Raw genomic sequence first — 42516 nt, forward strand, 5'->3', positions numbered from 1 at the left:
TAGCATTTTGTGAAATTAGGAACGTTGATATATCAACGTTCCTTTTATTTTGTCTTCAAAAAGAACACATAGGTTCACATAAGTTCACATTTTTTGTTGACACTTTGTTGACACTTGGCCCAAATTTAGGCTGAAAAAGTGTCAAAGTTGACACTTTCTGTTGACACTTTTGTTGACACTTTATTGACAAATCGTTGACACTTTTTATCCTAGCAGAGTATCAAGCATATCAGCAGTTTTCGTGGCCTCTTGAGATTGCAATTCTTGAATAATGTGCAAATAAACCCTAGTAGTGGTGTCAATATTCTTATGACCTAATCTATGAGAGATATAGGCAATAGATATTCCTTTATACAATAAAATGGATGCATGTGTATGACGCAAGCCATGAAAATTGATCTCTGTATCGATACCAGCTTCTTTTACAGTACGATCTAAAACATTATTAATAATTCCATAATCCGGCAATTTATTTTTGTGATTATTAAATACTAAATTATTCTCGTTTTTTTGTCCGGCTAATTGGAATTCAGTATTTTGTTCAAATTTACGTTTTGCCAGTAGGGCACTAAAATCTTTATTGATTTCAATTAATCGTTTTGACGATTCATTCTTTGTAGGTGCCAAAGCTTTGTATTTAATGTTCCATGTTTTTTCAACCCGAATAGTATCATTTTTTAAATCGACGTTATCCCAGGATAATCCTTCGATTTCAGATATTCGCATTCCAGTCATTAAAGCCGTAAGGATCATGAAATAGATTGTGTTATCTGTGCTAGCACTTCGTAATTTAGTTTTGATGTAACTAATTAATTTGACGCTGTCATTATATGATAGATATTTGTGTTCACGGGTATGCGACTTATCATAAACAAGCTGTGTATTAAGTGTGAAGTCTTTGGTAATGATGCCGTCGTTAATGGCGTTCTGGACGCAAGCTTTAAGATGACCATTTATCTTTTCGGCAGTGGCCTTTGCATGTGGTGGGTTAGCATGTGTCCCATCACCTTTTCCATAAAAATTCAAAAAATCTTGATACATAGATGTCGTAATATCAGCAATAGGGGTTGTGCCAAAATAATTCTGTGCAACTCTAATACTATACAGATATTTATCCCTAGTGGCTTCACTGATGTTTGGCTTTCTAAATGTTTGATACCATTTGACAAGGTAATCAACAAAGCTTATATTTTTATTGTTTAAATCTCCACCACGGTTATATTCATATTGCATTTGGTTAGCATAATCTTGGGCATTTTTCTTAGTTGAAAACCCAGATTTTGTTAGCCATTTTTTTCGCCTTGCTTGTTCTTATATAAAATTCTTGTTCTCCATTTACCATTTGGCATCTTAGAAAAACTAGCCATTTAAATCTCCTCCAATTTCATCGTTATGATGCTCACGAAGAACCTTACGCAAATTCTCAAGTTCAGTTTCTTTATCAACTGGATGTTGTTTTCGTTCTTTAGCTTCTATAACAAAGCTTTTAACAAATTCAACAGCATGGTCATATTCTTTTTGGTTATGAGGCACAGGGTAGTCGAACATGAAAAAATCTTTGTTCACACCAACATCACGTTGTAATCCTTCATAAAATTCTCTCAGTGTCATAAAGTCAGTAGCTTTATAAACATCTTCACTAAACATTTCGCTCATATCTATTCTCCTTCAAACGTATGTTCTTTTCGCCTTAAAAATAAAACCCCAGAGGGAATACTCACCGGTGGATTCGAACCATCGTGGAATACCATAATGAGTGAATTTGTTATCTGTAATAACTGTGCCAAAATGTGTTCATTGTTATGTGATGGCGGTTAAAGTAATGTAGTGAATTGCTACCGGCACCTTCAAGATATTGTATTTTGTAGTAATGATTGCCAAGGTATTTCCATCGGTTCACAACATGTGATGAAGTATCTGAGTAACTACCAAAACCGACAATAAAATATTTAGTAATGGTTTCACCAGATTTATTATGACTTCCTTGTGCATACCAGTTACCTCTTAATACCTTAGGCAAGGCACCATAATGCCATGATGAAGCGTCAGCATTACTTTGATTAGCAAGCATTGCACCACCGAAAGAAAGAGCAGCAATACCAGTTAATACATAATTCTTTAATTTCATGATTTTACCCCCTGAGTTCAGCTTTTAAAGTCGTCGGTATTTGGACTAAATTAGGTGATTATTGCATTTTTCGCAATAACCATTTTTGCTATACAACTCAAAAAATATTGAACCAATTTAATTAAATATGATCGTTAATTAATGATCATATTTCTAAATTGTCGAAAAAGTTAATGTATGCAAAAACTAATTTTAGTTCATAAATTTTTAGCAAAAATGGCTATAAATAGTTTTGGCATGCATTTTGCTGTATTTAGTCAACGATAAATCCTTTAAATCTAGTTAATGTTCACATTATGTATACATTAATATCGTTCAATTAACGTTAATGTATACAAAAGTACACAAAGTAAAGTAAAGTAAAGTAAAGTAAATAAAAGAATATATATATATACGCGCGCGTGAGACAGAAAAAACACAAAAATAAAAAATCAAAACCGAATGACAATGACTATACCAATTTTGATTTAATATTTTCGTTTAGTCTCAACAAGACGCCCAGCAATTGTTAAATCATTGATCTCATTTCCAGCAAAAATCCTTGGTTGATACTTTGGATTAGATGCAGTTAAGATAATTGACTTATCAGAACGAGTCACATGCTTTAGAGTTCCTTCTTCGCTATCAACAATCACTGCACAAATATCGCCATTTTCAAAAAGTGGAGTTCGCTGAATTAAGGCGTAGTCACCGTCGTGGATTCCATCACCAGTCATAGAGTCGCCAGATACAATTAACCAGAAATAATCTTGATTAGTTTCAAGATCCCATTTAGAAATAGTTTCAAATCCTTGATGGTCCTCTAATGCTAATCCATTGGGTCCGGCTTTTATTGTCCCAATTATTGGTACATTAACAAAATCATTTTTTTCTACTGGAATACCGTTAGATGGCATATTTTGATGGTTCGTTGGCTTCATTTTACGACCTAATAGATAATCAGCCGTGACTCCTAAAACGTTAGCAATAGCTAATAATTCTGTATCACGGATAGGCCTAGTTCCATTCTCAATTCGATTTAATACAGCACGATTCAAATTTATTTTATTTGCTAAGTCTTTTTGCGATAGTTTTTTTTGTGTTCTTAGTTGCCTAATTCTAGTTCCAATTGCTAATTGGAATTGATTAGTTTGATCAAGCTCTGCCATACTTTCCACCACTTTCTATATTGGCACATCTACCGTACCATTTTTTTCTATATCAGAAAATATTAAGTTCTAAAAAAAGAAATTAAAATGTTTACATTTCTAAAATAGAACTGTATAATGAATTTCGAATAGAGGTTCTAAAACAGAACTTAGATAAGGAGATGACAAATCTATGCAAAATCCTATTTACTTGGAACGTATTAAAAATCGACGTAAGGAATTAAAAATCACACAGCTAGAAATGTCCCAAAAGCTTGGCTTTAAAAGCCCATCGACATATTACAAATACGAAAGTGGCGAATATACTTTGAAAGTCGATACTTTACAACAAATCAGTAAAATTCTGAAAGTCGATTATAGCTATTTTTTTAAACACAAAAGTTCTGAAATAGAACAAAACGCTGAAATCTAATGTACTGATTATTTTCTTAAATTATATTGGTTAATTTCCTGAACAGATTAACCAAAATTCAATAAATGGGGTTGCCTAACATGAAAAACAAAATCAAAACGTCAAAGAATATTGCCGAAGCATTAAGAAGAGCGATTAAGCGAAACCAGATATATCAGGGACTTATGGCTAATGATTTAAAAATGACAAGTTCCAATATATCTAATCAGGAAACAAAGAAGTTTGATACGCCAATTGATTCTGCATTCAAATTTTCAGTTTTATTTTAACGATCCTGTATTTAGTCAGCAGATGGCATCGATTTACTTTGATGCGATAGCAATGTTTAATCCGAAGGAATGGGCAGACCAGTTCAAACAATCACCTTACGCTATTTGGATTAAGCTGCGTCAAATTGAACAAGAGCGTTTAGAAATGGGCAACGACGTATTAGGATTTGCCATGGAAAAACGTGAAAATTGGACGACTAAGCAAACCAAGGAAGCATTTACTTGGATGGTAGGTTTACTGAAGACGATCAGCCTAGCTTCATTAATGGCAAAAGAATTTAGTGATGTAGCTCATTATGATTTGAAGGCTATGGAGCAAGACTTCAATCAACAATTTGGAGACTTGGGTTAGGAGGATTTATATGAGTGATTTATCAACTGAATTAGGGAAAATAACTAATTCGATATTGAGTGACTATGTAAAAAAAGTTGTTGATACACAAGTAGCCAATTTACATCCAGTGACTGTCTCAATCAAAGGATTATCAAAATTGACTGGTATGAGTGAAAGTTGGTTACGTCAGCATGCGGTTGATACACCTGAATTTATCAACATTGAATTTGATTTAGGCTCAAAACGTTTATGGCAAGCTGACAAAGTGAATGATGCTTGGCTAACTTATATCAACCAACACGGAACACCAGCATCAACAAGGTTGCCACAGTCAGTAATTCGAGAACAGAAACGGGGGTTATTAATATGATCACAGATTATTTACAACGTATGAGGGTACTTAATCGCAAAATTTAAAAAGCCAAGCAAGATCATAATGATAAATTACTTGGCGGGTTGTTGATTTTTAGAAACAGGGAAGAATTAAACCACAAGGAAGAGGTTGAAATGCATGTCAAAAATTAAAAGCATAATAAAGCATCTTTTAGAGAGGCAGCTTGCGAAGTGGACTAAACGAGCAGCACGGTTGGTAAGAGTTTCAGATTCACTCGAAGCTAAAGGTGAAGAATTAAAACGAAAAGCTGACGAAATGAAAGGAGATAAATAGGATGCTACAAATCTTAAGCGAATTGCTTTATAGAGTATTTTTATTTTTATTGTATCTAGCAATTTTCGGCGGTATCGCGCTCGTTATTGAACACCGCAAAGAACTTTTCGATTTTCCAAAATTTAAAGATATCTGGGAGGAAATAACAAATGACTTTTTCGGAACAAAAATCAAATGAGCATAAAAAAAGAGCTGAACAGCGGGCACTGTCCAACTCAACGAGTAAAAAACTTGTGAAAATATCTTATGCTTTCGATTATATCCCCAAAAGACGCCGTTTTCAATGGTTAGGAGGTTGGATTCATGGACGAAGATAGATTCTATGATCGTTTAGCAGATGAGTATGAAGAACCACGTCCCACAGCTGATGAATGTAAAGAAAAGTACACAGAAGATTGTGAAGATTCATGGGATAACTAATTGTATGGAGGAATTAATATGCAAACCAGTTTATATGATTTAACTCAAGCGATTAATGATTTGCAAAATAGAGAGGATCTAGATCCTGAAATTATCAAAGATACGTTAGATAGTCTGCAAGATAGCAGAGATAAAAAAATTGAAAACATAGCAACGTGGATTGATAGTCTCCAGGCAAATGTTGATTTTAACAAAAATAAAAAATTGAAAAAATTAAAAAATTCAACAAAAGCAAAAGCAACGTAAAATCGACAGTCTAAAACAGTATATTAAGGATTCTTTGACTGACGCTGGAGTAAGCGAACTGTATACAGAAAATTACCATGTGGAATTTGGTAGGAAATCTGAAAAAGTCATCGTAGATGAAAAGAAATTACCAGTTGATTACATGAGTGAAAAAATTAGTTATACGCCAAATAAAGCAAAAATCAAGGCAGATATCAAGGCCGGCAAAACTATTAACGGAGCGAGTTTAGAAAGTAATCGGGGGTTGAAAATACTATGAGTGAAGAAGAAAAATACCAACCAAGTTTATCCACACTTGAATTAATTAATAACTTGAATACAAACGATATGAGAAATGAGCTAACAGCCATTAATCATTTTCAAGCCATGGTGCAGGAACAACTTACAGAAAACCAAGATTATGGGATTATTCAAGGCACCAACAAGCCAACACTATTAAAACCAGGGGCTGAAAAAATCCTGATGATCATGGGTGTGCAGAGCAAATATGAAATCGTTGATAAGATTGAAGATTATCAAAAAGGATACTTTGACTATACAGTGCAAGCAAAACTGTTAAAAAATGGCATGTTATTAACAGAAGGACTAGGTTCAGCAAATACCAACGAGAAAAAATTCCAACGCAAAATTAAAAATTCGAGCGGAGAAAAAGAAGTTGATCCTAACTCCGGATTTGATATGAAAAACACCGTATTAAAAATGGCAAAGAAGCGAGCACAAATTGACGCTACACTCACTATCGCTTCGTTATCTAATATCTTCACTCAAGATCTAGATGAGTTAAAGGATTTTTCAGATCGAGAAAAGTCAGAAACGATGACTATCGAAATTGCGGAAAATACAAAAATAACTTTTGGCAAACATAAAGGTGAAACGTTAAGCCAGGTCATGAAATCTGATCAAAGCTATATCAGATGGCTTAGTGATAATGCTCGGCAGGCAGACCTTAAGCAGGCTTCTAAAATGCTGTTAAATCCACCAGCCGATGAGAATGGCGAAAAACTTGCAACGAAAGACCAAGTTATTGAATTAAGCGACCTAGGTAAAACTTATGCTGAAAGTCACGGCATAGTTGATGCTAAGAAAACTACTATTGATTTAATTAAGATGGCAGATTCGGATTGGTTAGGTGATCTAACTAAGATTAGTGATAGCACATATCGTCAGGCTAAAAAATATATTCAAGATTTGATGGCATCAGAACATGTGCCTAGTGATCCATTTGCAGGTGATACAGACACAATCGAGATAGACGAACAAGATTAGCACATGTAGATGATTTATGAGGGTGAAATCAAATGGCAAGACCAAAAAAAGATGGGCTGGATTATTTCCCGTTTGATGTTGATTTTCCAACCAATGAAAAACCGAAGCAATTATGGGCGAATTTAAAGAAGCTGGAGTATTAGCAATGGTTTACTTGTTTTCAGCGATTTATCGGCAAGGTTATTTTTGAAATGGGATAAATTATCAAAGATGCAACTTGCTAATCGAGTGAATTCAACACCAGAAGCAGTTGATAAGCTCGTTCATCGGTTAGTTGAGTACGAGACCTTTGATGAAGAATTATTTAAGACCGAGAATGTGCTAACTAGCGTTAGGATCCAAAACACTTATATTGAAGCAACGAAGCGCCGTAAGAATGCACACCACGATGAGTTTTGGTTACTAGATGATGAACCCATGCAAAATCAAGTACAACCAGATCAAAGTGAAGAACCAGTTAAAAAAGATTCAACAGATAATCTAGATGATTCAAAAGCAGAAAAAGCAAAACTATTGCCCAGTGACGAAGCAGAGCAACGGATGAATGATGAATTTATTCAGGGATTTTGGCAAAACTATCCAAAGCGTCAAAAGTACCAAGAGGCGTTGGCTGAATATACGAAAGCCAGAGAATTTGGGGCAACAGAAAAAGAAATAATTGACGGGGTTAAAAATTATTCAAAGTATTTAAAAGCTAAGGGCAAGGGTGATGGTTATACAGCTTTACCAACTACTTGGTTAGCCGGTAAACGTTGGCAAGACGATTATGATCTTACGCCTGAAACTGCTGGAGCAAAACAACGGTCACCAGTTAGCTATGAAAGCTTTGATGATTCGGTTATCCCGTTCTAGGAGATGACGACCATGGAAAGCATGGCAGATTCAATTACAGGAATATTTAAAGAATGGATCGATAGTGGACGAATGCGAGAATGTGGGCCATGTCCACAATGTGGGTCAGAGATGTTGGTCTTTGTTAATATGCAGAACAAACGTGATTTAAGCCTGCCAGCGTGCCAAGCATGTGGTTATAAAGTCACTAAAGGTAAAGCACAAGACCCACATAAAAAGAGCGAGAATGGTCAATGCAAGCCCGCAAAAAGGATGCAATTAATTACTTGGTTAATTCGAGTGTGTTTAGCGATCAGGATGTTATTAATAAGAATTTTGCTAACTTTGATGCTGGTAATCCAAAACAAAAAGAAGCTAAGCAACAAGCCTTAAAAGTCGCACAAGAAATCTTAACTGATCAACCTGTTAATGCTATTTTCACTGGTGGGACTGGACGAGGTAAGACACATTTGGCCATGGCCATTTGTATGAAGTATTACAGAAATCAGACTTCAAAAGAAATGCATGTTCTTGAACTATCGGCAGTTATTAACTCAGATGAGAGCCAGTTTTAATTCTAAGGAAGAGGCTCGCAAATATGATGATTTAGTTACTAATCAAATCAAACAGGCTGATGTAGTTGTGATTGATGATTTAGGTTCTGAAATCGGTGATGACTATGTAAACAATTCAGCCAGTCGATACGATATCGACATTGTCACATCTATCTATGATGCACGGGCATCTAAAGCAACAATCACCACAACCAATCAATCCGGTTCGATATTAAGACAGATTTATGGGAATAGGTTATTAAGTCGTATGATCCAACATTCAACCGGTAACAACTTTATGTTCGATGGTATGACAGATTATAGGACGGTAGAAATGCATGGTTAAGTATCCGACAGGCGTAAAAGCAATAACAGTAAAAGCGAAAGTAGCACAGTCATCAAAACAAAAGCAAAAAAAATATCATAACCGACCAGTAGAATATGATGGCCACCGGTTCGATTCTCAAGTTGAATGTGGTTATTATAAGCAACTTAAAATCTTGAAGCTGGATTGTAGAGTGCATGAAAAATTTGAATTACAGCCAAAATTTGAATGCGGTGGTGTGCATCATCAAAGCATGACTTATAAGCCTGATTTTAGCATTTATGAGCAAGGAAAATTGGTTAGTGTAGTTGATGTCAAAGGCGGTAAAGCAACACAAACAATAGCTAGTACAATGCGTATGAAAATGTTCATGTACAGATACAAAGTTCCTGTGGTAATTGCCACATGGAATAAAGAAACACAAACTTTTGAAGAAAAAATTAAATAGATTGGGGAATTAAACATGGCCACGACAATTTTTAAACCAGTGAACCATATCGAAGTTGAAATAAAAAACGAGGGAAATCAATTTACTCCTCAAATTACAAAAACCGATTATGAAAATAAAGAAATTGCATTTGCAATGCTGACTGAATATGTATTACGAGTGCTCCAAGAGAATGGATATTCGACGGACAAACTAATGAAGGAGCTCGCTTATCATGGATAAGCCAAATAAAGAAGAATTAGATGTTGACGAACAGTTAGCACAAGTGAAAGCACGACTGAAAAAGCTAATTTTCACTGATGGTCAATATTTGGATGAAGATGCACATGAGCAGTCATCTATTGTCATCAGTGGTAAACGTTATTCAAACATCACTATCATCGATCAAGACAGAGAACCAATTGCGATTATAACTCCTGATGAAATTATAGCTTTGCATGGTTATGGAGTGTTGTTTGATGTTGGTGAAGATGAAAACACCAATAACAATTAATGGACTGATCCAAATGAAACAGAGTACAAAAAATATGTATGATCTGTTGATTCCATTAGAGAATAAGTTTGGCAGTATTGCCAATGTTCCAGATGATGATCAAGTGGACAATTCAACAGTTAATATCTTGCAAAGGTTGATGAAAGAATGACTAAAAGCAATTTAGAAAAATTTCATGCTGGTGATGTTGTGACTTTAAGTCAACATGAATATCCGTTATATTCTGATCCAATTTTCATGGAAAGCAAAACTGAAGAAGTAATCACAATCCAAATCGTTAATAAGAAAGTAAGTGCCAAAGATGAGCAAAAAAGTTAAAGTACCAAAATATGTTTATGATAGTTTCGAAGAAATGAAATTCGATGTGATGGATGAAGATGAATTTAAAGTACACGCTATTTTAACCGTAGAAAGTATGTTTAACAATCAAGGCTTATATAATCCAACCTATTTTTAAATTGGATTGGCGGACATCATAAAAAAGCGCTATATGCGATTATAAAAGGCTATGAAGTTGACGATGTTAAATACAATTTGATTTTGGGAAAGGACTTAAATGATGAAGGCGAGATATTTTTTACTGCATACCATAAAACAGAGCCTGGTGAAATATTAGTTACTGATATTGCATATTCATATGAATTAAATGAAGATCGTTATCAATTTACCGAAGATGAAGTTAATGATTTAATCAACAGACTTAACGAGCAAAATGAGCCTAAATTAGCTTCGATCGTTGAAATGAGTAAAGTATTAGTTTCAGAAAATGAGGTGGATGAATAATGGATAAAGTTAAAGTGCCAAAATATTATGAGGACTACCTCAAAGAGAGAGCAGAATACTTACTAGACAAAAATTATTTAAAGTATCTTTTTGAGGCTGATCAAGATAAGAAAAACAATTTAGCATATTCAGATTTGATTAATGGAGTCGATAAAATATTCAGGGATTCCAAAATAGAGCATTCTCCCGTAAATGACTGGATTAAAAATAATTATTCAACCGCAATTGATGCAATCATTCATGGCTATGAAATTAAAGATGCAGAAAGTGAGGTTGAATAATGGATAAAGTTAAAGTACCACAAAAGTATGCTGATTGGTTAGAAGACATGATTGACTATTATTATGCAAGTTTTGATGTTCACGATCATGACAAATTTAGTTTAGTTAAAAAACAAATCGTGCTTCTTAAAGTTCTTGGACAATATGTTGAATTTGCTAATCCATATCGGTTATTAGACAACTGGCTTGTTAACAATTTTGATATAGCTGTTGAGGCCATATTGTTTGGATATGAAAATTCAGAAGCAATTTATGGATATCGCTTACCGAATGGTCAGTATGTAGATGGTTCACGGTCGGATGTACCTATTAAAAATTTAAATTCATTAAATTCGTTACAGTTTGATACTTCTGATGAATTTAGATCCTTAACTAATGAACAAATCGGGATTTTAAGTCTCTATGTAAAAGGCGAAGTTGTGGAGGAAGACGATGACTGACAAAGTTAAAGTTCCTACGGAGTTTCAAAATTGGTTAAATGTGCAACTGAATTTAAACAATGATAGCAACTATATAGTTATGTATTTAACAGGAATTGGAAGTAGTGTTAATTATTCAGTTGTATCTTATCCAGGACTGACAAATTTGAGTGATGACTTGGTGCAGTGGGTTCACGAGCATTGGCAGGATGCGGTTACTGCTGTCATTCATGATTATGAAGTTGTAGATTCTAACAAAGTTTTAGGTTATCAACTATCAAGTGGATCGTATGTGGCTAGCTTTAGCTATGATTCTAAGTATCATGATGGAGTGAATATGACTACATTCACAATCGGAATGTGGGATAAGTTCCAAGGACTTAGCGATTACGAATTAAGAGAAATTGACAAGTGGCTAAAGGGAGACATTGTGGCCAGTTATGAAAAATAAAATAACAGATTTTGGCCATGATGATAAATTTGATATTTCTGATGCCTTCACTGTCATGAACAAAATCTATCGTGAAGAAAATGTTAAGGCGGTTGGTGCGGTAATTTTGGTTGAAAAAGATGGTCAATTATTAGTCAAAACGATTGATGCATACAGCAACGATAATAACAATTATGATAAAAGCTTCGCATTGCTCGGATCCATAGAATATTTAAAAGATCAGGTTAAAGATGATGAATGAACTTATCGGAGGTAATAAATATGCCATTAGTGACAAACAAGAGATTACAGGGAATTACCACAGTTGACGGTACTTCAATTAATTTGGGAATGGATGTTATTAACAGTTCAACACTTACAAGTGATAAATATGAAGCTTATAGTGTGAGTGATAATTTTTTGATAACTTAGCAATTGATCCAAATTTGTTCGGTATTGACTTTGCAAACGAGCTTGAGAGAAACAGTGATGGTGAGTTTTACAACCGTCATGTTATGGGTATTGTGTATGAATTTAAGGGATTTTCAGATGGCATAAACATCTCAATTAAAACCGATATAGGTTACGTTTCATTTTCAGTTCCTAATAGTCAAATCAAATATCGTTGGTACACAGATATGATCGATTGGAAAGAGGAAGAAAATGAAGAAGGCAAAATATAGCAATGATAAATTTGTTAAGAAGTTTAATCATGATCAAAGGAAAAAAGAGCAGCAGTATAAGAATGAATTAACTGAGAAAAAATATGATGCGACAGAAATTATTCTTTCGATAAACGGTCATGATGTGGCTCATTATGTTGGAAATGAAAATTGGGCAAGAATAGATGAAAAATAATAAAGATTGCGTTGATTTTTCAAATGCGACTGTTGCATGCAATCGGTTTGGCAATCCAGTAGATGTCGGCAAAGATGCACAACCATTAGAGATTAAATGACCGGCAAAGTTCAATGATGATATTCGTGATGATTTTAAAGTTTACCTATCAGGATATCTATGTGAGGAATGCACAGAAGAGTTAAGGCAATGGATTAACCGTGGCAAATAAGTTGATGTGAAAGGTATGTAAATGTCAGTCGAAGATTTAGCAATAATCGTTTTTAATTTTTTCATTGTGTATTTTGATTACGTTAATAGTTATGTTAATAGTCATGGCAATACACATGAATAATTAGGAGGTGTTTGGATATCAAAATGCAATATTTAAGTATCGCCATTACCGTGTTTCTGATTATTGAATTAATAGCCAATTTCTTTATGCCGATATTTCCACCGTTATTCTTAGGCATTTGGTTATTGATTTTATATGTACTGTACCTCGCTGAGCGAATTGACGATTTAATCGTTACTCACAAGATAAATAAATTGCGTGAAGTCGCTGAAAAGGAAATTGAAGAACTTGTGCGTGCGTATGGTGAAAAGATTGGCGATGAGGAAAAACATGACCGATCATAAAGACAAAACCAGAATTTATCTAGAGGACGGTAGTAGCGTTTGGGTAAACTCTAACAACAAAGTTTATATTGGTGGCATTTATAAGGGCACGGTTGGAGAAATATTTAACAAACATTATCAAGAAAAAAGAGCATAAAAAAAAGCCACCCCATAAATCATGAGCGGTTGCGACACAACTAGTATATCACACGGTTAGGGGGGTTATTTTGAATTATCACACTAGCATTGATTTTGATGCTACTAAAAACAATACAAACAAATTATTAAATGAATATCGACGGTTAAATATAGATCGTCATAAGTTAAAACTAGTCAGTAATTTATCGGCTATCCAATATGATGGAATGCCTAAAAGCCAAAGCAATCGGAATTCCACCGAGGAAGCTTTAATAAATGATTTAAACGATATCGAAGAAGAACGTAAGTCAATCGAATTTAAGATCGCTTTGATTGATAAGACATTAGTTGAAATGACCAGAATTGATGAATATACGGCCAAATTAGCTAAGTTACTTACTTTAAGATATATTGACCGGTTTAGTGTAACCAAGTGCTGTTTCGAGCTGTCAGAGGCATTTAATTCAGCTATGGAACCTATGAATGGTTTACCAATGTCCAGAAACAAATTCTATGACAAACGTGATGAAGCACTATTGATCTTTGCTGAGGTTTATCCGAAAAAAAGTGACCTTATTGAGTACCAAAAACAATAATCAACACTTTCGGTACATATTCAGTACACAATCAGTACACTTTCAGTACAAAAGTGGGACGTTTTGAGTTAATTACGGTGCTATATTGATATCGTGATAATAATATAAATGACCCGGTCGTAATTGATAGCGAGCCGGTTTGATTCCGGCATACGACTTTATCAGCTAGTGATTCTCCTTATATTTTATTTTGATGAACAAATACCTTTAGTTTTTTATACCACTTTATCTTTGGTCATATCGGTTTATACAAAGTTCTGAATGCCATAACATTAATGATTACCATGTATCGAATTTGTGTTAATTCCCCTAATATATAATTCGTATAACTTCTCTTTCTTTAGCGCAAGTTTTCATATTTCACTAGCTGATAACGACTAACAACGGTATTTCGGTGGTTCGACTCCGCCGGTTAGCCATTGCCCCAAAAAATTCAATAAAGGGATGTGAAATGCCCCTTATTTTTTAAAATTACTAATTAACGACTAATCTTAGTTCTACATCGGGCAAACTTAAAAAGACCTTCGCAAATTCAATGACAGTTTTCGTGGAGGCTTTTTTTGTACTCTAAAACAAGAAGAAGGTGGCTTATGTCTACTGTAGTTGTTGTGACAATCATTATATTAAGTGAACCAACTATTTGGTGGCTAGGCCGCCATTGTGGTTGGTGGAAATAGGAGTGAGTTTGATGAAGCGTAATGAATTTGGTTATGTGAGTGGATTAGAAACCAAAATAGATAGAGAGCTAAACAAGTGGTGTTTAGATAAACAGATTGAGCGTGTTAACCACAAAGATAGTGAGACAACCATTCAAGTAAAAATTAAGCGTAAAAAGCCAAAAAAGTAGCAGTAAAGTTCAGCATTCCTTAGTACAATGGTTCTAAGGAGATGATGAAGTGTTTTCATATACTGAGATTAGACAGATGGTCAAAGATATTTCAGACGCTGCAAAAAAGTCTAAAAATGCTGAATTGCTAAGTCAAACATTTGAGTTGCAAGGAACGTTCTTAGATTTGATGAGTGAAAATCAGGATTTAAAAGACCAAGTCAGAGATTTAAAAGACCAATTGGCTAATCTATCACAACAAAAAGTGGATAGAGACATGCTTGTAAAATTTCATGATATGTTCGTGGATAAAGATATGTTACAAACTATCAAAAGTACCAGTGTTCCTTTTTCTGATGAGATGTTGGAGCATATGTACTGTTCAAAGTGTCTTCAAGAAAAAGATTCAATGATTTCAATGAATGTTTTAAGACCAGTTGAAAGTGATTCATACACATTGATTTGTCCGTCATGTGGTTACATGGTGTACTTTGGTAAGGATCCAAATAGAGGCAGAGTAAGCTTTTTTTAATGATTTGCGTCGCAGAGATGTGACGCTTTTTTTATACATAAAATTCCAAATAAGGCGAGGTGTGGTGATATGTAATGAGTAAGAAATTAACACCAAAACAACAGAAATTTGCAGACAATTACATTGAAACAGGTAATGCAACTCAGTCAGCACTTGAGGCAGGTTATGCACCTAAGGCAGCTTATCAAACGGGAGCTGAAAACCTCAAAAAACCTCAAATTAAGGCCTATATAGATGCTCAGATGAATGTCTTATCGAAAGGCCACATCATGAGCGCACAGGAAATTTTAGAGCGTCTAACGAGGATAGCAATTGGCGAAGAGAAGGAAACGGTAATCGTGTCTGGTCCTTGGGGTGTTGATAAGGAGCAAAAGCCTGCTGATACTAAAACACAGATTTTAGCTATGAAAGAAATCATGAAACGTTACCCAGATAACGATGAATTGGTTAAACAACAAATTAGAAAGCTTAAAGCCGAAGCAGACATTGCTGAAGCCAAAGTTAAAGTTCTTCAAAATGACAATGATGAACAGATGGATGCCATTAGCGACATCTTGAACAAGATTGATATGAACGTAAAGGAGGCCAACACAGATGAAAGCAACCGCGATGAATAATTTATTTACTGCAAAACAGGTACATGTATTAGACCAGGAACTAAACAACCCCGATTGGCGATTGATGATTAATTACGGTGCCGTTCGTGCTGGTAAGACTTTCGTTGATAACTTTGTGTTCTTATATGAAGTTCGTCATGCTGCCGAAGTTGCTAAGCGATTAGGTAAGAAACATCCACAATATATTCTGGCCGGCGTGTCTAGTAAATCGATTGAAGATAATATCTTAACTGAAATCATGGAAACTTTTGGCCTTAGTTTCAAGTTTGATCAATATGGATCGTTCAAGATTACCTTTCCACATTTGCCAGGCGTGAAAGTCGTTAAGATTCATACAGGTTCAATCAGTGGATTAGGTGCTGTTCGTGGTATGACTGCTTATGGTGCATATGTCAATGAAGCTTCTCTGGCTAATGAACAAGTATTCAATGAAATCAGAAACCGTTGTAATATGCCTGGAGCACGTGTTGTTTGTGATACCAACCCCGATGTACCAACACACTGGTTAAAGGTTAAATATATCGACAATCCCAACAACTCAAAGACGATTATTAGCAATCACTTTGTTATTGACGATAATACGTTCCTTGATCCGGCTTACGTTCAAGCGTTGAAGTCTGATACACCATCAGGGATGTTTAGTGACCGTGCATTACGTGGATTATGGGTTGCTGGTGAAGGCCTTGTATACGCTGACTTTGATAAGTCTAAGAACATCATTAAGTTAGATGACTATGATCATATCAAGAATGAACGGCATTTAACTTATTATGCCGGCGTTGATTGGGGCTTTGAACATAAAGGTGTGATTGTCGTTATGGCCGATGATGAAGACGGTAATACTTACCTGATTGAAGAGCATACCAGACAGCACAAAGATATCGACTACTGGGTCAAGGTGGCTAAAGAGTACCGTGTCAAATATGGTTGGAATATGCCATTCTATGCTGATAGTGCACGGCCTGAATACGTTGACCGTTTCAGAAATGAAAATCTAAATGTGTTTAACGCTTATAAGATTCGACTCACAGGAGTTGAAGTGATTGCCACGTTGATTAAGACGGGGCATTTTTTATGCCTTGATTCAGTCGTTGATGACGATAAATCTAAATTCTTAGATGAGTTATATCAATACATTTGGGATGAAAAATCCGGCGAACCAGTTAAAGAAAATGATGATGTGATGGATTCGATTCGATATGCCAAAGCTACTAAGCAATGGTATGAAAAGCATCACGAAGAAGACAATTTTGAACAGCAAGACACCATCTTATCTAACAGTGGTGTGATTAGTTTTGAAACCAGTGAAGATGATAATCCTTGGAACATGGATTTGCGCTAGGAGGTTAAACAATGGCATTTGAGACACTAGAAGAAATGAATAAAAAGACAACGGCACCAATTACGTTACGAACCTTTGAACCAATGCTTGAGAACAAGCCATTGCAGTTTGAATATAATGGTCAAACCTTTGTGATACCACTTGGCGAAGATGTTCAAGGTATCTTGATTGCATTGATTCAATTAGTTAATGACACGGTTGCTGATAACAATGCGTTCGTTGATACGGATGCTAAGAAAGTGGCTGTTAAGTTTGCTAACGAGTTTATTAAACATAATTCGCAGCTTAAAACTAAGTCACGAATAAGAGACAAAGAACCAATAGCACCAAAGAAAACGAACAAGCCTAAATTTTACACGATTAGTCAGAAGGAGTTGAACAAACTTGGCAGAAAGTAATGATTTATCGGCACACATGCGGTCATTGAACATGTTACCGAAAGGCAAAGAACGTCGAACCGGTAGTCGATATGCTTTCAATGCCAATCAAGAGTACCAGATACCAATAAGTGCCTGGGAAAAATTGGAACCAGCTTCTACTGACTGGATCGAATTTATTCAGTGGTACGTGAATGACCATTTCAGTTATCAACAACCAAGAATTCTTGAGTTAGAGCGCTATTATCAAGCTGATAACAACATTCACTACTGGATTTCTAAGAACCAAAAGAAAAACCGTGCTGATAACCGGATTGCTAGTGCGATTGCTCGTTATATTACTAACATTCAGGTAGGTTATGAATTTGGTACGCCGTTGAAGTTTGGATATACCAATAGTAAAGATGAGAATGATAACGGCGAAGAAATTCTAAATGAATTAGATGTGTTTAACCAGCAAAACAATGAGCCTTATCATGAAAAATCATGGGTAAGAACTTATCTAACACTGGTCGGGCTTATGAGTTGCTGTATGTACCAGAAGGCACGACAACGCCTCAAGTCCAATCTGTTGACCCTAATTCAGCATTTGTTGTTTATAGCACAGATATTAAGCCGATTGAATTGTTTGGCGTTCGTTATTATTCAGTCAACGTTAAAGGACAAATTAATTATCAAGTTGAAGTCTATACCACTACTAACACGTATTACTTTACGGCTGGTGGCACTCCGGATGCTGATTGGAAGCTAGATAACACCACTGAACATCATTTTAAAGCAGTGCCATTAACTGAATTCAAGATGAATGAAGAGCGTGTTGGCCTGTGGGAACCTGATTTAGACAAGATGGATAGTTATGATCTCTTGATATCTGAAATGGTCAACTCACAAGAAGACTTTAATAACGCTTCGTTATTAGTAACCGGTAAGATTGCTAATAATGCATCTAAACCAGAAGTCATGCTTGATAGTGCTGGACGTCCTGTATATCAAAACAAGCAAGGCGGTTACACTGATCAGCCAACTAATGAAGATGGTTCATACAATTCAGAAGTGATGGTTCAAAGAGTACTTGATACACATGCAAATGTTATCTATGTCCGACCATACGTTGTTGACCAACCTAATGGATCGAAGTTGGTAAGTAATCCAACTGCTCAGTATCTTACAAAAGATTTTGATATGAATGGTTGGAAAATCAACATTGACCAGTTAATGTCTGATATTCATAAAGAAACCAACACACCGGATACATCTGACCAGAACTTTGCGGCTAATGCCTCAGGCGTGGCCATGTCTTATAAGTTATTTGGTAGTGATCAAGAGATGTCATTCTCAGAGACACTATACAGTGAAGCAGTACACCGCAGAATGCGCATGTTAGCTTCATATTGGGGCATTATTCCAAATAGCAAGGTAAGTCTATCTAAAGATGTTAACCCGGCTGATAACGTTCAAATCACATTCACTCCAAACCTACCGAAGAACAATCAAGAGACCATTCAAACGGTTCAAGGATTGGTAAGCACCGGCGACGTATCAAAGAAAACTATCCGAGAGATGTTGAGCACTGTCACTGGTATTCCAGAAGACCAAGAAGCACAACGAATTGAAGAAGAACAACAGCAGTCTGGTGATGATACGGCAGATAAGGTTGCACAGGCAATTCAAAAGTTGCATGCCAATGTAAGTCCTAATGATGACAGCGAAGATGACAGTGACACAGGTGGTGATGACAATGGCGACAGTGAAACAAGTCAAAAAGAAGATAACTCAGATGGTCAAGCAGGACAAAAAGAATAGCGACACGATCGATAATTTCTATCATGACGCATTACAGATTGTTGCCAATCATATAAAAGCTTTTTATCTGCAATACGCTGATGACACCGGTCTAAGCTTGAGCCAAGTCACCAAGCAAGTTAACTCATGGGACAAAAGTCAATTTGAGCATGCAATCAATGAATTAATGGGAAACATGTTACCTGATAATGAGTTAGATCAAAGGCTTGCTGTTGCATATGTTGAAGCACAAGGAAATCGACGAGCTCTAATGGGTGCCATTATTGGTGCCAGCATGGATATTGCGACAACCAAGACTAAAAAATTCGCATTGGAAGAGTTAGACCGACAATATGCTGAGGGCTACAATGTTAAGCAATACAACCACATGACTAAAAATCAAGTTCCACAAGATGTTAAGCAACATGATGATTTTCAAGACAGATTGTGGGTTCATAATGATTTAGCCAAATCTAATATGCAGAAAACTTTAAACCAAGCATTGCGAAGTGAGTTAGATAAAGGCCAGTTAAAACAGTTATTAAAAATTATTGCTCAAGATGGTGTTCGGGAAGACAGAAATCTAGCGACTGATTTAAACAAAGCCTTGTCCGGAGTCCATGTATTGGTTAAAGATGAAAGCATTTTAAATTCGAATGCAGGTTATGAAAAAGCCAATGCAGAAAATCCTATGCCAGGATTTGATTACGGATTATTTTGTACTCAAGAAGACGATAACGTTTGTAAAATTTGTGCGCCTTTGGATAGACGTGTATTTTTTGGCGTGATTGCCCAGTGCCAATATTAGATACTCATGTTGGTTGTCGGTGTTGGCGAGTTCGTTGTGATGAATTTGGCCATATTGATCCAAGTGACGACTATTCAAATCCACATGTTTAATCCAACACCTTAACGGGTGTTTTTATTTTGCCTTTTTTCAGCAGGCGTTAAAGAACTGCAATCTAGTGATTCGCACTTAAACCGATATTAGTCCACGTGACTTAAAAAGGAGTTCTTAAAGATGAAAACTAACTTACAATACTTTGCTGAAACTGACCCAAAAGATCCTAAAGATAAACCAGACGATAAGAAGTACACACAAGCTGACGTAAATCGCATGATGTCCGCAAAATCAGATGAAATTACTAAAACATATGAACAGAAAATTGCTGATTTACGTAAAGAAATGACTGACCAATTTACTAGCCAACGTGAAGAGTTAATCGAACAAGGTAAAAAATTGGCTGGTGAAACTGCTGAGCAAGAGGCACAACGCAAGTTGCAAACTCAGTTGGATCAATTGAATTCTCAAAAAGACCAATTGGCTCAACAAGCTCAACACTACAAAGAGATTGAGGCAGTACAGGCAACTGAGCAATTATTAAAGGACAAAGGGATTCCAACCAGCTTTGCTAAAAACTTAAGTGATCTAGATGAAACTAGTCGTCAACAAAATGTTGAGATGTTTGCAAATGCCTGGCAAGAGAATTTAAACCAAGCTGTCCAAGACAAATTAAAAGGCCAAGATAACCCTCAATCTGGTAATGGAGCAGTTGATACTTCTATTTCGAAAGATGACTTTAAAAACTAGATATCAGTGAGCGAATGAAGGTACTTAGCGAAAATCCAGAACTCAAAGACAAATTACTTTAGGAGGCTATCATAATGGCTGCTTTTTCAGGAAACGTCACTGACCTTTCTGCCAATTTCATTCCAGAAGTTTGGTTGCAATGGGTCTATGACAAGACAACAGAAACAAATAACTTTTTCAAATCAGGCATTATTGCGCAAGATCCTGTGTTAGGTAGTTCACTTTTAGGCCAAGGTCTATACGTAACTATTCCTCATACACGTGCTATTGATTCATCAATTGCATCACAACCATGGGATAACAAGCACGATATCACTACCAATTCATTAACTAGTGGGATTGATAACGATGTCAAGATTTACGAAAGCCAATCATTTGGTAATTCAGATTGGGATGACATGGTTACTGGTGCACGTACACTTGACCAAATCACAGCTCAATTCGTAGATTACTGGGGCTCAGTTGATACTCAACGTTTAATCCAAGTGCTTAATGCTACTTTTTTAAATGCTGATATCGCTACTGCTAAATCATTCCACGTTGGCGCCGAAAAAGACTTTGCTGCAACTGACTTTGTTAAAGCTATGGCTCGTATGGGTGATGTGGCCAACAACCAAGTATCTAAGATTGCGGTTAACTCAGGTGTTTACAACTTTATGGTTAACCAAAACTTGATTGACTTTGTTCAACCAAGCGAAGGTGCTACACCAATTGCCAACTACAACGGTATGGCAATCGTGCAAGATGATAAATTACCACTTGCTACTGATGGTACTGCTGCCGCTTATATCTTTGCTCCAGGTGCTGTTGATTACTCAACTGCTGTTGGCCCTAATGGTATTTCAGTAACACGTGATGAAATGGCTCAAGGTGGTATCTCAGCAATTACCCACAAACGTGTTGTAACTACACATATTGCCGGTACTGGTGCTGATATGGCCGTCGAAGCTAACCCACTTAACTGGAAAGCTGATCTTGAAGCTGGTGGCAAAGCATTGTACAAACCAATCAATGATGTACGTGATATCCAAGTTATTAAGTATGGATTCAAGATTGACCCTGATTTTGTTGTGCCTGGCGTTAACTCACCAGCTCCAGCAAAGACTAGTGGTTCAACTAGTTCATCAAGCTCAACTTCGTCAAAATAACCGCCCCTAGTGGTGTAAACATTACACCTACAACTAGCGGGGCACAGATAACAACAAATTAACTAAACGGAGGTAAGTAATTTGGCAGATGCAAAAGATTTAAGCTTACTAGCATTTAAAAAGGGCGACGATACACCTGTTGCAACTGGTGAAAAAGGTACTGGATTAGTAGATATTACTGGTTTAAAGCCTGGAACAGTTGTAAATGATGGTGATTATCAAGTTGCCAACTCAGATGGCACTACATTATCCGGTAAAGTTGATGTTCCAGGATGGACTGTGGCATTGCCATCTGTTCCAACTGCACCAACTATTAGTGCCATAGCAATTGATGGTGGATTTGATTACACAATTACACCTGATGCTAAGAATGCGACTGAAAACGTTGATAAATACACCGTTCACTACACTGCTGAAGGTGGCAAAGAACAAACTCAAGACGTGCCTTATGTTGCTGGTAACGTTACCGGTTCAATTAGTGGTTTAACTGATGGAACTGCTGTAAATGTTGCTGTTACTGCACATAATGCTGGTGGCGATAGTACTGAAAGTTCAGCAGTTGCTGTTACTCCAGTTGCTGCACAACCAACTGCACCTGAAGACGTTACACCAAAGCCAACTGATGACGGTGCTAAAGTCTCAGCTAACTAAGCGGGTGATTTAAATGGCTGATAATCAACTAAATAGCATCACACCAGATGTTATTAAACAAGATTTTAAGATCGTTAAGAACTTTGCTGACGATCATATTCAACGTGCGATTGATTCAGCAGTAAACCAAGTCAAAAGTGACCAAATCGAAGCGACTCATGTTGATGAAGCAACTACTTCATTTGCCAAGCATTTGTTGTATCGTGATTGGTTTATGAGTTATGGTGGTGTGCAATCAGCAGGAACCTTCGGTAATAGCCAATCTATGGTCAATTTCAACGGTTCTGACCCGTATCTACTTAATTACAATGACATTGTTGATAAGTACGGCACAGGACAGAATATGGGCGCTATTTGGACTGAGAGTTAATGGCTAATAAAGATTTCGATATGCTAACACCTGGAATTAAAAAGTTACAAGAGTTAGCTAATTCTAAGGTGTACATTGGTGTACCTTATGATGATGACCATTTGACCATGATCGCATTAGTTCAAGAGTATGGAACAACTATCAAACCTAAAAACGGTCAATTCTTAGCTATCCCGACCGAAAATGCGAAAGGTAAAAAGCCACGTGAGATTCCTGATTTATTTTTCATGCAATCGAAAAGTGGCGCATACCTATTAGCAAGAAATAACGGTGAGGACGATATCGAAGTTTTGTTTATTCTAAGACATTCGGTGACAATTCCTAAACGACCGTTTATTCGGTTCACTTACGACCAACATATCGACGAATGGACAAAATTAATGCGTGATTGGACTTTTGAAGTGCTAATGGGTCGGCTAACAGTTGATGAAGCATTAGCCAAACTTGGTAAACAAGCTGTTGATGATATGAAGCGGACTATAAAAGAATTTAAAAACCCACGTAATGCACCACTGACTGTTGCTAACAAAGGGTTTGATGACCCATTGATTGACACTGGTAAGATGATGAACTCCATCACGTGGCATATAGAAAGAGGGTAGAAGCATGGCTTTAAAAATTGTTATGGTCAAGGCCAAACAAGATGATAACGGCAATTACATTGCTCCTAATCGTTACACTGCTAAACCTGAAGATATTGTTGATTCAGGCGAAGCGAGCGTACAAATTTCCGGTTATAAATCAGGTGATGTGATCCCTGATGGTGCTTACTATGTTGGTTTCTACAATGACCAACTAGAAAAGTTTTTAGGAACTTTCCAAAAGGTTGCTGGATTTACAGTCCAATAGAAAGGACTGATAAATATGTTTGATAACTTCGACAATTTTAGCTTCATTGATGACATGTTGGCTGAGCCACTGACCATCACGGTACCGGGTGTTGATACTCGTAAACGGGATGAACACGGACATCCAATCATAGAAGAAGCTAAGACTTTTAAAGTTGAAGAAGCAATCGTCAACAATACGAACCCTAACTTTCAAATTGATATGGGTGTTGGTGGTACACAGACTGTTGGGACATTGTATTGGCGTTCTAAAACCAGTGGTTATCCTAAGGGCACTCAAGTTGTCCGAGATGAGCAACCTAATATCAATTATGAAGTGACAGCGTATGCTGACGATCCAGCCGCTGGATTAACTTATTATTCTTTGAAAGAGGTGGGAGCTAATGAACAACGACCAAACCTCGACCAATTCTAATGAGTGGAATTTGTACCAGCAAATCGATGATGCAATCATTGCACAAATTAAAAAATATGCGCCTGAACTTGAAGTAACGCTAGAGAATGTTAAAGGTGAAAGACCTGCATACCCTTACGTGTCGATCAGTATCTATGACGATGACGACCAACAGGAATTTAATACGATTGAGAACGAGCCATTTAATATCCACATGGATTTAAAGGCCGTATCAAATATCGAAACAGAAGCTAAAGCAATCGGAATGTGGTTGCGGAAGCTTCTTTTTTTGCACCAACCACAAGCAGAGTTGCTAGACCAACATATCGTTGCGGTTAGTGTTTCAACGATTCCAAATGTAAATACTTATCTCGATGTAGATTGGGAATTTATCGCCGGCGCTGATTACACACTTCAAGTCCAAGACGATTTCCAAGATGATACACAACCGGGCTATATCAGTCATGTATCACCAAAAATAACTTTTAAAAATACTAAAGGAGCTGAATTAAATGACACAAATTAAACATCGTTCTGATGTCCATTTCGTTGTCTCTATCAAGGCTTTAACTAATGATGGTGTTTTCCCTGATGTTGCTATCGCAGTTCAGGGTAAAGACACCAATAGCACTGCTAAAACCTATGCAAGTCTTGAAGATTTATCAGTAGATTTCCCTGAAAATACTAAGACTTATGCACAAGCTGAAGCTATCTTTGACGTTGATTCTTTCAACAATAACTTGTTGGAAGTCATCACTTATCCTAATGCTCCAGTTGCTACACCAAGCAATGTTCAAGTAACACCAACCAACTCAGGAGCACAAGTTACTGCAACTACAACTCCGGGTATTGTTTCAGCAATGCAAGGACACATGTGGGATGGATTTAAATATCTCATTACTGATGACGTGCCAGAAGCTGACTTAGAAGCATTAACTGATGCTTTATATGATGCTCAACGTGTAATGCTATTTGTTCAAGCTAAATCAGTTGATGATTTTGTAAAACTACAAACTCACGTGGCATCTTACCAAAACAAGCCTAACAAGTTAGGTAATACTGCAATTTTGGTAGACGCATCAGACAATAGATTCCCTGCTGCACAATTAGTTGCTTATGCATCTACTAACGTGCCAACAGATATCATGCATATCAGTAATCTGTCAGAAATGGCTGTTGACCAAATCTTAGTGATGATGATGTTGACCAAATTACTAGTCTTAATGGATTAGCAATCGTCAATAAGTCTACCGACGTAACTATGAATGCCGGGAAAGCAATTGCTGGTAACTTTGTTGATCAATTTGTACATTCGCAAATCGTCATCGACGGTTACACCAATTTCTTACAACATTACCTAAACACTCATAACTGGCCAGCTTACACAGATAAAACAATCTTGGAAATGAAGACTGGATTGGAAACATTAGGAACCAAGTATTTCACTATGGGAATTCTAGCTTTCCAACCAACATTCAAGTATGTTCCACGTGCCAAAGTGCTTAATTCACTTGTTGCTGAACGTGAATACAATGGCTTCTCTTCTGATGAAGAGATCCAAGACGACATTGAGAACATCAATGCCAAACTCGATTTAACTTTATAGGAGGGATAACACATGCCAAGAATTAATCTTTCAAACGGTAAAGAAGTTAACCTTTATTCTTCCCGTTTTATTCATGTTGTTTTAACCTTGCATGCTACTGGCGATTCAGAAGAAATCGGTGGCTTCCAAAATGGTGAAGCTTTTTCTTCTCAACGTACTAACGCCGCTGTAACTCAACAAGGAGATTTCCACGGTAACTCAAACTTCTTCGATTCAGAAGATGAAAGTGGACAAATGACTTTCAACACAATGCCAGCGTCCTCTTCGACTGAGAAGTTTGGGACGCTTTTTGATTGGCAGCAAAACTCGCAACCTGGAGTGGATGATTTCATCAACATCACGGTAACCAATGCAGATACTGGTCAAATCATTGCTGGTGAAGGTGGACGTATTCAAGGAATTCCGCAAGACCAGGCTAATGAAACAGCATTCTCACTACCATGGGTTGTTCTATTTAGTCGATACACTGACAACTGGAGAACGCCAAAAGAACCAATGTATGCGGACTTATCAGATAATACTAAGATTGGCAATTACATGAACTCAGCAAATTCATAAAAAATAATTAACCATGATGAGACCGCCGTTATGGGCGGTCTTTTTTTATAAGGAGAAAAATAAATATGTCTGAAAAAAATGAAGAACAAACAGCAGTTGATCCTAAAGTTTTAAAAATGATGAACAATAATGTTCCTCGCCACGTCACCTATACAGATGACAAGGGTGAAAAGCATACCGTTGATTCCACCGTTCAAGATCCAGGTATTGGTATTGCGGGACAAATCTTAGATGACACTAATATTGGCGATAATGAAGCCGATTATGGGGAAATCTTTGATTTAATCATGAACAATGTGTTGATTACACCTAAATATAACTATGAAATCCTTAACAAGGATCTTAAAAAGTCAGAACAAACTAAGACTATTAAATTGAAGAACCGTGATGATGAAGAAATTTCATTGGTATTGACCTTCCCTGGATATCGTGATGCTCTACAAATCATGATGAGCTCAAACAAAACCAACGGTGGTTCTAATTTCATGGGTACTTTGGCCACATTAACTAAATCAGTTATTCGTGATGCTCAAGGGCATTCAATCGATATGGAATTCTGGGACAAAGGTTCTAAAGGTGACGGTATTGCAATTAGTGCTTATCAACAAGCATTGGAATTCCTTGGAGGTGCGCTAAACAAAGACGGTTTGTTATATGTCCTTGTTGATGCACTTCAGTTTTGTCAAACGACGTTACGATAATTCGCAAGCAAAACAATTAAATGAAGATGATGTGGACAAGATAGCTCGTGACAATATGGGTTTTCTTTGGCCACGTTTTTGGTTGGGCATGTCAAAAGAAGATGTTGACCGCTTGAGCCAAGATGAATTTTTTGAAGCTAATGTTTTAAGTGCCAAAATGCGTGAGGACGTTGAAGAAATGATTGCGCATGCTGTAACTCGCGGAATTGCTGAACTTTTCAATAGTGGGAAAGGGGGCAAATAGATGGCCGAAAGCGAAGTTAAACGTGCTGGTATTGGTATTAATGTCGCTATTGACGGCTTAGATGGCTTAACGAAAGTTAATGAATTAGTTGATCGTTTACACGAAAAAGTTAAACCATTAACTGAAAATATTAACCAAATGCGAGATGCATTTAACCATTTTGGTGGAACAGACAATCTTGCCAAAGCTGGTTCTTCAGTAGACAAGTTATCTAACGGTTTAAACGAGGCTAGAAAAGCCACTCAAACCGTCAATATCACGATCAATGATATGCACAAATCTTTGAGTGGCATTTATGATGCTGGTAAAAAGGCACAAGACGGACTTAACTTTAGTTCAACAGTTAATAAATCGAATAAGTTGGTAAACGAGTTACAAGACAACCTAGGACGTTTGAACAGTAATGGTGTTGGCAAAGTTAAGGGCGAATTTCACGGAATTGATGAAGCAGTTACATCTGCTTCAAAATCTATGAAAGAGTTTTCTGGAAAAACTAATCAGTCGGTAGAAAAAGCATCCGCGGAAACTCGTAAATTGGGTGATACATTAAAGTCGACTGGTGACGAAGCTCATAAATCAGGCCATAGAATTAGAGATATTGTTGCTGGTTCATTCATTGCAAATTCAGTAATAAACTCTTGGTATAGTCTTAAATCGGCAATTGGTGGTGCCTTAAAAGCTGGCGAAGAGTATGACAAGGAACAGCAAGTCATGCACGCTACCTGGGATACTCTGACTGGTGACGCAAAAAAGGCGAAAAGATGGTTACGGCCATTAATAAAATCTCAGTTCAATTTGGTCAATCAGCGGATTTAGTTAATGAATTAAATCAGCAGTTTTACCATGTTCTGGATAAACAAGGCCCAACGGATCAGTTAACTAAATCTGTTTTAACCCTTGCTGATACACTTGGCATGGGTGCACAGAACGTTCAACGGTTGGGGCTTAACTTTACTCATATGATGTCGTCTGGCAAATTACAACTAGGCGATTTCAATATGATTACTGACCAATTGCCAATGTTCGGAGAAAGATTACTTGAATACGAACGCAAAGCAATGAAGAACAGTAGTTTATCAATGTCTAAGTTACGTGACGACATGTCAGCTGGTAAAGTTTCTGCTAAAGATGCCGAAGCCGTTATGAATGGTTTGGGAAAGAAGTATGCCGAAGCATCTGAAAACATGATGAAGACTATTTCTGGTATGCAACGTGTGATTGCTGCTCGTAGTAAAGCATTATCAGGTGCGTTGATTAAGCCAATTATGAATGCCAAGAACCCTTTGTTCGGGGCTATTTCTAAATGGGTTTCTGATCCAAGAACTGAAACTGAATTCAATAAAGTTGGTAAATCAATGTCCAAAGGCCTTGGCACAATAACTGAGGCCTTTTCTAAAGCAATTAATCCGAAAAATGCTCCACATTTTGCTGACAATATGATGAAAAATATTGCTAATGGGGTTACTTCACTTTCAAAGTCAATTGCAAAGAATGCTAGTTCAATTGTTAATTTCTTTAGTTCGCTGGCCAGTTCCATCAAAATTATCACAACCATTAGTGTTGGTTTTGCTAAAGGATTAATATCAGGTTTAAATGCTATTTTGACTCCAATGGTTAAATTAGGTGATCATAAAAAAGATGTTGGCGGTTTTGCTGGTGCGCTTAAAAGTATCTCTAAACAAAAAAGCAGCCTAGAGTCCGTTGGGCGTGCTTTATCAGCTGCATTTGTATTTTCTAAAATAACTGATTTTAGTAGATCTTTATCAGGAGCTCGTAAAAGTATTTTAGCCTTTACTGATACTGAAAAGTTAATGAGTATGAAGACCCTTAAAGCAGGTTTGATTGGCTTAGGAGCACCATTAAAGTCCGTTATTCTTCAAGTTGGTACATTGACAGCTGAATTACTAGCCAATCCATGGACTTATGTAGCGTTAGCAATCGTGGCAGTTGGTGCCGCTTTGGTTAAGCTATACAAGAGCAACACTAAGTTCCGTAAATTTGTTAATGGAATTGCTAAGGATGCTCAAAAGCATTTGGTCAAGTTGCTAGAGACGTTGGTCATATGGTCAAAGTCGTTTCACCTGCAATCAATGCCATGGCTAAATTTATATCTCAAACTTTTGGTAGGATTGCCAAACAATCTAAAAAGCAATGGGGCAACATGTGGGGCCAAATCTTCAATGTTGTTAAATCTGCTTACCGAACAATCAGATCCTTAATTGAGACTATCTATGACTTTATTACTGGCCGTTGGGGTCGTTTAGGTAAGGATATGAAGAAACTTACCAGCAATATGTGGGACACCATTAAGAATGTCTTCAAGGCTGGTTATACCTATGTTGATGATTTAACTGGTGGTCGGTTATCCAAGCTAATCAAAGCATTTCAAAATGCCTGGGATACGATTGGCAAAGGTTGGCATGACTTTTGGAACGGTCTAGACAAATGGATGGGCAATCTTTGGAATAACATTGTTAAAACTGTACAAAACGGGATTAACGGTGTTATTAAAGTTCTTAATGCTGGTATCGGTGGCATCGACTCAGTTATCCATTTCTTTGGTGGTAAATCAAACACCGTAAGCAAAATTAGTCCAGTGCATTTGGCAACTGGTACTGGTGTCTTTGCTGGCCAACGAAAAGCAATTATCAAACCAACTATGAGTATCTTAAATGATGGCCATGATTCACCACAAACGCATAATCACGAAGTGATCATGCATGCTAATGGCGGATTAGAAGAAGTCCGTGGTACTAACGTTATGAAGATGTTAGAACCACAAGCCGAAGTCTTTAATGCTAGTGAAGCACGTGAGTTAGGTTTAACCCACTTTGCTAAAGGTACCGGATTCTTAGGCAACGTTCTAAAAGGCGTTAAGAGTGTGGCATCTGATGCAGTTGGTGCGGTTGATAATGGCGTTGCTGGTATTGGGTCATTCGTTTCTAAAGCATGGTCTGGTGCTAAGAATTTGGCTAAGATTTTAACTAAAATCGGTGGCCACCCAGTTAAATATTTGAATAGTTTGATGAAAAGGCCAACGAGCAAAACACCGATCATTAGTGATTTTGCGACTGGCTTTTATTCTAATGTGAAGAGCCAAGCCAATGACTGGTGGAGCGAAGTTTGGAACCAGATTTCAGGAGCTGCCAAAGATGGTGGTGGAGCTGGAACTGGTGGAACTTGGCGCCATAATCCAGGCATGAGCATGACTGACCGTTTTGGTGATAGTCGTTCATTTGGTTCTCATGATGGTGTTGATTTCTCTGGGCCAATGGGTTCAGCAATTCTTGCTGTCCATGGTGGTACTGTTACCAGAACTGGTAATCCTGTTTGGGATAAAGCCGCTTTGGGAGATGTTATTACTGTTGCATCATCTGATGGTTGGCAAGAAATTTACCAGGAATTTGGTGGCATGAATAACATCAAGGTAAAAAAGGGCGATGTTATCAAGACTGGTCAACGAATTGCTACATTAGGGGCTTTAAATGGTTCCGGTAGTGGTTCTCATGTTCATATTGGTGTCGCTCATGGTTCTCTATGGGATCATGGTGGAACTAATACACATGGTTGGTATGACGTTACTAAAATGCATGGCAATAGCAATGGAACACCTAAAGGCGGTTCTAAGAATAAGAAAGATAACTCTTACTTATCTAAACTAGTCAAAGTTGAATTAGGTTCAGGCATGTTCAAGTGGATTAAAAAACACTTGGCACCATTATTCTCTGATGCTACTGGTGCAATGGGTGATGTTGGCTTATCAGGTGGACTTGCTCAACATGCCAGAGAGATTGCTAAAGCTTTGAAGTCAGCTTATCCCGCTGCTAAAGATGGTGGTATTGCCGGGGTTTTAGGTAACTGGATTCAAGAGTCAAGACTTGATCCAAGTGCCATTGATGCGGCTGACCATGGTTCTGGATTAGGACAATGGACTTTTGGACGTGAAACAGCCATGAGAAATTGGACTAAGAAACATGGTTATGCTTGGAACTCAGCTAAAGGCCAATTGGACTTTGCTCTGCACGAACCTGGAATGGCTTCATCATTCAAATCAACTTTGCGTATGTCTAGTCCCACCGAAGCCGCTCGTCATTTCTTCGCTGGATGGGAGTCTGGCGGTAATGAGGATGCAACTGGTGGTACCCGTATTAAGAATGCTCAAACTGCCTATAATGCCATTAAACACATGGCCAAAGGTGGCAATCTTAAAAAGGGCGACTTATCAATTGTGGGTGAGCAAGGTTATGAATTAATCAAAGCTACTCAAGATGCCAAAGTAATTCCACATGGAAAATCTGTTGGTATCATGAATGATTTATCTAAATCTAGTAAAGGCAAAGCTTCAGTTAAGATTGATGCTCCAGTTAACATCACGATTAATGGGAATGCTGATAATTCAGCCGTTAACCAAATTGATAAGGCTATCTCTAAGCACAATGATGACCTTGTTGAAAAGCTGCGTGAATTCTTTGGATTCAATGACGATGGAGGATTGAAGGTCTAATGGTTAAAAAGAAAAAGCTAAAACCAATTACGGACAATGATATTTTAAAAGGCCTGGAACCTGGTTTCCGGATGTCTTTAAGAAATAAATCCAGTACGAGTCCAACTCGTATTGATTACAACCCGTCAACTTATGCTAAAAAGAGTAAAAGCATCAAACTTGAGTGGCAAAAGTGATAAATACATTAATCAAAAGACTAACGAGTGGAAACAAGTTGTCACGATTGATGCAGATAAGATTGTTAATGCCCAACAAGTTATCAAAGACCAACAACCAGCTATCCATAAATATCAAGATGAATTGAATAAATCAAATGGTTATATTCAAATTCATGATGCATACGTTTCTAGAACTAAGGATTTAGAGAAGCAACAGGAAGCTTTGAAAAAGGCTAAGAAAAAATCCGAAAAGAAAAAACATTCAAACTAAAATTGATGCTGATAAAAAGCAAATGAAATCTTTAGCAGGCAAGATAAAAACAATTGAGAGCAAAACAGGTTACAAAAAAGACCGCGAGGCATATGACAAGGCAAATAAACTTATCAAAAATGCTCAAAAAGTCATCAAGTCTAAAAAAGCTTTAAAAAGCTTTGGATAAACAAAAATTGGCTAAATATCAGGCTGAACAGAAAAAGCGTAATGCTAAAAAAAAGAAGGCTGAGCAAAAAGCTAAATTTAAAAAAGAATCCAAAAGAAGATGAAAGCTGCTGAAAAACTTTATCAGGGACGAACAGCAGTTTATCGGGCTGATTTAAAAACTGATCGGGTTTATATGTTGGCTGAGGTTTCACCACAAGAAAGTATCACGATTAACACCAATACCAATCCAAAAGATGGTGCTGATACTCGAACAGATTACACAATCGAAGATTCTAAAGAACTCTCAGGAACATATTACCTATACGGCAAGTCGTGGGCTGATCGTGATAATCAATATCGAATTTTACAAGGCTGGGCACGTAAAGGTATTGAAGTGGTCGTTAAAGGATTCTCAAAACTCGCACATTGTTATATTACTGGGATTGGTAAGAGTTCAGATATACCATATAAGAACGTTTTGACACTTCAACTTACTTTCACATATTCAATGAAATATCCGATTAAGTATTCCAAACAAAAAAAGAAGTCAAAAAGCCTTGGTAAAACATCAACCACTAAAGGTAAACCAGCTAAACATAAGTATGTAAAAGTTAAGGCTGGTGTGACTTTGATTGAGATTGCTCGTGATAAAGGACTCAAGATTTCTGAAATTAAGAAGCTTAATAAAAAAGTTGGCGATTTATCCCTTAAACCAGGTCAGGAGGTGCGAATTCAATGAGTAAACGAGTGGCGATTGAAGTAGACCCAGAGCAGATGCCATATACCACAGATGTAACACTAGGTGGCAATGACTATCAGTTAACTTGGCAATGGAATGATATTGATCGTCATTTTACCGTTGATATTGCTGATGCTGGTGGAAATCCAATCTATAAAGGTGAAGTTGTTATTTGGGGACAAGCTTTGTGGAGACTAATTAATTTCCCAGGCTTGCCAACTGATAGTATTGTGCCGGTTGATGAGTCTGGCCAAGAACATGACATTGACCCAGGCACATTTGGCGATACAGTATTGCCTTTAATTGATGATATTGATGACGACGATTATCAACCGGAAACGAATAGTGGTGATGATGATGACGGTTAAATTCAAAACTACTTTAAAAGGTTATTACTCAAATTATCGTGATGAAATTGAAATCACTCATGGTAAAAAGACTTTTAAAATTACTAGTGCAACTAATGCACAGATTGATTACGACGTGACTAGTGATGATGGTGGTGCACCTGGGAGTTGTACAGTAACTTTGTATAACGTCGCCAAAGAAAGCCTAAATGATTTCGCTAAAGGTGACCATATTGTATTAAAGTCTGGCCCAGCTGATTTGTATGGAATTTTGACCGAGGGTGACATTACTAAAGTAAATGTTGAGGCCAAAGATGGCCAAGACCGTGCCACAGTTATTTCTTTCACAGAAGGAGCTGATTACACTAAGTTACCTAAGATGCAATCTAAATTCAATGGTTCGAAAATGGTCAAAAAGACTGTGACTGTAGGCAAGAAAAAAATCACTTATACCAAGAAGCAAGTTAAGAAATTAAACATAACTTTTAGAAATAAAGTGACAGCTATGCAATTAATCAGTCGAATTAAAAGTGAAGCCAAAATTAAAATATCTTCGATTAAATTAAAAGAAAATCACGTATACAAAAAAGGCTATACGATTTCTTCAAAGCCTTTAGCAGTGCTTAAATCAATTGTGAAAGATTGTAAGAGCAAAATGTATTATCGTCATGGCTCTCTAGTCATTGAAACCGGTGCTGATGTTAATCCATACAATGAGCATCTATTCTTATCACTGAATACAGGCTTAAGAAGTTTGCCAGTGGCTAATGATGGTGACGGTGGCGAGTCTACTTTCACGCTTGAATGCGAGGAAGACCCTAGAATTGTAGCTGGCTCAGCAGTTGATGTTGATTCAGAAATATTAAAGGGGACTTATCGGGTTAAGAATGCTCATCACACACACGACCGAAGTAGTTATGGAATGGAGTTGACCGTGCATGCCTAAACCGAGAAAAAAATCAGTGGATCCAAATAACAAGTTAGTAAATTTCTTGGATGATGAATTTTTACCAATGTTAGCTTCGCAAGTCCATACACATCTAATTGGTCGTGTTATTTCTTACAACAAAGAAAAAGCAGTATGCGATGTTCAACCACTTGCTTTACAGTCTGACGGCGACAAGCGAGCTCCATTGGCAAATGTCATCGTTCCGGATAATATCAACATGATTAATGACATTGTCGAATTTGCCAAATGGGCAAATGGACATACGCATCCAACTGTTGGTGGACCAACACCTGCCATGCCTGAAGCAATCTTGAAGCATTCATTTAAAGTTGGTTCGGTCGTTTGGGTTGGAATTGCTGATACCGAATTGGATAACTGGACTGGTAAATCTAACTTTAAAATTGAAACAAAACGACAACACAGTGTTAATGATGCTGTGGTCGAGGAGGTGCTAAAGCCATGATTGCATTTGGTTTAGATGACACCGGAGATTTAGATTTCAATTCAAACACAGGTGTTTTTAACATGATTGACACTGATCAAGAATTAGCACAAAAGTTATGGATTGCCTTAGGTATAAACGTTGCTGAGTTGCCTTGGAATGAAGACATTGGATTAAATCAACTAGATTTGATTATGAGTGGCGATGATCAAACAGCCATTCAAACGCTGTTGGATGATTACTTACAAACTCAATGGGCAGACACATATGACAACATTGATGTGACTGAATTTAAAGTTGATAACTTGAATAGATTAACTGAACTATCAGCAACGGTTACATTAAAAGATGGCTCTGTGGCCATGGCTTCAGTAGAACAAAGGACAGGAGATGATAATAATGCCAATGACGAATAATGGCTATGACCGCCCCGAAATTGGCGAATTAAGGGATGATATCAATGCTTTGTTTATTCAATATTTTGGTGAGGGAATTGATTTAGATGATGATCAGACTCCTGGACTTTTAGCTGGTGTTTTATCAGAAAACAATGATCAAATTGAAAAGATTGGCCAAGGCGTGTATAACGCTTTTTTTGTACTCAAAGTTCAGGTGCTAACCTCGATGACATCGGTGCAGAAGAAGGATTATATCGAAAATCTGCTAGCAATAGTAACGTTACTTTGCAAATAGACGCCGATCCTAATACTATGATCCCCGAAGGTACTCAATTCTCTACTGATGATGCACAGATATTTGAAACAACTGATGATTTAACTGTTGGGGAAGCGACATCTTATGTTGATGAAGGTGGGATTGTGCAACCATTACAAGATGATGATGGTAACCCTTTAGGCCGTGGCACCGTGTCCGCCGTATCACAAGATACTGGTGCAGAAATGAATGTCATGCCTGGAACAATCATTAACTCTGAAGAAGCTCTAGATGGTTTCAATGCAGTTACTAATATCAATGGTGCTCAAGGCGGAGGAGATATTGAAACTGACGATCAATATCGAATTAGAATTCTAGAAAACAGAAAGCATCCCATCAATTCAACGATTTCAGGTATTGAAACTGCTTTAATCAATGTTACTGGCGTTGAGGACGTACGAATTGTCAATAATATTGAAATGACACCTGATGAATATGGTAATCCTGCTAAATCAATTCATGTTTATGTAATCGGTGGTTTACCAGACGATATTGCTCAGGCTTTATTTGACGTCTTACCTCCAGTCACTAAAACTGTTGGCAGTGTGGCATCAATTGCTAAAGATATTGGTGGAAAATGGTACCGATTATGTTTGATCGTGCCACAACTGTACCTGTATTTATTGAAGTGGATATTCATGCTGATACTGCTACATTTGATTCAGATAATGGTGAGTCAATGATTAAGACCAATATTATGAATTATTTCGATACATTATCAATGGGTGATGCTGTGCTATATTCTCGGTTATTTGCACCCGCATATTCTGCTCCAGGTGTAAATGATGCCACAATTAAATTAGGCACTAAATCACCAGTCAATGATCCTGAAACAGTTAGTGTTAATCCAACAGTTGATGGTGCACAAATAAGCATTACTTTGTCACCTAATTCAGGTACATTGCTAACTCAGGATATTGCCGTTTCAGATTTTCAATTAGCACAAACAAGCTTTGACAACATCGTAATAAACATTACGTATGATTAGGAGGTATTGCTATGTATAAAACTGATACCGATTTATCTGACGACACGATTCGACAAAAATATTTACAAATGTTTCCTGGTGTTTTAAACCAACAAGATGATTCAACCAACGCTCGGATTTTAAATATTATTGCTGATTTATCAATTAAATATAAGAACAGTTTATTAAGTATTTCTGATCAGGTATTAATTGATAATGCAAATGGTCAAACATTAACTGATATAGCTTCTGATTGGGGAGTAAATCGGATTGATGATGATGACGGATTTCTAAGGTTTCAAATTCGATTACAAAAGATGCGTGGATTAGTTGGTATTACTACTAACGATTTAAAGCAAATGGTGGCCACAGCATTTGGAATTGATATTTCTTCATTTGATGTTGCTGGAACAGATAATCCTGAAGAGATTGAATTAAAAAATGTTTTGGTAGGAGTCGAGCAAGGACCACAAATAAAGATTAAATATGAAGTGTTATTACAATCTATCCAAAACATTTTAGCTCCTGAATATAAATTAAAAGATATTCAATATGCGGCAGTTGCGACTGGATCACTTAGTTTTGCAAATTACTCAACTGTTGCTCCTACATTCAATGTCAAGGAAGATCCAATAACTTACCGAGTATCATCAACAAAATTAAATGATTCAACGCGTCCTAAAATCACACCATCAACCAAAGTACGGGAGGTATAAATAATGGCGACAGAAAACGTAGGTATTATTACAAATGCCGGCAAAAATTTAATCAACAGAGTAAATGCTGGTGAAACAAGTATTCATTACACAAAGATAGTTTTTTCAACAGATGATTTATCTGATATGCAAGATGCACAAATAAAAGAATTAGTTACTATCCAAACACAGAATGTAACGGTAGCGCCTCCAACAGTTACCTTAATTGACACTACTGGAGAAACTAAAATCCGAGCAATTGGATTAAACCATATAAATGGTAATGACAAGGCCGACTTAACTGATGGGATTTATGTAAAGACATATGGTATTTTTGCCAAAGATGATTCTGGAAAAGAAATATTATATTCAGTTTCAGTCACAACACATCCCGATTACCTACCGGCATATGATGGCATGATTGTTCAAGCAATTACTTATTCATACACTTGCAGCATTTCAGACACTGATAAAGTTGAATTCACTGATTCAAAAGATGTACTCATTACTTTAGATGATTTGAATGAAAAAACTAGCGGATTTGTTAAATCATCTGATTTACAAAATTATGCTACAAAAGCTGATGTTAACGGTCTTGCAACGACAGAATATGTTGACCAAGCGTTACAAAATAACAAATTGCCAACAGATATTATGACTACTGATACTGTACAGAAAGTTACAAGCACAAAAACGTTCCAAGCAGAGCCTATCAGTTCGGATGGTAGTGGATACTTAACAAGCAACAGCACCAAAAATTGGCAAAAATTTAAGATCTCTGATGATTCTGGCATGGCATTTTTGTCTACTGCTGATGTTAATACTCTGACCAACCCAGGAATTTATTTCACTAAAAATCCTACCCACGTACCTGACACTGGTGCATGGTGGTTTATCATCGTTTTTGTTAGTCCAGATACTAGTACCACTGTGGTAAAGCAAAAAGCTTATGGTGATAATTACGACATGGAATGGGATCGAACAAGCCGTAACGGTACCTGGTCAACGTGGTCAAAAAGACCAAGTGGCATAGATTTACAAAATGCGTTGAAACCATATGCGACTAGTGATTCTATTACTGCTATTAATAATGTTATTAATGCTTTGCCAAGCCAAGTTATCTCTGATACAAGAACAGTTGCTTGGACACCTAAGCAGTACATGGATAACGGCAGGAAAGAAACTAGAGAGTTTAAAAATAATTCTGTTGTTGGCTTACCTGGTAGTGGTTATTCAGAAGTCTGGACAGATACTCCTTGGGATAACAATTCAGGTGGATTTCCAACACAAGTAGCGAAAGATACAAATAAGTTGGAATTCTATTTACGTATCGGAACATCTGACACTGATTGGGGTAATTGGCAAAAAATAACGCCCTCTCAAGTAATGATGATTAATTCAGATAATAAGACGGTAACTGCCAACGGGCAGACAGGTATTTGGGTTGATGAAGATTATATTAACAATTTAACAAATACAATTACTAATCAAGTATTAAATTCAATTGTTGATCCAACAACTCATAAAGCAAAATTAAGATGGATTTTGCATTTGGAGATTTGACAGTTGATACTGATACAGTAACACCTATTGTTAAAGTTGCTGATCAATCAACAGCAACTACCCGCCAAGCAACTCATCCTAATACACAACACGAATGGGGGACTGATGAATAATGGGTGCTCTAATTAATGGTTCAATAGTCTCTGGCGTGCTTAATGCTGGGACTACAATTTATAACAACCCACCAACACCATTGTTTAGTAGCTTAACATTTTATGATTCAAATGAATTAGCTTCTCCAATTATGAATTCATATGGTAGTGAAGAAGGTAGTGCAACTACGGGATTATTAACTGACAATGGTGTTCAAAGTGTTAGCCAAATTAAATCGAATATTATCAATGCATTTGAAATTTATCCAGGAAATATGGTTTCAACTGACAAAATTAAAAAGATTCTTTCTAATTTAGGATACCTTGAAATGTATTGGGTTTGGTCGGGGCACACGCTAACCACAGATGAACTAGACAATGTTGGTAATGTTAAGTCCCCAACTACTAGTTCTTATAGTGCATCTAAGGTTTTCTATGATGCCACAGATTTAAAAACTGGATTTTTTATTGGTGGTACCAATGTTGCAAATTTAACGACCTTAACTCCTGGATCATCAGGAAATTTAACTTATAAAGTCAACAAAGCAGCTGGAGTTACCATTGCTAGCACTTCATCTAACATTAAGAAAATGTATGAATTGGCAGGTGGTCAATAATGGGAGCGTTGTTAAATAGCTCAATAATTTTTGAGGATGGCTATCAGTCTGGGACTATTTTATGGCAAACTAAAACAACCAATACACAAAAAGCTTGGGATGGTGTTACGTATACTGTCGTAGGTAATCCTTTGAGCGGTCAAGCTAGCAACTCAGGGTTTAATGAAATAAATGGGGTGCCCTTAAATATAGATATGAAGAAAATTAGGAATGGGCTACAATTAAATTTTGCAAGTTATTTCTTTGTTGATGATCATCAAAGTGGTGTTTCTTTTGTACCGTATGACGGATTCACTGGGATTTATAATGAAGACCTCGGCGATATTCCCAAACCAGGTGCATTGAAGGAAACAAATTTAAAAATTCCAAAAAGCGGTTTAAATAGTGGCAGCCCATTTTACCAAGCAGACCATGATGGATCTGATTATGGTGTTCAACACGCATATATGTATGCAAACTATGATGGATCAAATTTAACATTCAGAACAACTGGCTCAATAAAAACTTCAGTAAGCACTGTGAATGTTAGTAATGATAATGCGTTAGCTTGGTTTGTCGGCCACCTTCAAGACCCCGGATATGGTCTTTACCGTGCTGATTGGGTCTATTATGTTTTGCAATCAGTTACAACTTATTAAAATTAGGAGGAATAAAAATGTTACATGAAATTCAAACATGGTTTAATTCAGCACAAGCTACCGCAGTGGTGGCTTTTTTAATTACGTTGATTCCAGTGATTTGGAAACTAATTAAACCAATCGTTGATACTAAAAATAAAAACCGAAAAAAATACCCACGTTAAACAAGGATTAGAAATCGGAGAGAAACTAGCCGATACGATTGTTCCTGAAATGGCCGTGATGGTTGGATTAAGTAAATCCGACCGAAGAAATGAAGCGATTAAGTTTGTTAACCAAAATCTATCCGATCAAGGATTCGATTTCGATATCCAAACGCTTACTGGATTAGTCGAAAAGGCATATCAATCATACAAGCAAACTGGTGCTGATAATCACGAACCAAAAACAACCGATATTCCAAGAGTTCATTTGAATGATGATGCAACTATCACACCAGAAACTAATATCAAAGAGGGCGAGGCAAATGAGTAGTCGAGTAATTGATATTTCATCATACCAAGGTGACACGGTCAGCTATTTAAAATCATATGCTATTCACGGTGTAAAAAGCATAATGGTCAAACTGACTGAAGGAACAAACTATCTTAATCCGAAAGCAGGTGCACAGGTTAGTAATGGTTTTAAAGTGTTTGATACTGTTGGCGTTTACCATTACTTTTTGGGTAACGGATTAGCCGAGGCTAAGTACTTTTTAGCCCACGTGAGGGCATTGGGATTAGATAAAAGCACCGTATTAGGTATTGATGTTGAAGACCCTTCATTAGCTTATTACACCACAGCTCAAGTAAATATTTTCCTAAAATTGCTAAAAAATGCGGGATATAAACGTGTTGTGACGTATGGTTCAGGTTCTTGGTTTAATACTGGTCGTATTAGTCGCTCTCAGTTAATCGATAAACATATTTGGGTTGCTGCTTATGGTGTAAGCCAACCAGGGGTTGCCAATGCTAATGCCTGGCAATACACTGATAACTTCTATGGTGTAGATGCTTCATATGATTTTGATGGAACGTTAAAAGGTATAAATAAAGCATCAAAACCAGACAAACCAGAGTATTATCGAACATCTGGGCTTTATGAAGTTACTAGTATCAAGGGAATTAATGTTTATTTAGATACTAAGTTTAAACAAAAACGTCGAGTAAGATTTGAAAAAGGTAGTCGTATTTATGCCAAACCAATTAAGTATGGTGATATTTATCGATTAAAAACGGCTGTCGGATATATTACTGCTAATAAGGATTACATTAAATTCTTAATGAAAGCAGGCGATTAGATGAACTTTGATCGCTGGGTAGAATTAATCACTGTAATTCTTGGACTTGGTGGTGGAGCGTATGCAGTTCTAAGAGTTTTACTACAACCTCTTATGATTAAGATTGATAATCTAGCTAAAACTTGCAGAATACATCTTCTAAACTTGAAGAATTTATTAAAGGACAAAACGATCTACACGATAATATTTTGCTGCATGATAGTAGGATTCAAAGATTAGAAGAGAGAGTCAACGAGGTCGAAGATTTTATTGATGAATTAAGATAGTAAAGGGTTATCCAGAAATGGATAACCTTTTTTATTATGTAGTTAGATTTATAATTCCTACTATAGTAAGGGGGAATTTTATGACTGATTCAAAATATGAAGCTAAGTTAATCGCGAACAAGATTGGACCCTTATTTAAGAACCTAAGAGGAGATCGTTATCAAATACAAATTGTTAATGATAACCAAGCCAAAGAATATACTTTCTTTTTTATGCGTCAGCCTAAAAATGGCAGTATGTTGATCAGCCCAATTTATCAAATCAAAGAATACAACTTAGAAAATTTAGAAGCGGTACTGGATGAACTTAATCATTACTATCAGTTCACCAAATTGTATAGGGGATTTGTCGGAGAACTATGGCCATCAAACGGTAATCCAATACAAAAAAATAAAACATCTGAAGAACTTTAATAAATTTAGACAAAAAAAGAACCTACCTCCTGACAGGTAGATTCTTGGGTGCCTAACCAACACCCATTTTATCATAAAACGTCTATAATTTTTTATTAGTTACTTAGATATTTTACAACGGCTGTTTTAAAATCAAATTCGTTCTGGTTATCTATCCATTTATGATAGCCAGATGTCATAAAATTTAACTCATGGTTCATTGATAGCCAGATGGAAACTTTTGTATCTTCAAAAGAGCAATCAGAAGTTAAAAGTGAGTCCATTAATTCGGCAATCTTTTGTAAATCCATTTGGCTGTTATTTTTATGATTATCTGTGTCCATTGGGTATAGCTCCTTTTTTATTTTATGCATAAATTAAATACGAAAAAAGTTTGTGAAATAATGTAAAAATCGTCCATCTAAAAACAAAATAAAAGTTTTGTTGACACTTTTTTGACACTTTTCAGTTCTATCCCAATGATAGCAACGAACCAAACTACT

General features: G+C 36.7%; 72 protein-coding genes and 1 pseudogene. 68 read left to right on the forward strand and 5 right to left on the reverse strand.

The window, feature by feature from the left end; all coding sequences use genetic code 11:
- Positions 1-204: 204 nt before the first annotated feature.
- From NBRC111893_RS09605 to NBRC111893_RS09620, 4 genes are all read right to left on the reverse strand, one after another.
- Positions 205-1233 (reverse strand): tyrosine-type recombinase/integrase, encoded by a 1029-nt coding sequence (locus NBRC111893_RS09605; RefSeq protein WP_125008907.1) that lies wholly within the window; start codon positions 1231-1233, stop codon positions 205-207.
- A gap of 126 nt (positions 1234-1359) precedes the next feature.
- Entirely contained in the window at positions 1360-1656 is a 297-nt protein-coding gene (locus NBRC111893_RS09610) for a hypothetical protein (RefSeq protein ID WP_125008908.1), read from the reverse strand.
- A gap of 109 nt (positions 1657-1765) precedes the next feature.
- Complete coding sequence (locus NBRC111893_RS09615) at positions 1766-2128, reverse strand: hypothetical protein (protein WP_125008909.1); 363 nt, start codon at positions 2126-2128, stop codon at positions 1766-1768.
- A gap of 467 nt (positions 2129-2595) precedes the next feature.
- The gene (locus NBRC111893_RS09620) at positions 2596-3276 is read right to left on the reverse strand and encodes a LexA family protein (protein ID WP_125008910.1); all 681 of its coding nucleotides are present in this window, start codon (positions 3274-3276) and stop codon (positions 2596-2598) included.
- A 172-nt stretch (positions 3277-3448) separates the two neighbouring features.
- On the opposite strand from NBRC111893_RS09620, the gene NBRC111893_RS09625 reads away from it, so the two are divergent.
- From NBRC111893_RS09625 to NBRC111893_RS09920, 68 genes and pseudogenes are all read left to right on the forward strand, one after another.
- Entirely contained in the window at positions 3449-3688 is a 240-nt protein-coding gene (locus NBRC111893_RS09625; protein ID WP_125008911.1) for a helix-turn-helix domain-containing protein, read from the forward strand.
- Between the two features lie 80 nt (positions 3689-3768).
- A complete protein-coding gene (locus NBRC111893_RS09630) occupies positions 3769-3957 on the forward strand; it encodes a hypothetical protein (protein WP_125008912.1) in 189 nt (62 codons plus the stop codon).
- A 22-nt stretch (positions 3958-3979) separates the two neighbouring features.
- Positions 3980-4309, forward strand: coding sequence for a hypothetical protein (locus NBRC111893_RS09635; RefSeq protein ID WP_125008913.1), 330 nt, complete (start codon positions 3980-3982; stop codon positions 4307-4309).
- A 10-nt stretch (positions 4310-4319) separates the two neighbouring features.
- Positions 4320-4661 (forward strand): hypothetical protein, encoded by a 342-nt coding sequence (locus NBRC111893_RS09640; RefSeq protein ID WP_125008914.1) that lies wholly within the window; start codon positions 4320-4322, stop codon positions 4659-4661.
- A gap of 141 nt (positions 4662-4802) precedes the next feature.
- On the forward strand, positions 4803-4958 hold the full coding sequence (locus NBRC111893_RS10725) for a hypothetical protein (RefSeq protein ID WP_160114476.1): 156 nt from the start codon (positions 4803-4805) through the stop codon (positions 4956-4958).
- A gap of 438 nt (positions 4959-5396) precedes the next feature.
- Complete coding sequence (locus NBRC111893_RS11920) at positions 5397-5624, forward strand: siphovirus Gp157 family protein (RefSeq protein WP_125008915.1); 228 nt, start codon at positions 5397-5399, stop codon at positions 5622-5624.
- A gap of 34 nt (positions 5625-5658) precedes the next feature.
- Positions 5659-5883 carry a siphovirus Gp157 family protein gene (locus NBRC111893_RS11925; protein ID WP_261341449.1) on the forward strand — a complete coding sequence of 75 codons (225 nt, stop codon included), beginning with the start codon at positions 5659-5661 and terminating at the stop codon, positions 5881-5883.
- The gene (locus tag NBRC111893_RS09655) at positions 5880-6890 is read left to right on the forward strand and encodes an exodeoxyribonuclease X C-terminal domain-containing protein (RefSeq protein ID WP_125008917.1); all 1011 of its coding nucleotides are present in this window, start codon (positions 5880-5882) and stop codon (positions 6888-6890) included. The genes NBRC111893_RS11925 and NBRC111893_RS09655 overlap by 4 nt, the downstream gene beginning before the upstream one ends.
- Before the next feature lie 186 nt (positions 6891-7076).
- Positions 7077-7742 carry a Lin1244/Lin1753 domain-containing protein gene (locus NBRC111893_RS09660; RefSeq protein ID WP_225417730.1) on the forward strand — a complete coding sequence of 222 codons (666 nt, stop codon included), beginning with the start codon at positions 7077-7079 and terminating at the stop codon, positions 7740-7742.
- A gap of 233 nt (positions 7743-7975) precedes the next feature.
- The gene (locus NBRC111893_RS09665; RefSeq protein ID WP_125008918.1) at positions 7976-8296 is read left to right on the forward strand and encodes an ATP-binding protein; all 321 of its coding nucleotides are present in this window, start codon (positions 7976-7978) and stop codon (positions 8294-8296) included.
- On the forward strand, positions 8247-8621 hold the full coding sequence (locus NBRC111893_RS09670) for a P-loop NTPase family protein (protein WP_125008919.1): 375 nt from the start codon (positions 8247-8249) through the stop codon (positions 8619-8621). Before NBRC111893_RS09665 ends, NBRC111893_RS09670 begins: the two co-directional genes overlap by 50 nt.
- A complete protein-coding gene (locus tag NBRC111893_RS09675; RefSeq protein WP_125008920.1) occupies positions 8614-9048 on the forward strand; it encodes a DUF1064 domain-containing protein in 435 nt (144 codons plus the stop codon). Before NBRC111893_RS09670 ends, NBRC111893_RS09675 begins: the two co-directional genes overlap by 8 nt.
- A 15-nt stretch (positions 9049-9063) precedes the next feature.
- Positions 9064-9270, forward strand: coding sequence for a hypothetical protein (locus tag NBRC111893_RS09680; RefSeq protein WP_125008921.1), 207 nt, complete (start codon positions 9064-9066; stop codon positions 9268-9270).
- Complete coding sequence (locus NBRC111893_RS09685; RefSeq protein WP_125008922.1) at positions 9263-9541, forward strand: hypothetical protein; 279 nt, start codon at positions 9263-9265, stop codon at positions 9539-9541. The genes NBRC111893_RS09680 and NBRC111893_RS09685 overlap by 8 nt, the downstream gene beginning before the upstream one ends.
- Before the next feature lie 13 nt (positions 9542-9554).
- Complete coding sequence (locus NBRC111893_RS10730; RefSeq protein WP_160114477.1) at positions 9555-9692, forward strand: hypothetical protein; 138 nt, start codon at positions 9555-9557, stop codon at positions 9690-9692.
- Positions 9689-9859: a hypothetical protein gene (locus NBRC111893_RS10735; protein ID WP_160114478.1), complete on the forward strand. Its 171-nt coding sequence runs from the start codon at positions 9689-9691 to the stop codon at positions 9857-9859. Before NBRC111893_RS10730 ends, NBRC111893_RS10735 begins: the two co-directional genes overlap by 4 nt.
- Positions 9860-10081: 222 nt before the next feature.
- On the forward strand, positions 10082-10324 hold the full coding sequence (locus NBRC111893_RS09690; RefSeq protein WP_125008923.1) for a hypothetical protein: 243 nt from the start codon (positions 10082-10084) through the stop codon (positions 10322-10324).
- Positions 10324-10605: a hypothetical protein gene (locus tag NBRC111893_RS09695; RefSeq protein ID WP_125008924.1), complete on the forward strand. Its 282-nt coding sequence runs from the start codon at positions 10324-10326 to the stop codon at positions 10603-10605. Before NBRC111893_RS09690 ends, NBRC111893_RS09695 begins: the two co-directional genes overlap by 1 nt.
- Entirely contained in the window at positions 10605-11045 is a 441-nt protein-coding gene (locus NBRC111893_RS09700) for a hypothetical protein (RefSeq protein WP_125008925.1), read from the forward strand. The genes NBRC111893_RS09695 and NBRC111893_RS09700 overlap by 1 nt, the downstream gene beginning before the upstream one ends.
- Complete coding sequence (locus NBRC111893_RS09705; protein ID WP_125008926.1) at positions 11038-11475, forward strand: hypothetical protein; 438 nt, start codon at positions 11038-11040, stop codon at positions 11473-11475. Before NBRC111893_RS09700 ends, NBRC111893_RS09705 begins: the two co-directional genes overlap by 8 nt.
- Positions 11465-11716, forward strand: coding sequence for a hypothetical protein (locus tag NBRC111893_RS09710; RefSeq protein ID WP_125008927.1), 252 nt, complete (start codon positions 11465-11467; stop codon positions 11714-11716). The genes NBRC111893_RS09705 and NBRC111893_RS09710 overlap by 11 nt, the downstream gene beginning before the upstream one ends.
- A gap of 20 nt (positions 11717-11736) precedes the next feature.
- On the forward strand, positions 11737-11886 hold the full coding sequence (locus NBRC111893_RS10740; RefSeq protein WP_160114479.1) for a hypothetical protein: 150 nt from the start codon (positions 11737-11739) through the stop codon (positions 11884-11886).
- A gap of 14 nt (positions 11887-11900) precedes the next feature.
- The gene (locus NBRC111893_RS09715) at positions 11901-12137 is read left to right on the forward strand and encodes a hypothetical protein (RefSeq protein ID WP_125008928.1); all 237 of its coding nucleotides are present in this window, start codon (positions 11901-11903) and stop codon (positions 12135-12137) included.
- Positions 12118-12312 carry a hypothetical protein gene (locus NBRC111893_RS09720; RefSeq protein ID WP_125008929.1) on the forward strand — a complete coding sequence of 65 codons (195 nt, stop codon included), beginning with the start codon at positions 12118-12120 and terminating at the stop codon, positions 12310-12312. Before NBRC111893_RS09715 ends, NBRC111893_RS09720 begins: the two co-directional genes overlap by 20 nt.
- A gap of 357 nt (positions 12313-12669) precedes the next feature.
- Complete coding sequence (locus NBRC111893_RS09725) at positions 12670-12930, forward strand: hypothetical protein (protein ID WP_125008930.1); 261 nt, start codon at positions 12670-12672, stop codon at positions 12928-12930.
- Positions 12917-13066, forward strand: coding sequence for a hypothetical protein (locus NBRC111893_RS10745; RefSeq protein WP_160114480.1), 150 nt, complete (start codon positions 12917-12919; stop codon positions 13064-13066). Before NBRC111893_RS09725 ends, NBRC111893_RS10745 begins: the two co-directional genes overlap by 14 nt.
- A 70-nt stretch (positions 13067-13136) precedes the next feature.
- Positions 13137-13643, forward strand: a complete 507-nt coding sequence (locus NBRC111893_RS09730; RefSeq protein WP_125008931.1) for an ArpU family phage packaging/lysis transcriptional regulator — start codon at positions 13137-13139, stop codon at positions 13641-13643.
- Positions 13644-14331: 688 nt separating this feature from the next.
- The gene (locus NBRC111893_RS10750) at positions 14332-14490 is read left to right on the forward strand and encodes a hypothetical protein (RefSeq protein ID WP_160114481.1); all 159 of its coding nucleotides are present in this window, start codon (positions 14332-14334) and stop codon (positions 14488-14490) included.
- Positions 14491-14539: 49 nt separating this feature from the next.
- Complete coding sequence (locus tag NBRC111893_RS09735; protein ID WP_125008932.1) at positions 14540-15001, forward strand: MreC domain-containing protein; 462 nt, start codon at positions 14540-14542, stop codon at positions 14999-15001.
- 74 nt (positions 15002-15075) lie between these two features.
- Entirely contained in the window at positions 15076-15618 is a 543-nt protein-coding gene (locus tag NBRC111893_RS09740; RefSeq protein WP_125008933.1) for a terminase small subunit, read from the forward strand.
- Positions 15596-16960 carry a PBSX family phage terminase large subunit gene (locus NBRC111893_RS09745; RefSeq protein WP_125008934.1) on the forward strand — a complete coding sequence of 455 codons (1365 nt, stop codon included), beginning with the start codon at positions 15596-15598 and terminating at the stop codon, positions 16958-16960. The genes NBRC111893_RS09740 and NBRC111893_RS09745 overlap by 23 nt, the downstream gene beginning before the upstream one ends.
- An 11-nt stretch (positions 16961-16971) precedes the next feature.
- Positions 16972-17358 (forward strand): hypothetical protein, encoded by a 387-nt coding sequence (locus NBRC111893_RS09750; RefSeq protein ID WP_125008935.1) that lies wholly within the window; start codon positions 16972-16974, stop codon positions 17356-17358.
- 31 nt (positions 17359-17389) lie between these two features.
- Positions 17390-19140: pseudogene (locus NBRC111893_RS09760) on the forward strand (phage portal protein).
- Positions 19076-19927 carry a hypothetical protein gene (locus tag NBRC111893_RS09765; protein WP_125008938.1) on the forward strand — a complete coding sequence of 284 codons (852 nt, stop codon included), beginning with the start codon at positions 19076-19078 and terminating at the stop codon, positions 19925-19927. Before NBRC111893_RS09760 ends, NBRC111893_RS09765 begins: the two are co-directional and overlap by 65 nt.
- 213 nt (positions 19928-20140) lie before the next feature.
- Positions 20141-20710: a capsid assembly scaffolding protein Gp46 family protein gene (locus NBRC111893_RS09770; RefSeq protein WP_125008939.1), complete on the forward strand. Its 570-nt coding sequence runs from the start codon at positions 20141-20143 to the stop codon at positions 20708-20710.
- Between the two features lie 74 nt (positions 20711-20784).
- Entirely contained in the window at positions 20785-21858 is a 1074-nt protein-coding gene (locus NBRC111893_RS09775; RefSeq protein WP_125008940.1) for a phage capsid protein, read from the forward strand.
- A gap of 81 nt (positions 21859-21939) precedes the next feature.
- Complete coding sequence (locus tag NBRC111893_RS11500; protein WP_225417732.1) at positions 21940-22509, forward strand: fibronectin type III domain-containing protein; 570 nt, start codon at positions 21940-21942, stop codon at positions 22507-22509.
- A gap of 13 nt (positions 22510-22522) precedes the next feature.
- Positions 22523-22879 (forward strand): hypothetical protein, encoded by a 357-nt coding sequence (locus tag NBRC111893_RS09785; protein WP_125008941.1) that lies wholly within the window; start codon positions 22523-22525, stop codon positions 22877-22879.
- On the forward strand, positions 22879-23481 hold the full coding sequence (locus NBRC111893_RS09790) for a hypothetical protein (protein ID WP_125008942.1): 603 nt from the start codon (positions 22879-22881) through the stop codon (positions 23479-23481). The genes NBRC111893_RS09785 and NBRC111893_RS09790 overlap by 1 nt, the downstream gene beginning before the upstream one ends.
- Positions 23482-23485: 4 nt before the next feature.
- On the forward strand, positions 23486-23728 hold the full coding sequence (locus NBRC111893_RS09795; protein WP_125008943.1) for a hypothetical protein: 243 nt from the start codon (positions 23486-23488) through the stop codon (positions 23726-23728).
- Between the two features lie 15 nt (positions 23729-23743).
- A complete protein-coding gene (locus NBRC111893_RS09800) occupies positions 23744-24142 on the forward strand; it encodes a hypothetical protein (RefSeq protein ID WP_125008944.1) in 399 nt (132 codons plus the stop codon).
- A complete protein-coding gene (locus NBRC111893_RS09805) occupies positions 24111-24647 on the forward strand; it encodes a phage neck terminator protein (protein WP_125008945.1) in 537 nt (178 codons plus the stop codon). Before NBRC111893_RS09800 ends, NBRC111893_RS09805 begins: the two co-directional genes overlap by 32 nt.
- Complete coding sequence (locus NBRC111893_RS09810) at positions 24634-25353, forward strand: hypothetical protein (protein ID WP_125008946.1); 720 nt, start codon at positions 24634-24636, stop codon at positions 25351-25353. Before NBRC111893_RS09805 ends, NBRC111893_RS09810 begins: the two co-directional genes overlap by 14 nt.
- Positions 25354-25382: 29 nt before the next feature.
- On the forward strand, positions 25383-25727 hold the full coding sequence (locus tag NBRC111893_RS09815) for a hypothetical protein (protein WP_125008947.1): 345 nt from the start codon (positions 25383-25385) through the stop codon (positions 25725-25727).
- A gap of 12 nt (positions 25728-25739) precedes the next feature.
- The gene (locus tag NBRC111893_RS09820; RefSeq protein ID WP_125008948.1) at positions 25740-26285 is read left to right on the forward strand and encodes a tail tube family protein; all 546 of its coding nucleotides are present in this window, start codon (positions 25740-25742) and stop codon (positions 26283-26285) included.
- 65 nt (positions 26286-26350) lie between these two features.
- Positions 26351-26986 carry a hypothetical protein gene (locus NBRC111893_RS09825; protein WP_125008949.1) on the forward strand — a complete coding sequence of 212 codons (636 nt, stop codon included), beginning with the start codon at positions 26351-26353 and terminating at the stop codon, positions 26984-26986.
- A 31-nt stretch (positions 26987-27017) separates the two neighbouring features.
- A complete protein-coding gene (locus tag NBRC111893_RS09830) occupies positions 27018-27230 on the forward strand; it encodes a hypothetical protein (protein WP_125008950.1) in 213 nt (70 codons plus the stop codon).
- Positions 27231-28046 (forward strand): hypothetical protein, encoded by an 816-nt coding sequence (locus NBRC111893_RS09835; RefSeq protein ID WP_125008951.1) that lies wholly within the window; start codon positions 27231-27233, stop codon positions 28044-28046.
- On the forward strand, positions 27992-29449 hold the full coding sequence (locus NBRC111893_RS11715; protein WP_160114482.1) for a tape measure protein: 1458 nt from the start codon (positions 27992-27994) through the stop codon (positions 29447-29449). Before NBRC111893_RS09835 ends, NBRC111893_RS11715 begins: the two co-directional genes overlap by 55 nt.
- A gap of 986 nt (positions 29450-30435) precedes the next feature.
- Complete coding sequence (locus tag NBRC111893_RS11720; RefSeq protein ID WP_261341450.1) at positions 30436-31734, forward strand: phage tail tip lysozyme; 1299 nt, start codon at positions 30436-30438, stop codon at positions 31732-31734.
- Between the two features lie 132 nt (positions 31735-31866).
- Complete coding sequence (locus NBRC111893_RS09845; RefSeq protein ID WP_125008953.1) at positions 31867-32163, forward strand: hypothetical protein; 297 nt, start codon at positions 31867-31869, stop codon at positions 32161-32163.
- A 22-nt stretch (positions 32164-32185) separates the two neighbouring features.
- Positions 32186-32332, forward strand: a complete 147-nt coding sequence (locus NBRC111893_RS10765; RefSeq protein WP_160114483.1) for a hypothetical protein — start codon at positions 32186-32188, stop codon at positions 32330-32332.
- 99 nt (positions 32333-32431) lie between these two features.
- On the forward strand, positions 32432-33052 hold the full coding sequence (locus tag NBRC111893_RS09850; protein WP_125008954.1) for a LysM peptidoglycan-binding domain-containing protein: 621 nt from the start codon (positions 32432-32434) through the stop codon (positions 33050-33052).
- A complete protein-coding gene (locus tag NBRC111893_RS09855; protein WP_125008955.1) occupies positions 33049-33420 on the forward strand; it encodes a phage baseplate plug family protein in 372 nt (123 codons plus the stop codon). The genes NBRC111893_RS09850 and NBRC111893_RS09855 overlap by 4 nt, the downstream gene beginning before the upstream one ends.
- Complete coding sequence (locus NBRC111893_RS09860) at positions 33368-34345, forward strand: hypothetical protein (protein WP_125008956.1); 978 nt, start codon at positions 33368-33370, stop codon at positions 34343-34345. Before NBRC111893_RS09855 ends, NBRC111893_RS09860 begins: the two co-directional genes overlap by 53 nt.
- Entirely contained in the window at positions 34338-34811 is a 474-nt protein-coding gene (locus NBRC111893_RS09865) for a hypothetical protein (protein WP_125008957.1), read from the forward strand. Before NBRC111893_RS09860 ends, NBRC111893_RS09865 begins: the two co-directional genes overlap by 8 nt.
- Positions 34808-35206 (forward strand): contractile injection system sheath initiator, encoded by a 399-nt coding sequence (locus NBRC111893_RS09870; RefSeq protein WP_125008958.1) that lies wholly within the window; start codon positions 34808-34810, stop codon positions 35204-35206. Before NBRC111893_RS09865 ends, NBRC111893_RS09870 begins: the two co-directional genes overlap by 4 nt.
- On the forward strand, positions 35190-35483 hold the full coding sequence (locus NBRC111893_RS09875; protein WP_125008959.1) for a hypothetical protein: 294 nt from the start codon (positions 35190-35192) through the stop codon (positions 35481-35483). The genes NBRC111893_RS09870 and NBRC111893_RS09875 overlap by 17 nt, the downstream gene beginning before the upstream one ends.
- Positions 35474-36187, forward strand: a complete 714-nt coding sequence (locus NBRC111893_RS09880; protein WP_501184174.1) for a baseplate J/gp47 family protein — start codon at positions 35474-35476, stop codon at positions 36185-36187. Before NBRC111893_RS09875 ends, NBRC111893_RS09880 begins: the two co-directional genes overlap by 10 nt.
- Positions 36184-36492, forward strand: a complete 309-nt coding sequence (locus NBRC111893_RS09885; protein ID WP_125008961.1) for a hypothetical protein — start codon at positions 36184-36186, stop codon at positions 36490-36492. The genes NBRC111893_RS09880 and NBRC111893_RS09885 overlap by 4 nt, the downstream gene beginning before the upstream one ends.
- 11 nt (positions 36493-36503) lie before the next feature.
- Positions 36504-37187, forward strand: coding sequence for a hypothetical protein (locus NBRC111893_RS09890; RefSeq protein WP_125008962.1), 684 nt, complete (start codon positions 36504-36506; stop codon positions 37185-37187).
- Between the two features lie 3 nt (positions 37188-37190).
- Entirely contained in the window at positions 37191-38729 is a 1539-nt protein-coding gene (locus tag NBRC111893_RS09895) for a pyocin knob domain-containing protein (protein ID WP_125008963.1), read from the forward strand.
- Positions 38730-38841: 112 nt separating this feature from the next.
- Positions 38842-39438 (forward strand): hypothetical protein, encoded by a 597-nt coding sequence (locus tag NBRC111893_RS09900; RefSeq protein ID WP_125008964.1) that lies wholly within the window; start codon positions 38842-38844, stop codon positions 39436-39438.
- Positions 39438-40076: a hypothetical protein gene (locus NBRC111893_RS09905; RefSeq protein WP_125008965.1), complete on the forward strand. Its 639-nt coding sequence runs from the start codon at positions 39438-39440 to the stop codon at positions 40074-40076. The genes NBRC111893_RS09900 and NBRC111893_RS09905 overlap by 1 nt, the downstream gene beginning before the upstream one ends.
- Positions 40077-40093: 17 nt before the next feature.
- The gene (locus NBRC111893_RS10770) at positions 40094-40240 is read left to right on the forward strand and encodes a hypothetical protein (protein WP_160114484.1); all 147 of its coding nucleotides are present in this window, start codon (positions 40094-40096) and stop codon (positions 40238-40240) included.
- Complete coding sequence (locus NBRC111893_RS09910) at positions 40200-40550, forward strand: hypothetical protein (RefSeq protein ID WP_125008966.1); 351 nt, start codon at positions 40200-40202, stop codon at positions 40548-40550. Before NBRC111893_RS10770 ends, NBRC111893_RS09910 begins: the two co-directional genes overlap by 41 nt.
- A complete protein-coding gene (locus tag NBRC111893_RS09915; protein ID WP_125008967.1) occupies positions 40543-41355 on the forward strand; it encodes a GH25 family lysozyme in 813 nt (270 codons plus the stop codon). Before NBRC111893_RS09910 ends, NBRC111893_RS09915 begins: the two co-directional genes overlap by 8 nt.
- Before the next feature lie 346 nt (positions 41356-41701).
- The gene (locus NBRC111893_RS09920; protein ID WP_125008968.1) at positions 41702-42034 is read left to right on the forward strand and encodes a hypothetical protein; all 333 of its coding nucleotides are present in this window, start codon (positions 41702-41704) and stop codon (positions 42032-42034) included.
- A 95-nt stretch (positions 42035-42129) separates the two neighbouring features.
- Here NBRC111893_RS09920 and NBRC111893_RS09925 read toward each other — a convergent pair whose 3' ends face one another.
- Entirely contained in the window at positions 42130-42357 is a 228-nt protein-coding gene (locus NBRC111893_RS09925; RefSeq protein WP_125008969.1) for a hypothetical protein, read from the reverse strand.
- Positions 42358-42516 lie beyond the last annotated feature (159 nt).

The organism is Lentilactobacillus kosonis (assembly GCF_003864335.1).
Lineage (GTDB): Bacteria > Bacillota > Bacilli > Lactobacillales > Lactobacillaceae > Lentilactobacillus > Lentilactobacillus kosonis.

Excerpts from the sequence above, each read along its gene's own strand:
- NBRC111893_RS09900 (WP_125008964.1), top strand. The coding sequence starts at position 38,842 with ATGGGTGCTCTAATTAATGGTTCAATAGTCTCTGGCGTGCTTAATGCT.
- NBRC111893_RS09790 (WP_125008942.1), top strand. The coding sequence starts at position 22,879 with ATGGCTAATAAAGATTTCGATATGCTAACACCTGGAATTAAAAAGTTA.
- NBRC111893_RS09620 (WP_125008910.1), bottom strand. The coding sequence starts at position 3,276 with ATGGCAGAGCTTGATCAAACTAATCAATTCCAATTAGCAATTGGAACT.
- NBRC111893_RS09865 (WP_125008957.1), top strand. The coding sequence starts at position 34,338 with ATGCCTAAACCGAGAAAAAAATCAGTGGATCCAAATAACAAGTTAGTA.
- NBRC111893_RS09860 (WP_125008956.1), top strand. The coding sequence starts at position 33,368 with ATGACGACGATTATCAACCGGAAACGAATAGTGGTGATGATGATGACG.
- NBRC111893_RS09810 (WP_125008946.1), top strand. The coding sequence starts at position 24,634 with ATGACACAAATTAAACATCGTTCTGATGTCCATTTCGTTGTCTCTATC.
- NBRC111893_RS09870 (WP_125008958.1), top strand. The coding sequence starts at position 34,808 with ATGATTGCATTTGGTTTAGATGACACCGGAGATTTAGATTTCAATTCA.
- NBRC111893_RS10745 (WP_160114480.1), top strand. The coding sequence starts at position 12,917 with ATGACCGATCATAAAGACAAAACCAGAATTTATCTAGAGGACGGTAGT.
- NBRC111893_RS11720 (WP_261341450.1), top strand. The coding sequence starts at position 30,436 with ATGACTGACCGTTTTGGTGATAGTCGTTCATTTGGTTCTCATGATGGT.
- NBRC111893_RS09895 (WP_125008963.1), top strand. The coding sequence starts at position 37,191 with ATGGCGACAGAAAACGTAGGTATTATTACAAATGCCGGCAAAAATTTA.
- NBRC111893_RS10730 (WP_160114477.1), top strand. The coding sequence starts at position 9,555 with ATGAAACAGAGTACAAAAAATATGTATGATCTGTTGATTCCATTAGAG.
- NBRC111893_RS09630 (WP_125008912.1), top strand. The coding sequence starts at position 3,769 with ATGAAAAACAAAATCAAAACGTCAAAGAATATTGCCGAAGCATTAAGA.
- NBRC111893_RS09680 (WP_125008921.1), top strand. The coding sequence starts at position 9,064 with ATGGCCACGACAATTTTTAAACCAGTGAACCATATCGAAGTTGAAATA.
- NBRC111893_RS09615 (WP_125008909.1), bottom strand. The coding sequence starts at position 2,128 with ATGAAATTAAAGAATTATGTATTAACTGGTATTGCTGCTCTTTCTTTC.
- NBRC111893_RS09800 (WP_125008944.1), top strand. The coding sequence starts at position 23,744 with ATGTTTGATAACTTCGACAATTTTAGCTTCATTGATGACATGTTGGCT.
- NBRC111893_RS10735 (WP_160114478.1), top strand. The coding sequence starts at position 9,689 with ATGACTAAAAGCAATTTAGAAAAATTTCATGCTGGTGATGTTGTGACT.
- NBRC111893_RS09670 (WP_125008919.1), top strand. The coding sequence starts at position 8,247 with ATGTTCTTGAACTATCGGCAGTTATTAACTCAGATGAGAGCCAGTTTT.
- NBRC111893_RS09875 (WP_125008959.1), top strand. The coding sequence starts at position 35,190 with ATGCCAATGACGAATAATGGCTATGACCGCCCCGAAATTGGCGAATTA.
- NBRC111893_RS09815 (WP_125008947.1), top strand. The coding sequence starts at position 25,383 with ATGAATGCCGGGAAAGCAATTGCTGGTAACTTTGTTGATCAATTTGTA.
- NBRC111893_RS09720 (WP_125008929.1), top strand. The coding sequence starts at position 12,118 with ATGAAGAAGGCAAAATATAGCAATGATAAATTTGTTAAGAAGTTTAAT.
- NBRC111893_RS09855 (WP_125008955.1), top strand. The coding sequence starts at position 33,049 with ATGAGTAAACGAGTGGCGATTGAAGTAGACCCAGAGCAGATGCCATAT.
- NBRC111893_RS09610 (WP_125008908.1), bottom strand. The coding sequence starts at position 1,656 with ATGAGCGAAATGTTTAGTGAAGATGTTTATAAAGCTACTGACTTTATG.
- NBRC111893_RS09675 (WP_125008920.1), top strand. The coding sequence starts at position 8,614 with ATGGTTAAGTATCCGACAGGCGTAAAAGCAATAACAGTAAAAGCGAAA.
- NBRC111893_RS09805 (WP_125008945.1), top strand. The coding sequence starts at position 24,111 with ATGAACAACGACCAAACCTCGACCAATTCTAATGAGTGGAATTTGTAC.
- NBRC111893_RS09635 (WP_125008913.1), top strand. The coding sequence starts at position 3,980 with ATGGCATCGATTTACTTTGATGCGATAGCAATGTTTAATCCGAAGGAA.
- NBRC111893_RS09750 (WP_125008935.1), top strand. The coding sequence starts at position 16,972 with ATGGCATTTGAGACACTAGAAGAAATGAATAAAAAGACAACGGCACCA.
- NBRC111893_RS09700 (WP_125008925.1), top strand. The coding sequence starts at position 10,605 with ATGGATAAAGTTAAAGTACCACAAAAGTATGCTGATTGGTTAGAAGAC.
- NBRC111893_RS09890 (WP_125008962.1), top strand. The coding sequence starts at position 36,504 with ATGTATAAAACTGATACCGATTTATCTGACGACACGATTCGACAAAAA.
- NBRC111893_RS11715 (WP_160114482.1), top strand. The coding sequence starts at position 27,992 with ATGGTTACGGCCATTAATAAAATCTCAGTTCAATTTGGTCAATCAGCG.
- NBRC111893_RS09925 (WP_125008969.1), bottom strand. The coding sequence starts at position 42,357 with ATGGACACAGATAATCATAAAAATAACAGCCAAATGGATTTACAAAAG.
- NBRC111893_RS10750 (WP_160114481.1), top strand. The coding sequence starts at position 14,332 with ATGAAGCGTAATGAATTTGGTTATGTGAGTGGATTAGAAACCAAAATA.
- NBRC111893_RS09825 (WP_125008949.1), top strand. The coding sequence starts at position 26,351 with ATGTCTGAAAAAAATGAAGAACAAACAGCAGTTGATCCTAAAGTTTTA.
- NBRC111893_RS10740 (WP_160114479.1), top strand. The coding sequence starts at position 11,737 with ATGCCATTAGTGACAAACAAGAGATTACAGGGAATTACCACAGTTGAC.
- NBRC111893_RS09775 (WP_125008940.1), top strand. The coding sequence starts at position 20,785 with ATGGCTGCTTTTTCAGGAAACGTCACTGACCTTTCTGCCAATTTCATT.
- NBRC111893_RS09605 (WP_125008907.1), bottom strand. The coding sequence starts at position 1,233 with ATGCAATATGAATATAACCGTGGTGGAGATTTAAACAATAAAAATATA.
- NBRC111893_RS09710 (WP_125008927.1), top strand. The coding sequence starts at position 11,465 with ATGAAAAATAAAATAACAGATTTTGGCCATGATGATAAATTTGATATT.
- NBRC111893_RS09740 (WP_125008933.1), top strand. The coding sequence starts at position 15,076 with ATGAGTAAGAAATTAACACCAAAACAACAGAAATTTGCAGACAATTAC.
- NBRC111893_RS09625 (WP_125008911.1), top strand. The coding sequence starts at position 3,449 with ATGCAAAATCCTATTTACTTGGAACGTATTAAAAATCGACGTAAGGAA.
- NBRC111893_RS10725 (WP_160114476.1), top strand. The coding sequence starts at position 4,803 with ATGTCAAAAATTAAAAGCATAATAAAGCATCTTTTAGAGAGGCAGCTT.
- NBRC111893_RS09820 (WP_125008948.1), top strand. The coding sequence starts at position 25,740 with ATGCCAAGAATTAATCTTTCAAACGGTAAAGAAGTTAACCTTTATTCT.
- NBRC111893_RS10770 (WP_160114484.1), top strand. The coding sequence starts at position 40,094 with ATGTTACATGAAATTCAAACATGGTTTAATTCAGCACAAGCTACCGCA.
- NBRC111893_RS09655 (WP_125008917.1), top strand. The coding sequence starts at position 5,880 with ATGAGTGAAGAAGAAAAATACCAACCAAGTTTATCCACACTTGAATTA.
- NBRC111893_RS09695 (WP_125008924.1), top strand. The coding sequence starts at position 10,324 with ATGGATAAAGTTAAAGTGCCAAAATATTATGAGGACTACCTCAAAGAG.
- NBRC111893_RS09835 (WP_125008951.1), top strand. The coding sequence starts at position 27,231 with ATGGCCGAAAGCGAAGTTAAACGTGCTGGTATTGGTATTAATGTCGCT.
- NBRC111893_RS11920 (WP_125008915.1), top strand. The coding sequence starts at position 5,397 with ATGCAAACCAGTTTATATGATTTAACTCAAGCGATTAATGATTTGCAA.
- NBRC111893_RS09885 (WP_125008961.1), top strand. The coding sequence starts at position 36,184 with ATGATTAAGACCAATATTATGAATTATTTCGATACATTATCAATGGGT.
- NBRC111893_RS09905 (WP_125008965.1), top strand. The coding sequence starts at position 39,438 with ATGGGAGCGTTGTTAAATAGCTCAATAATTTTTGAGGATGGCTATCAG.
- NBRC111893_RS09765 (WP_125008938.1), top strand. The coding sequence starts at position 19,076 with ATGGCGACAGTGAAACAAGTCAAAAAGAAGATAACTCAGATGGTCAAG.
- NBRC111893_RS09795 (WP_125008943.1), top strand. The coding sequence starts at position 23,486 with ATGGCTTTAAAAATTGTTATGGTCAAGGCCAAACAAGATGATAACGGC.
- NBRC111893_RS09685 (WP_125008922.1), top strand. The coding sequence starts at position 9,263 with ATGGATAAGCCAAATAAAGAAGAATTAGATGTTGACGAACAGTTAGCA.
- NBRC111893_RS10765 (WP_160114483.1), top strand. The coding sequence starts at position 32,186 with ATGAAATCTTTAGCAGGCAAGATAAAAACAATTGAGAGCAAAACAGGT.
- NBRC111893_RS09845 (WP_125008953.1), top strand. The coding sequence starts at position 31,867 with ATGCTAAAAAGAGTAAAAGCATCAAACTTGAGTGGCAAAAGTGATAAA.
- NBRC111893_RS09705 (WP_125008926.1), top strand. The coding sequence starts at position 11,038 with ATGACTGACAAAGTTAAAGTTCCTACGGAGTTTCAAAATTGGTTAAAT.
- NBRC111893_RS09785 (WP_125008941.1), top strand. The coding sequence starts at position 22,523 with ATGGCTGATAATCAACTAAATAGCATCACACCAGATGTTATTAAACAA.
- NBRC111893_RS09640 (WP_125008914.1), top strand. The coding sequence starts at position 4,320 with ATGAGTGATTTATCAACTGAATTAGGGAAAATAACTAATTCGATATTG.
- NBRC111893_RS09745 (WP_125008934.1), top strand. The coding sequence starts at position 15,596 with ATGAAAGCAACCGCGATGAATAATTTATTTACTGCAAAACAGGTACAT.
- NBRC111893_RS09850 (WP_125008954.1), top strand. The coding sequence starts at position 32,432 with ATGAAAGCTGCTGAAAAACTTTATCAGGGACGAACAGCAGTTTATCGG.
- NBRC111893_RS09770 (WP_125008939.1), top strand. The coding sequence starts at position 20,141 with ATGAAAACTAACTTACAATACTTTGCTGAAACTGACCCAAAAGATCCT.
- NBRC111893_RS09915 (WP_125008967.1), top strand. The coding sequence starts at position 40,543 with ATGAGTAGTCGAGTAATTGATATTTCATCATACCAAGGTGACACGGTC.
- NBRC111893_RS09725 (WP_125008930.1), top strand. The coding sequence starts at position 12,670 with ATGCAATATTTAAGTATCGCCATTACCGTGTTTCTGATTATTGAATTA.
- NBRC111893_RS09920 (WP_125008968.1), top strand. The coding sequence starts at position 41,702 with ATGACTGATTCAAAATATGAAGCTAAGTTAATCGCGAACAAGATTGGA.
- NBRC111893_RS09665 (WP_125008918.1), top strand. The coding sequence starts at position 7,976 with ATGCAAGCCCGCAAAAAGGATGCAATTAATTACTTGGTTAATTCGAGT.